Source organism: Oceanobacillus sp. FSL W7-1309, from assembly GCF_038002145.1.
Lineage (GTDB): Bacteria > Bacillota > Bacilli > Bacillales > Amphibacillaceae > Oceanobacillus > Oceanobacillus profundus.
The window spans coordinates 1-57,671 of record NZ_JBBOBX010000001.1; the positions used below are offsets into that span (position 1 = coordinate 1).

General features: G+C 36.7%; 56 protein-coding genes and 1 pseudogene (1 of these 57 running past the window's edge). 12 read left to right on the forward strand and 45 right to left on the reverse strand.

What is annotated here, in order from left to right; translation table 11 throughout:
- The 4 genes and pseudogenes from NST46_RS00005 to NST46_RS00020 form a co-directional block, all read right to left on the reverse strand.
- Positions 1–446, reverse strand: a pseudogene (locus tag NST46_RS00005) (DNA/RNA helicase); the annotation flags it as partial.
- Positions 447–528: 82 nt separating this feature from the next.
- A complete protein-coding gene (locus tag NST46_RS00010) occupies positions 529–1,371 on the reverse strand; it encodes a DegV family protein (RefSeq protein WP_118889656.1) in 843 nt (280 codons plus the stop codon).
- A gap of 273 nt (positions 1,372–1,644) precedes the next feature.
- On the reverse strand, positions 1,645–2,337 hold the full coding sequence (locus NST46_RS00015; RefSeq protein ID WP_095311127.1) for a response regulator: 693 nt from the start codon (positions 2,335–2,337) through the stop codon (positions 1,645–1,647).
- Positions 2,338–2,511: 174 nt separating this feature from the next.
- Positions 2,512–3,642 carry a sensor histidine kinase gene (locus tag NST46_RS00020; protein WP_095311125.1) on the reverse strand — a complete coding sequence of 377 codons (1,131 nt, stop codon included), beginning with the start codon at positions 3,640–3,642 and terminating at the stop codon, positions 2,512–2,514.
- Between the two features lie 169 nt (positions 3,643–3,811).
- Here NST46_RS00020 and NST46_RS00025 point away from each other — a divergent pair, with 169 nt between their 5' ends.
- Positions 3,812–4,468: a YigZ family protein gene (locus tag NST46_RS00025; RefSeq protein WP_341136548.1), complete on the forward strand. Its 657-nt coding sequence runs from the start codon at positions 3,812–3,814 to the stop codon at positions 4,466–4,468.
- A gap of 36 nt (positions 4,469–4,504) precedes the next feature.
- On the opposite strand, the gene NST46_RS00030 is transcribed toward NST46_RS00025, so the two are convergent.
- Positions 4,505–4,669: a hypothetical protein gene (locus NST46_RS00030; RefSeq protein WP_158586267.1), complete on the reverse strand. Its 165-nt coding sequence runs from the start codon at positions 4,667–4,669 to the stop codon at positions 4,505–4,507.
- 133 nt (positions 4,670–4,802) lie between these two features.
- Complete coding sequence (locus NST46_RS00035) at positions 4,803–5,309, reverse strand: VanZ family protein (protein WP_341136549.1); 507 nt, start codon at positions 5,307–5,309, stop codon at positions 4,803–4,805.
- Positions 5,310–5,630: 321 nt separating this feature from the next.
- Between NST46_RS00035 and NST46_RS00040 the strand changes: the two genes are divergently transcribed.
- From NST46_RS00040 to NST46_RS00050, 3 genes are read left to right on the forward strand one after another with little or no spacing between them, the layout of a single operon-like run.
- Positions 5,631–6,815, forward strand: coding sequence for a carboxylate--amine ligase (locus NST46_RS00040; RefSeq protein ID WP_095311121.1), 1,185 nt, complete (start codon positions 5,631–5,633; stop codon positions 6,813–6,815).
- Between the two features lie 22 nt (positions 6,816–6,837).
- The gene (locus NST46_RS00045) at positions 6,838–8,313 is read left to right on the forward strand and encodes a UDP-N-acetylmuramoyl-L-alanyl-D-glutamate--2,6-diaminopimelate ligase (protein WP_303448180.1); all 1,476 of its coding nucleotides are present in this window, start codon (positions 6,838–6,840) and stop codon (positions 8,311–8,313) included.
- 29 nt (positions 8,314–8,342) lie between these two features.
- Positions 8,343–9,086, forward strand: coding sequence for an aspartate/glutamate racemase family protein (locus tag NST46_RS00050; RefSeq protein WP_095311118.1), 744 nt, complete (start codon positions 8,343–8,345; stop codon positions 9,084–9,086).
- A 335-nt stretch (positions 9,087–9,421) separates the two neighbouring features.
- On the opposite strand, the gene motS is transcribed toward NST46_RS00050, so the two are convergent.
- From motS to NST46_RS00090, 8 genes are all read right to left on the reverse strand, one after another.
- Entirely contained in the window at positions 9,422–10,198 is a 777-nt protein-coding gene (gene motS / locus NST46_RS00055) for a flagellar motor protein MotS (protein ID WP_095311114.1), read from the reverse strand.
- A gap of 294 nt (positions 10,199–10,492) precedes the next feature.
- Complete coding sequence (locus NST46_RS00060) at positions 10,493–10,822, reverse strand: helix-turn-helix domain-containing protein (protein WP_095311112.1); 330 nt, start codon at positions 10,820–10,822, stop codon at positions 10,493–10,495.
- Positions 10,823–10,900: 78 nt separating this feature from the next.
- On the reverse strand, positions 10,901–11,029 hold the full coding sequence (locus tag NST46_RS00065) for an anti-repressor SinI family protein (protein WP_251659211.1): 129 nt from the start codon (positions 11,027–11,029) through the stop codon (positions 10,901–10,903).
- 247 nt (positions 11,030–11,276) lie between these two features.
- A complete protein-coding gene (locus NST46_RS00070) occupies positions 11,277–11,915 on the reverse strand; it encodes an LPXTG cell wall anchor domain-containing protein (protein ID WP_251659212.1) in 639 nt (212 codons plus the stop codon).
- Between the two features lie 32 nt (positions 11,916–11,947).
- Positions 11,948–12,520: a signal peptidase I SipW gene (sipW, locus tag NST46_RS00075; RefSeq protein WP_341136550.1), complete on the reverse strand. Its 573-nt coding sequence runs from the start codon at positions 12,518–12,520 to the stop codon at positions 11,948–11,950.
- On the reverse strand, positions 12,517–13,380 hold the full coding sequence (tapA, locus tag NST46_RS00080; RefSeq protein ID WP_341136551.1) for an amyloid fiber anchoring/assembly protein TapA: 864 nt from the start codon (positions 13,378–13,380) through the stop codon (positions 12,517–12,519). Before tapA ends, sipW begins: the two co-directional genes overlap by 4 nt.
- Positions 13,381–13,535: 155 nt before the next feature.
- Positions 13,536–14,102, reverse strand: a complete 567-nt coding sequence (locus NST46_RS00085; protein ID WP_158586316.1) for a TasA family protein — start codon at positions 14,100–14,102, stop codon at positions 13,536–13,538.
- 99 nt (positions 14,103–14,201) lie between these two features.
- The gene (locus tag NST46_RS00090; RefSeq protein ID WP_341136552.1) at positions 14,202–14,834 is read right to left on the reverse strand and encodes a TasA family protein; all 633 of its coding nucleotides are present in this window, start codon (positions 14,832–14,834) and stop codon (positions 14,202–14,204) included.
- 559 nt (positions 14,835–15,393) lie between these two features.
- Between NST46_RS00090 and NST46_RS00095 the strand changes: the two genes are divergently transcribed.
- From NST46_RS00095 to NST46_RS00105, 3 genes are all read left to right on the forward strand, one after another.
- Positions 15,394–15,996, forward strand: coding sequence for a class D sortase (locus tag NST46_RS00095; RefSeq protein WP_341136553.1), 603 nt, complete (start codon positions 15,394–15,396; stop codon positions 15,994–15,996).
- Between the two features lie 261 nt (positions 15,997–16,257).
- On the forward strand, positions 16,258–17,202 hold the full coding sequence (locus NST46_RS00100; RefSeq protein ID WP_095311098.1) for an LCP family glycopolymer transferase: 945 nt from the start codon (positions 16,258–16,260) through the stop codon (positions 17,200–17,202).
- Positions 17,203–17,330: 128 nt separating this feature from the next.
- Complete coding sequence (locus tag NST46_RS00105) at positions 17,331–19,349, forward strand: penicillin-binding transpeptidase domain-containing protein (protein ID WP_341136554.1); 2,019 nt, start codon at positions 17,331–17,333, stop codon at positions 19,347–19,349.
- 127 nt (positions 19,350–19,476) lie between these two features.
- Here NST46_RS00105 and NST46_RS00110 read toward each other — a convergent pair whose 3' ends face one another.
- The 3 genes from NST46_RS00110 to NST46_RS00120 all read right to left on the reverse strand — a co-directional run bounded on the left by NST46_RS00110 (position 19,477) and on the right by NST46_RS00120 (position 21,283).
- Positions 19,477–19,923: an IDEAL domain-containing protein gene (locus tag NST46_RS00110; RefSeq protein ID WP_095311094.1), complete on the reverse strand. Its 447-nt coding sequence runs from the start codon at positions 19,921–19,923 to the stop codon at positions 19,477–19,479.
- A gap of 219 nt (positions 19,924–20,142) precedes the next feature.
- A complete protein-coding gene (locus tag NST46_RS00115) occupies positions 20,143–20,325 on the reverse strand; it encodes a cold-shock protein (RefSeq protein WP_095311092.1) in 183 nt (60 codons plus the stop codon).
- A gap of 79 nt (positions 20,326–20,404) precedes the next feature.
- A complete protein-coding gene (locus NST46_RS00120; protein ID WP_341136555.1) occupies positions 20,405–21,283 on the reverse strand; it encodes a LysR family transcriptional regulator in 879 nt (292 codons plus the stop codon).
- Positions 21,284–21,495: 212 nt separating this feature from the next.
- Between NST46_RS00120 and NST46_RS00125 the strand changes: the two genes are divergently transcribed.
- Positions 21,496–22,515 carry a YeiH family protein gene (locus NST46_RS00125; protein WP_340002108.1) on the forward strand — a complete coding sequence of 340 codons (1,020 nt, stop codon included), beginning with the start codon at positions 21,496–21,498 and terminating at the stop codon, positions 22,513–22,515.
- Between the two features lie 68 nt (positions 22,516–22,583).
- On the opposite strand, the gene NST46_RS00130 is transcribed toward NST46_RS00125, so the two are convergent.
- The 4 genes from NST46_RS00130 to NST46_RS00145 form a co-directional block, all read right to left on the reverse strand.
- Positions 22,584–23,333: a Cof-type HAD-IIB family hydrolase gene (locus tag NST46_RS00130; protein ID WP_341136556.1), complete on the reverse strand. Its 750-nt coding sequence runs from the start codon at positions 23,331–23,333 to the stop codon at positions 22,584–22,586.
- A 17-nt stretch (positions 23,334–23,350) separates the two neighbouring features.
- Positions 23,351–24,529, reverse strand: a complete 1,179-nt coding sequence (locus tag NST46_RS00135; protein WP_341136557.1) for an MDR family MFS transporter — start codon at positions 24,527–24,529, stop codon at positions 23,351–23,353.
- 194 nt (positions 24,530–24,723) lie between these two features.
- Entirely contained in the window at positions 24,724–25,317 is a 594-nt protein-coding gene (locus tag NST46_RS00140; RefSeq protein ID WP_340002109.1) for a pyroglutamyl-peptidase I, read from the reverse strand.
- 422 nt (positions 25,318–25,739) lie between these two features.
- Positions 25,740–26,927, reverse strand: a complete 1,188-nt coding sequence (locus tag NST46_RS00145) for an MFS transporter (protein ID WP_118890439.1) — start codon at positions 26,925–26,927, stop codon at positions 25,740–25,742.
- 221 nt (positions 26,928–27,148) lie between these two features.
- Between NST46_RS00145 and NST46_RS00150 the strand changes: the two genes are divergently transcribed.
- The 3 genes from NST46_RS00150 (at position 27,149) to NST46_RS00160 (ending at position 29,515) form a co-directional block, all read left to right on the forward strand.
- Positions 27,149–27,586 (forward strand): SRPBCC family protein, encoded by a 438-nt coding sequence (locus NST46_RS00150; protein WP_118890438.1) that lies wholly within the window; start codon positions 27,149–27,151, stop codon positions 27,584–27,586.
- Complete coding sequence (locus tag NST46_RS00155) at positions 27,587–27,907, forward strand: ArsR/SmtB family transcription factor (protein WP_341136558.1); 321 nt, start codon at positions 27,587–27,589, stop codon at positions 27,905–27,907.
- A 267-nt stretch (positions 27,908–28,174) separates the two neighbouring features.
- Complete coding sequence (locus tag NST46_RS00160; RefSeq protein WP_095311075.1) at positions 28,175–29,515, forward strand: gluconate:H+ symporter; 1,341 nt, start codon at positions 28,175–28,177, stop codon at positions 29,513–29,515.
- Positions 29,516–29,563: 48 nt separating this feature from the next.
- On the opposite strand, the gene NST46_RS00165 is transcribed toward NST46_RS00160, so the two are convergent.
- The 10 genes from NST46_RS00165 to NST46_RS00210 form a co-directional block, all read right to left on the reverse strand.
- On the reverse strand, positions 29,564–30,034 hold the full coding sequence (locus tag NST46_RS00165; protein ID WP_095311073.1) for a chemotaxis protein CheW: 471 nt from the start codon (positions 30,032–30,034) through the stop codon (positions 29,564–29,566).
- Between the two features lie 15 nt (positions 30,035–30,049).
- Positions 30,050–32,077, reverse strand: a complete 2,028-nt coding sequence (locus NST46_RS00170) for a chemotaxis protein CheA (RefSeq protein WP_341136559.1) — start codon at positions 32,075–32,077, stop codon at positions 30,050–30,052.
- A gap of 407 nt (positions 32,078–32,484) precedes the next feature.
- Positions 32,485–32,946: a chemotaxis protein CheX gene (locus tag NST46_RS00175; protein ID WP_095311070.1), complete on the reverse strand. Its 462-nt coding sequence runs from the start codon at positions 32,944–32,946 to the stop codon at positions 32,485–32,487.
- A 374-nt stretch (positions 32,947–33,320) separates the two neighbouring features.
- Positions 33,321–34,103, reverse strand: coding sequence for a flagellar motor protein MotB (gene motB / locus NST46_RS00180; RefSeq protein WP_118890436.1), 783 nt, complete (start codon positions 34,101–34,103; stop codon positions 33,321–33,323).
- Complete coding sequence (gene motA, locus NST46_RS00185; RefSeq protein ID WP_095311067.1) at positions 34,096–34,881, reverse strand: flagellar motor stator protein MotA; 786 nt, start codon at positions 34,879–34,881, stop codon at positions 34,096–34,098. The genes motB and motA overlap by 8 nt, the downstream gene beginning before the upstream one ends.
- Before the next feature lie 195 nt (positions 34,882–35,076).
- Complete coding sequence (locus NST46_RS00190) at positions 35,077–36,321, reverse strand: metal-dependent hydrolase family protein (protein ID WP_095310626.1); 1,245 nt, start codon at positions 36,319–36,321, stop codon at positions 35,077–35,079.
- A gap of 21 nt (positions 36,322–36,342) precedes the next feature.
- The gene (locus tag NST46_RS00195; protein ID WP_095310628.1) at positions 36,343–37,506 is read right to left on the reverse strand and encodes a hypothetical protein; all 1,164 of its coding nucleotides are present in this window, start codon (positions 37,504–37,506) and stop codon (positions 36,343–36,345) included.
- 302 nt (positions 37,507–37,808) lie between these two features.
- The gene (locus NST46_RS00200; protein WP_341136560.1) at positions 37,809–39,767 is read right to left on the reverse strand and encodes a TRAP transporter permease; all 1,959 of its coding nucleotides are present in this window, start codon (positions 39,765–39,767) and stop codon (positions 37,809–37,811) included.
- A gap of 113 nt (positions 39,768–39,880) precedes the next feature.
- Positions 39,881–40,873, reverse strand: a complete 993-nt coding sequence (locus NST46_RS00205) for a TAXI family TRAP transporter solute-binding subunit (protein ID WP_118889930.1) — start codon at positions 40,871–40,873, stop codon at positions 39,881–39,883.
- A 238-nt stretch (positions 40,874–41,111) separates the two neighbouring features.
- Positions 41,112–41,738: a metal-dependent hydrolase gene (locus NST46_RS00210; RefSeq protein WP_095310635.1), complete on the reverse strand. Its 627-nt coding sequence runs from the start codon at positions 41,736–41,738 to the stop codon at positions 41,112–41,114.
- A 377-nt stretch (positions 41,739–42,115) separates the two neighbouring features.
- Here NST46_RS00210 and NST46_RS00215 point away from each other — a divergent pair, with 377 nt between their 5' ends.
- Complete coding sequence (locus NST46_RS00215) at positions 42,116–43,441, forward strand: short-chain fatty acid transporter (protein ID WP_118889929.1); 1,326 nt, start codon at positions 42,116–42,118, stop codon at positions 43,439–43,441.
- Positions 43,442–43,459: 18 nt separating this feature from the next.
- On the opposite strand, the gene NST46_RS00220 is transcribed toward NST46_RS00215, so the two are convergent.
- From NST46_RS00220 to thiO, 14 genes are all read right to left on the reverse strand, one after another.
- Positions 43,460–44,368 (reverse strand): DMT family transporter, encoded by a 909-nt coding sequence (locus NST46_RS00220; protein WP_303450501.1) that lies wholly within the window; start codon positions 44,366–44,368, stop codon positions 43,460–43,462.
- 120 nt (positions 44,369–44,488) lie between these two features.
- The gene (locus NST46_RS00225) at positions 44,489–44,743 is read right to left on the reverse strand and encodes a hypothetical protein (RefSeq protein WP_187393169.1); all 255 of its coding nucleotides are present in this window, start codon (positions 44,741–44,743) and stop codon (positions 44,489–44,491) included.
- Between the two features lie 188 nt (positions 44,744–44,931).
- Entirely contained in the window at positions 44,932–46,233 is a 1,302-nt protein-coding gene (locus NST46_RS00230) for a globin-coupled sensor protein (RefSeq protein ID WP_341136561.1), read from the reverse strand.
- A gap of 131 nt (positions 46,234–46,364) precedes the next feature.
- Positions 46,365–47,324, reverse strand: coding sequence for an agmatinase family protein (locus NST46_RS00235; RefSeq protein ID WP_118889926.1), 960 nt, complete (start codon positions 47,322–47,324; stop codon positions 46,365–46,367).
- 332 nt (positions 47,325–47,656) lie between these two features.
- Entirely contained in the window at positions 47,657–48,115 is a 459-nt protein-coding gene (locus tag NST46_RS00240; protein ID WP_095310643.1) for a flavodoxin domain-containing protein, read from the reverse strand.
- Positions 48,116–48,303: 188 nt separating this feature from the next.
- The gene (locus NST46_RS00245; protein ID WP_095310645.1) at positions 48,304–49,320 is read right to left on the reverse strand and encodes a LacI family DNA-binding transcriptional regulator; all 1,017 of its coding nucleotides are present in this window, start codon (positions 49,318–49,320) and stop codon (positions 48,304–48,306) included.
- Between the two features lie 40 nt (positions 49,321–49,360).
- Complete coding sequence (locus tag NST46_RS00250; RefSeq protein ID WP_095310829.1) at positions 49,361–50,203, reverse strand: sugar ABC transporter permease; 843 nt, start codon at positions 50,201–50,203, stop codon at positions 49,361–49,363.
- A 5-nt stretch (positions 50,204–50,208) separates the two neighbouring features.
- Entirely contained in the window at positions 50,209–51,492 is a 1,284-nt protein-coding gene (locus NST46_RS00255) for a carbohydrate ABC transporter permease (RefSeq protein WP_118889924.1), read from the reverse strand.
- 72 nt (positions 51,493–51,564) lie between these two features.
- Positions 51,565–52,851, reverse strand: a complete 1,287-nt coding sequence (locus tag NST46_RS00260) for a sugar ABC transporter substrate-binding protein (protein WP_095310650.1) — start codon at positions 52,849–52,851, stop codon at positions 51,565–51,567.
- A gap of 280 nt (positions 52,852–53,131) precedes the next feature.
- Positions 53,132–54,784, reverse strand: coding sequence for a glycoside hydrolase family 13 protein (locus tag NST46_RS00265; RefSeq protein WP_339316507.1), 1,653 nt, complete (start codon positions 54,782–54,784; stop codon positions 53,132–53,134).
- A gap of 544 nt (positions 54,785–55,328) precedes the next feature.
- A complete protein-coding gene (locus NST46_RS00270; protein WP_303450483.1) occupies positions 55,329–56,348 on the reverse strand; it encodes a ThiF family adenylyltransferase in 1,020 nt (339 codons plus the stop codon).
- Positions 56,345–57,118: a thiazole synthase gene (locus tag NST46_RS00275; RefSeq protein ID WP_341136562.1), complete on the reverse strand. Its 774-nt coding sequence runs from the start codon at positions 57,116–57,118 to the stop codon at positions 56,345–56,347. Before NST46_RS00275 ends, NST46_RS00270 begins: the two co-directional genes overlap by 4 nt.
- Positions 57,115–57,318 (reverse strand): sulfur carrier protein ThiS, encoded by a 204-nt coding sequence (gene thiS / locus NST46_RS00280; RefSeq protein ID WP_118889920.1) that lies wholly within the window; start codon positions 57,316–57,318, stop codon positions 57,115–57,117. The genes NST46_RS00275 and thiS overlap by 4 nt, the downstream gene beginning before the upstream one ends.
- A gap of 12 nt (positions 57,319–57,330) precedes the next feature.
- Positions 57,331–57,671, reverse strand: partial view of a glycine oxidase ThiO gene (gene thiO / locus NST46_RS00285; protein ID WP_341136563.1) — the 3' portion only. Its footprint extends 769 nt past the window's final position; only the last 341 of its 1,110 coding nucleotides appear in the window; the start codon falls outside the window, past its right edge; it ends in the stop codon at positions 57,331–57,333.

The following is a 57,671-nucleotide window of genomic DNA, read 5'->3' on the forward strand; positions in this document are numbered from 1 at the left end:
CATACAGCCCAAATAAGCGTTTCCTTTTCATTTATACGGATAGCACTAACAATACGATCAGCAGCTTTTTGTTGCGCAGCTGTAAGACTTCCCTCCCATGTACAAGGACTTTCATGCCGCGGCCAAATCGGCTTTTCGCCTGTCCACAAATAAAGTTTTTCACATTCACTAACTCTCCCCATCTCAATACATTTACGACAGTAAACATGGGTAGATTCACATTGAGTACACGGAAACTTTCCAAAAAGAGAGGACTTTTCATTGCCACATCGCTCGCAATGAAGATGGAAGTTTTTTTCTTTGATGGGTTTTAGCGGAGTAAATTGTTTCGTTGCAAGTAACTGTTTGAAGGCTGTATCATCTAGAGGTATTTCTCTTCTTAATAATAATTTTCCAGCGAAATGCAAGTGGTATTCATCCTGTTTTATCGTAATTTTGTTTGCCATGAATTCACTCTCTTTCTCATGATTTCGTCATTCCCAGACTCACGGCTGGAAATGACGATTAATTTTTATATTGGTCAGCTGACTATTTCACATACCAACCAACACCGATAGCCCCTTCGCCTAGGTGGGTGCCAATAACAGGTCCAAAATAGCTAATTGTCGCTTCCATCGAAGGATACTTTTGTAAAAATGCATCTCGTAGTTCCAGTGCAGATGCTTCATCATTACCATGGATGAAAACAACAGAAAGGTCTTTTCCTTTATTGGCATCTTCCTCAAGCATCCCAATAATTCGGTTGATCGCCTTTTTACGTGTACGAATTTTTTCAAATGGTACGATAAGTTTTTCAGAGAAATGGAGGATTGGCTTTACTTGCAAGAGACTTCCAACCAATGCCTGGGCACCTGAAAGACGGCCACCACGTTGCAAGTTAGTTAGATCGTCTACCATAAAATAAGCTTTCATGGTTTCTTTCATCTCATCTAATCGTTGAATAATCTCCCCAACTGCCTTCCCTTGTTCAGCCATTTTTGCTGCTTCCAATGCATAGAAACCCTGTACCATACAACTCATTTCGGAATCATATGCATAAACATCAATCCCATCTATCATTTCTCCAGCACTAATAACTGTTTGATACGTCCCGCTGATGCCACTGGATAGATGGACGGACACAACTGCATCATAATCTTTTTTTAGCTCTTCTAATTTGGTCGTTACATATCCGATGGAAGGTTGTGAGGTTTTTGGTAATTGCTTTGTTTCTCTTACTTTTTGATAGAATTCCTCTGTTGTAATATCTATTTCTTCCTCATAGGATTTATCTCCAAAGACAACGCTAAGCGGAACCATATGAACATTGGCTATTTCTCTTATTTCAGCAGGTATATATGCTGTGCTATCTGTCATTACAGCAACTTTCATAACCTATCTTCACCTCTAATACGATTTATGTCATTTTTTATTTTACCTCAACTTTTTCTAAAAAGCACTTGTTATTCAGTTTCTTCTCATGTATGTTTTGAGATTGGTAGAAAACCTATCTAGGAGCGCAATTTTGTTGATGATGCATGCAAAGAGGTATTTCTTTTTATCGAAAATTCGCGGATTAGTCGTTCAATCATAATTACCCTATAGATACACACGAAAAAATACCCTGATGATCAGTACCATCAGGGTATTTTAAGAACAATGCAGCTAGATGACCTCAACCCAACCTTTACGGATAGCTGAAACTACTGCCTGTGTACGATCGTTTACATTCATTTTTTGTAAAATATTACTTACATGGTTCTTTACTGTCTTTTCACTGATGTATAAGGTTTCAGCTACTGCACGGTTACTTTTGCCATCGGCCAGTAACTGCAATACCTGACATTCACGCTTTGTAAGCAAGTGTAATGGTTTGCGGTATTCAATACCTTTATCAGCGATACTTGAACTGTTTTCTCTAGCGAGACGTCGATATTCTTTCACTAGATTATGTGTAATTTTCGGATGTAAGTAAGAACCGCCATCACTGACCACTTTAATCGCTTCAATTAATGAATCGGAATCCATTTCTTTCAATAAGTAGCCTTGTGCTCCAGTTTTCAATGCATGTGTCACATAGCTTTCATCATCATGAATAGATAGAATAATTACTTTCGTATTTGGAAAGTATCTTACTAAATCAGCAGTCGCCTGCACTCCATTTATTTCCGGCATATTTATATCCATTAAGACAACATCCGGATTGTTCTCTTTAACCAGTTTAGACGCTACTGCACCATTATCACCTTCAGCTACTACTTCAAAAGATGGCTCAAAATCTAGTATTCTTTTTACACCTTCACGAAATAATTTGTGATCATCTATTAATACAATGCTAATTTTTTTCTCTGTATTCATTGCCTTTATTCCTCCCACATACTAAATACTAGTTCTTTTACGCCCTATTATGATTATGACAGATCATTTTTCTTTCTCTATATATGAATTTTCTTTTATGAGATTAATGATGCATGTTTCATTCATTTTATTTGCATCAATAATTCTATATAACCTATTATATACGTAACCTGATTAATAGGGAACTTTTATGATAATCGCTGTCCCCTTACCTGGGGAGGACTGAATATGTAACTCTCCTTCTAACATTTCCACCCTTTCTCGCATCCCAATTAAACCGAAAGATTTATCCTTTTTCAAGCTAACATCAAAGCCTTTTCCATTATCTTTAATAACCATTGTTAAGCTGTTTCTACGTATTTCTAACTTCACTTGAATTTGACTAGCTTCACTATGTTTTATTGCATTTTGAATGGATTCTTGCATTAATCTAAAAAATGCAACCTCATATTTTGAATTAAGTCGCTTTTCTTCTCCAAAGACTGAAAACTCTATCGGTACTTTGCTGTAGTCTGAAATACTGTCAACGTATTTTTTCATGGTAGGCACAAGTCCAAGATCGTCTAATGCCATTGGTCTAAGGTCGTAAATGATTCTTCTTACCTCATACAATGAGGAACGTACCATTTTTCGAACACTTTTAATTTCTTCTATCGCATCGTCCATCGAACCATTACGAATAGTTCGTTCAACAATCTCAGACCGAAGTAAAATGTTCGCAAGCATTTGTGCTGGTCCATCATGAATTTCTCTGGATATTTTTCGTCGTTCATCTTCTTGCGCTTCAATTATCTTAAGACCAAATTCCTGTTTTTCCTTAGCATTTTCAATCATTTCATTTACTTGTCTAAAATCATCCTGCAAATAATTAAGAATAACAGAAATTTTCCCAGCCAAACCCTCTGCTCGATTGATCGTATGAGTTAACGTAATTAACCTTCTTTCTAATTCGTCTCGTTTATCACGTAAAGCTTTTTCTTCCTGACGTAAAATAGCCAAATTGGTTTGCATGAGATGGGTATTTTCATACACTTCGCGAATATCTTCCTCAGAATAGCGCTCGAAGTATTTACTAACCTCTGCTAACCGCTTCCTTGAAAATCGTACGCGTTCTTCTAACTTATCCCCATTTTCAATATGCTGCAGCACTTTTTCTTTCGTTTCTTTCAGTTCCAAAACAAGGTGGTCGTGCTCCTTGCGTGCTTCTTCACTAATATTAAAAATCTCATCTTTACTATTTTCCACAACTTCGACCATATCATCAATAACATGATCCAAAGCCTTCTCAGTTATTTTTACACTCATCATTCCCCACCAACCTGTGTTATAATTATACGTACATCGTTTTATTTTTTAAAGGGTCTTTTCCCTTTTAACCGTAAATTTCATCTGGTAATTGATATTTTTTTATTTTTTTAACGTTTAGAAAGACGATACATCTACTATCATGTTCGTTTGAGGTGAGAAAATCAAGATGCTAAAAAGCTATTTAACTGTTAAAAAGAATGGAAATGATGAATTAATCATTCAAAAATCGCGGTTTATTGGTTATGTGCGTAGAGTAGAAACTGAAGAGGCTGCCCATGAATTTATACAAGAAATCAAGAAAAAGCATGCAGATGCTACACATAACTGTTCAGCATATATTATCGGCGAGCATGACCAAATTCAAAAGGCAAATGACGATGGGGAGCCAAGCGGAACAGCTGGAGTGCCGATGTTAGAGGTTCTGAAGAAACAACAGTTGAAGGATACTGCTGTTGTCGTCACAAGATACTTCGGCGGCATTAAGCTAGGAGCAGGCGGATTAATTCGTGCATATGGTGGTACAACCTCTCAGGCGATTAAAGCAACCGGCATTGTAAGAAGAAAACTGATGCAAGGTTTTTCTATTACAATCGATTATACTTTACTTGGCAAAACAGAAAATGAACTCCGAAATTCCGAGCATCTTCTTGAAACAATAAATTATGTGGAAAATGTTGAATTTATTGTGTACGTGAAACAAGATGAGGCAGAAGCATTTCAAAATTGGATGATTGATTTAACAAACGGGCAAGCAGAATTAAAAACAATCGATCAAAAATACATTGAAATTGATGTTACATCGAACGAAACAGAAGCTGAATAAAAAAACTGCGTTCTCAAGCATGAGGATGCAGTTTTTTTATTTTGCTATAACTTGGGAATGTGTATATTTTGATAAACGCTCACTACGAGAAAGCTCACTAATTAGCTTTTTAATTAAATCTTCTGAACTAATTATTTTTTTCTTCTCTGTTTCATCGATCATCTTGCTTAGCATTTCTTTATACTTTTCTTGCTCTTTCATCAAATTCCCGCCTTTTACTTGTTTTCTAGGTTATGTTTTTACATTTAATGAGAACTGTAGCATAATTTTACATAGAACGGTGTCGAAGTGTGTCGAAAATAAAAAAATAAAATTCCGTTCATCATATCTTTCGTCAAAATTTAACATTTCTGTCTGTTCTTCTGTTTTTCCTCCAACACAATGCAATTACAAGTACTGCAAGCAACGCACCTAAACTATCTAATCCAACATCGCCAATATAAGCGGTACGATTCGGCGTCAACCCCTGATGCATCTCATCTGATATAGCGTATAAAACTGTCAGCAGATAAGAGTAAACGAGACAATGCCAACGCTTTGTATTCTCAATAGTTTTTCGAAAAGCAAGGTAAAAAAACAAAACTAATAAAAAGTATACCGTCACATGAGTACCCTTACGTATAAAGAACTCGACAAAGCCATTTATACCAAGTGTATCCACACTTATAACCGATTTATTAAACGTAAAAGATATCCAACCCACTATACTTTCTAAAAAACTTAAATCTACCATATTATTCAGGAATGGTTTAATGTCCTGCTTCTCATATGGAGTTGCTGAAGAAAAAAATATAATACACATCCAACTGATTGGGAGAACCCAATAGTAGTACTTTGTCATCATTAATCTACCAAACCTCCCAAAAAAATACAATCCCCGCGAAAATTTATTATAAGGTAATTATAATGTAAACCCGCACAATTTATATAGTTTTTTTAACAATAACGCTTTATATAGCTTTTTTTTATAAAAACACATTATTTCTCTTCATTGTAAGTTGAATATGCAAGCGAACTTTGTCGAGAATCAACTATACTCATATAGACATTAAGATTAGTTACCTTTATAATTAATAATCTATGAACATATTATATTAACACCTATTGACATATAACAAGTAAATAATATACGCAAACGTATTCTGTTAAGGAGTCGAAAGTAATGAATAATAAAGCTGTAATTTTAGGAAATAACTACTATTTAGGACTGAGCACTATTCGCTGTTTGGGAAAGTATGGCATACACACTGTTGCAGTGGACTATTCAGAAGAGAATAGATATGCAGCTGAATCAAAATATGTTTCGGAAAAGCTAATTGTCCCTCACTATCAAAATGAAACAAAAGAATTTATTGATGCTTTAATTGATTATGCAAAGTCACAGGACGTGAAACCAGTTCTTATACCTTGTCACGATTCATATGTGGAAGCTATTGACGCTTATTTAGATGAGATTCGTGAATATTACCTAATCCCGCAAACCGAACAAGGGCTATATACAACGGTAATGGATAAAGGCAAACTACATCAATTAGCAGAGGAAAAAGGTATGAAAGTTCCTGAAACACTAACGATTGACACAGAAAACTTTCATGAAAAGGTCGAAAGTATTATTAAGTTTCCGTGTTTAGTTAAGCCAGTAGACTCCCCTAACTTTGTAAAGAAGTTTAGAAGAAAATTATTTAAAGTGCACTCAATGGAAGAGCTGGAAGAAAAAATAGAGCTAGCAAAAAATGCTGATCTTGAAGTTATCATCCAACGAATCATCCCTGGTTTTGATGATCATATGTATACCTTTGATGCATATCTTAATCAAGATGCTAAAGTAACCCATTGGACTACATGTAGAAAACTTCGTCAATATCCAATTAATTTTGGGGCTTCTGTCTATACCGTTCAAAAACATGTACCGGAGCTATATGAATTAGGGGCTAACTTTTTAGAAGCAATAAAATTTAAAGGCTTTGCCGAAATCGAATTTAAAAAAGATGCAGAAACAGGTGATTATTACCTAATTGAAATTAATGCTAGGATTACAAACCTGAATAGTTTACTGTACAAAGTCGGATTAAACTTCCCATACATTACGTATATGGAACTTACTGGACAACCTCTTGAACCAAAAGCTGTAAATCATAATACAAATACAGCATTTTGGTATTTTTATGAAGATATGTTAGCAGTTAAAGATTATATTAAGACTGGTCAACTGTCAGCGATGACGGTTCTTAAATCTTTATTTAGACCAAAAGCATATGCAATCTGGGACTGGAACGATCCGAAGCCTGCATTTTCATTTGCTGCAAATTTGTTCGGAAAAGTATTTCATAAAGTTACAAAACGATAGGTAATAAAAGGAGCGCTCAATTATGTTATTAACATCCATTATACAGGGCATGCAGTTTGATATAGTTCAAGGTGATTTAAATAAAGATATTAAAGCAATTGCCTACGATTCTAGAAACGTTACAAAGGATGGTATATTCGTTGCGATTTCTGGTTTTCAATTTGATGGACATGCTTTTATTCATAATGCAATTAAACAGGGGGCTTCTGTTATCATCTCTGAAAAAGCGATAACAGTTGATAAAGGGATAACCGTTTTAAAAGTAGCTAATTCAAGAAATGCGTTAGCAAATGTCTCCAGTAATTTTTATAATAATCCTACAGAAAACCTAAATTTGATTGGTATAACAGGGACAAATGGGAAGACATCAACTACTTATTTTGTTAAATCTATTTATGAAGAAGCAAGAAAGTCCATTGCGCTTATTGGTACACTAGGAACCGTGATGAATAATAAAGTAGTTAAAAATAAAAACACAACGCCTATGTCATTAGATCTTCAATATTTCTTCTCAGAAATGGTCACGGAAAAGATCGATAATTGTATTATGGAAGCATCATCCCATGCAATAAGCCTACAGCGTGTAGCATATAGTAAGTTCAATACGGCAATTTTTACAAATCTATCACCTGACCATTTAGAACTCCATAAAAATATGGAGGAGTATTTTGGGGAAAAAGCAAAGTTGTTCAAAATGACCAGCGATTACAACATTATAAATGCCGATGATTACTATGGACAACAATTGATTGAAATGGTTAAGAACGATAATCCAAAGTTAATCACGTATGGTATTCATAGTAAAGCAGATATCTGTGCAACGGATATCCATTATGCTTTCGATCATACTCTATATACAGTTAATACCCCGACTGGCAGTGTAAGAATTAAAGTAAATTTACCTGGGGATATTTATGTGCTCAATAGCCTAGCAGCTATTGCATGTGCTTATAGTAATGGTATTCCATTGGAAGTAATACAATCGGGTATAAACAATATCAAAACAATTCAAGGACGATTTGAAGTTATCTATGAAAAAGATGATTTCAAAGTTATTGTCGATTTTGCACACACGGAAGACGCACTCCAAAAAACATTAAGTATTATGAGACCCTTCGTTAAAGGAAAAATCATATTAGTGTTTGGCGTATACGCTGATACAAGTGAGAATGGAACAGAAAAACGACAAGGTATGGGTAGGGTTGCAGCTGAATTTGCTGACTTTTCTATTGTGACACTTGATAATCCAAAACAACATAATCCATCCATTATGATAAATGAAACAACAGAAGCTATCATTCGTAACAATGGTGACTTTGAAGCAATACCAGACCGAGAAAAAGCAATCCAGCATGCAATCCGTATTAGCAAAGACAATGATATGATCGTAATTGCTGGTAAGGGGCATGAGACAACACAAATTATAGGAGATACAGAAATTCCTTTTAATGAAAAAGAAATTATTTTAGATGCCTTAGCTGAAAAAGTTTCACTCTAATAAATATTTTAATAACCGGTGGTGGTATAATGACAGACAAAAAGCTAGGTGTGATTGGCGGAATGGGTTCTTTAGCCACAAAAGTATTTTTTGAGAAAATAATAGAAAATACGGTTGCATCCAAAGACCAAGATCATATCGATATGATTATTCTTAACCATGCTACATTGCCAGATAGAACCAAGGCTATTTTAGAAGGTAAAGAATTGTCTTTCTTAAATGCAGTCAAACCAGATATTGAACTTCTGGAAAAGGCAGGAGTAGAAAATATAGCTATCCCTTGTAATACATCGCATTATTTTTATGAACAAATGCAAAATATGACAAAAGTAAACATTATTAATATGGTCCGTGAAACTGCAGCGTTTATTAACAAGAGATATGGAGAGAATAGTAAAGTTGGTATTTTAGCTACAGATGGCACAATTGCTACTGGTATATATGAAAGAGAATGCTTGAATTTTAACCTTAGGCCGTATCACCCGAGTGAATTCGATCAACAAAGAATTATGCGTACGATCTACAACATCAAAGCAGATGTTAATTATCAGCCTTATGAGTTGGAGGATATGATTCAACATCTGATTACAAATGAAAATTGTTCGTCTGTAATTTTAGGTTGTACAGAATTATCTTCTGTCTACTTAGATCCTGAGATTAAAAAATATTGTGTAGACCCGATGGAAGTCCTTGTAGAAAATTCAATTATCTTATCTGGAAAATCACTTAAGAGCTCCATTTTAAATCGTCACCACACCATTAGTAATCCGTAATTTAGGGGGAATTAAATTGTGTTGAAATTAAGCCAGAATGTAACGTTCGAATCTTTCATTAGAGACTCCTTCAAGGATGGTACGTACCATAGAGAATTAAGGTTAACTGATAGTGAAGTTGAAAATGTCAAAAAGATTTTTCCAAACGCCAGCATGAAAGCCATAGCGGAAACTGAATCATTGGATAAGAAATGGTATGAAGTAAATCTTAAGAATCCGCACATGTAAATTCTCCAAGACAAGTCAAACGAAAAGGCTATGATACAATATCATAGCCTTTTTCATTATACCTATAATCTATAAGCTGATACCTTTACAGTTCAAATGGAAACAATCTATTCCTCACCTGTATTCAAGATAATTATTTCCACTCTTCTGTTTTCCCGCATGTTCGCTTCTGTATCATTCGGTACTCTCGGTCTTGTCTCACCATATCCAGCTATTGAAAAGCGAGATTCATCAATATTAAACTCCTCAATCAAATACCGTACGACACTACTTGCTCGCCCACCAGAAAGTTCCCAGTTTGATGGATAACGAAAACTGCTCATCGGTCGGCTGTCCGTGTGCCCTTCAACCTTTACTTCATTAGGGATTTCCATAAGCAGATAGCCGATTTCTTGCAAAAAGGGCTCCCCTTCTTCTAGAATGTCTGCTTCACCAGATTCGAAAAAAATGCTGTCCTGTAACACTAATACAATGCCTCGTTCTGTTCTATTAGCGGTAATAACCTCATTTAAATCATTTTCATTCAAATAGGATTCGATATCTTCTAATAAACCATTTAATGGATCTTCCTTTTCTGCCTCTTCTTGATTCATCACCTCTTTATCCTGTGATGGAAATTCAAATTCATTCGGCATTTCTCCCAAATCATCATCTTGGTTAATTTGCTCTGTTGGATTATCCATCGGCACAGCTGATGAAGAAAAATCAAGTATCATTCTATCTTGAAAAGATTGCGATATCGCTTTAAATTTATTCAAATCAATTTGTGACATGGAGAATAATAAAATGAAGAAAACGAGAATTAGGGTAACCATATCTGAGTATGTAACCATCCATTTCGGTGTACCTCTCTCATTCCGTTTCCTAGTTTCTCTACGTTTCATTAATGCTTTCCTCCGTAAAAAATCTAGATTAATCGTTTATCAAAATACGCTTCAAGCTATAAAATTCAATTTCTATAACTGTTTGTACACCTTTGCTATATATTATTTATATCGGCAATAATCTTACAAAGTTAATATGGATTCCAATCTTTAAAGATTTCAATATATATCTTATGCGTTTTCTTCATTGGCTATTTAATGGTTACTTGAGCTTCTTATTTCACAAGAGCAGGGAACGTGTATTACGTTGCACATCAAAAAACCGTAAAGCATGGTGCTAAACGGTTAGGTGACCTATTTATCTTGTTCTTGTCGCCATTTATTAAATTCAAGATATTCCTTAAATTGTTCTTTAGAAACCCCAGACTCCATTGCCTCTTTTACTATTTTCATCCATTCACTATCTAACTCTGTTTCAACTATCGAATTACTATCATTTATCAAATCGTTCACAGAAACGCCTAACACTTGACTGATTTTCTCGATAAACTGGATCGATGGGTTTGACTGAAGGTTTCGCTCAATCGAGCTTAAATAGGACTTCGCTACTCCCGCTTTTTCAGCAAGCTCTGAAATCGTCATCCGCTTTTCTTTTCGTAATTGTTTGATTTTTTCACCGATCAAGTTCTTCACCTACTTTCTCTGCGAATTATATCATAATTACGGTGAAGAGTTCTATTGTTAGCAAAAATTAAATCAAACTTATATCTTTTTACTTGCACTATTCAGAAACTGCCGAACTTCCTCTAACGATATACCTAGTTTTTTCGCACTTTTTATTAATGTAATCCATTCTTGATCAAACGCAACAATTTCAATTACCTTATCCACAATTCCGCCTCCATCACTAATCCAGATAATTTAGTTATTACCAGTAAGGCTTTTGACTAAAAATCCTGCCTCAACCTCAAACGCGATTACTTATAACAATCAATACATAAGCATATTTTACTATATATTTAGCATTAATTGGGTGACTTGTTTTGTCATATAGACACTAGTTTTGTAGTATAAGAAATTAAAATTGTTACTTATTTCGCACGCTATCCGTACACCTTTCCCACCTGATAAATAAGTACTATAATGCTCTTTTTCTATTGTAAAAATAGATTATCGTACCTGCTAATAACAGAATCAGCCCGATAAGAAGAAAGTTAAAAATGTCGGTTGCTGTACTTGGAAGTGGAGAACCGTCGTGAGGCGAGTTTCCTCCACTGCTAACTGCGCCAGCAATAGATTGTTCATCTCGGTCATCGCTTTCCCCTTCGGCTGTAAACAGCAGATAAAAATTTGCATTCAATCCTTGAAAATCGTTACCCAAATGTTCTGGAAATCGCACTGTGAATTCCAACGTCTCTTCACGGGAACTCTCTAACGTACGAGCGGCTAATCCATTAAAATCCTGCAGCTTACCATTGTATAGGATTTCATCCGAGTCGCTGATTTCCAGTAATAATTCATTATAAAGTTTCATTGAATCCCCATATGGTCTAACGGATACGAAATAATCAAAATCCAATATACCGTTATTTTGTACAACAACAGATCTTGGAGCCCAATCTCCAGGTTTCATGTTATCAATGTTAAGTAGTACTTCTTCTGGTAAAATATCAATTGTTATTTCATCAGCAGCAGAAACCGATGATGGATTTGTTATATTCATAGAGAAAGCACTTAGTACAATTAATAGTAACGGAATTATTTTTGGGAGTTTCATAAGCACCTTCCTCGTATCATTGACATGTATGCCTATTTTGCATCTGCAACATTCTCTTTTTCTTCTAATTTTCTTAACGCTCGCCATATCGTAAATCCAGAATAGCCTAGCATCAATATTCCCGGAACGATCATAAATACAATACTTCCATTAGGTGATTGAGCAAAACTACCGACGTATCCAACGTAAGGAATAGTGAATCCCTCATATGCACCTACAACATTATCTGCCAAAACTGGATTGCTATCTACAGCATTATTATTATCACCTTTTGTCGTATAAAGAACACCGCTTCCTGTTTCTTTTACCTCTGTAACCCTATGCGTAATCAGTTTATTGTCTTCTTCCATAAACGTAATGACATCGCCTTTTACGAAATTGCTTTTTTCTTCTTCTGTAATAGAACGTACAGCAATTATTGATCCTGTTTGAATATCAGGTTCCATTGACCCAGAAAGCACCGTCTTCAATTGATAGCCAAATACCTCTGGTTCCCCACCTGTCAACTTAGTTGATAGTACAAGAGCTGCTACACAAATCAGTAAAATCACAAGAACATTTGAAACAATTCGATTTATCCACTTTAAGACTTTCCTTGCTTTCATTCTTTCTCACCTTCCTGTTCGTTTGTTATTTCTTCTTTATTCTCTGCTTCTTTAAGATTTTGTTCTTTGCTTTTCACTGACGCGTTTGCCTCTTCTTTAACTTCTTCAACTTCCGTTTCGACTTCTTCTTCAATTACCTTTTCTTCTTTATCTTTGTCTTCTTTACTTTTATCTTCCTTTTTTTCTTCCGTACTTTCGGTTTCCTCTACAGTTGATTCGGATTCAACTTGCTTCTCACCATTATCTTTCGTTTCATTCGTTTGCGGTTTTGACTCTTTTTCTTCTGTATTCTCAGTACTTTTATCTAGAGGAATTTCTTCTTTATCAGCCGTTTTCGAGGAAGGACAATTTATCTTTATCCACTTACTCCAAATCGTTTTACTACTAGAATCCCCAGCAATCTCTTTTGTCGTAAATACATAGACTCCAGGTGAACTTGCTTGGAAATTAAGTTTGGTTGATTTTCCTTTATCAAGCGGAGGGATTACCCCTTCACCTTTACCTAATTTTAGTTTCTCTCCGTCTTTTTCTGGATTTCCATTTTCAATATAATACACGTGATAAGAACTGCTTTCTTTTATATCTCCAGGTCCAGTGTTTTTTATATCTGTAGAAATTTTTACGGCCTTACAAGCTTTTATGTTGTCATTTCCTTTGGAGGTAAAACGTAAATAGCTATCCGGGTCTTCCCAAGTGCCAATCGTTACATCACCTGATGTTTCTTTCGAATTCGTAAAGTGTGCTGCTGTATCGGAAGTTACATAGTTAATTGAAAATAGAAGAACATACCAAATTAACGAAACTTTTAATAGCAGGAATAGCAATTGATTCTTTTGTTTAAATTTATTTAAACGACTCATTCGCAAACCTATCTCCGCCTTTCAAAATATCTACCTTTTATACATATTCATTAGCATGTAACTTTACGTTTTATGCTAATGAATATGTATAAATTTAATTTAGAAGGAGAATGAAAATACCATCTCCCTCTACATGCAATTACTTCATTCATTATTTATTGAAAATTAGGTTTCCCATCCCTTTGAATCGCCTCAAACTCCCATTTCAGTTTTAGGGAATCTTGTTGAAAATGATTTTGGTTCTTGTCATTTTCTACAAAACTGAATCGTACAGTAAATTTTTTAGGATTACTTTTCACCGTGAAATCTTCTAAAATCGTTTTTGGGTTATCAGTCAAATCCGCAAGCGTTTCTTTAAATACTACGTTCTCTTTTCCATTCACATGATATAAATATTCTACAAGTATGTGATCACCTAAATCGTCTCCATTATTTTTTTCGCCCTTGTCAATAACTTCGTAGGAGGAATTCAAGATAACTTCCTTCATGTCTACTGTTCCGTCATTTGTAAGTTCAAAATTTCCATTAATGGTGTCACCAGGGACGATGTTTTCTATCTTAATGATGGATTCCTTGTTTATCCCTAAGTCCAAGAGTCCCGCTGCAAACGTATTTGCAGTTTCCTCTGTATCTTTAAAGTAGGCAAATGTTCCACCCGTGACCAAACTGATACCTAGTGCAGCAGTAATGAAGCTGACGGTTAAACTTTTTTTTATGTTCAATAAGATTCTCCTCTCATGGGTTTATTGATTAGCTTATGATTATGGTATTTTTAATTTGATACTTATGTAGGAGGAGAAATACTCTCCTCCGGTTTCAACTTATCTAAGTTCGCCTTCTGATTGATGAGCTGTAAATGTCCATTCAAGCTCTAATGCATCGCCTTGGAATTCATTTTGATCTTCACCATTATCAACAAATTCGAATGCTACGTACATATTGTCACTTGTACCAGCTGATAAGCCACTATCTTCACCATTCAATCCAAAGAAATGAGTCACCCAACTTTGGACGTTTTCTACGCCATCAGGAGTCTGATTTTGAAGATCATATAAAGTTGTTTCAGAAATTACATCATTATAATCTCCAATAACCCAGCCATCGCCAGTTTTATCCGCATTTTCTAGGAATAGTACTTTAATATGTTTAGCAAAATCATCAGTATTGTCACCCTTCGCATCAATAACATTAGTTACTGTAGATATATCAACTGTTGAAATATCAAGTGATCCTTCATTTCCTAATACAAATTCACGAACCATTATATCTCCAGGTTTTAAATTATCTACATCAATAATTACAGTTGGATCTACTGATAAATCTAAAGTACCTGCTGCAAACGTATTATTCGTAGTTTCCGAGTCACTAAAATAAGCAAATACGCCCCCACCGATTAAACCTAATCCTAATACCGCTGTTGCTACCCCTGCACCTAATTTTTTCTTTAAACTCATTGTAAAATTCCTCCTTTAATTTTATAAAATGATTTCTTAAAAACTTGGCATGTGAAAAGATTCCTAAATGGAAACCTAAGCAACATGCAAAATGGGAATTTTTATATCCCACGTAGCTAACACTCAATTGTCGCTGTTCGCTCATAAGCTACTACTTTTACTGCTAAAACGAATACTATTTAACGAACGAAGCTGGATACAGCAACAACCCTCCTTTCATATGTAACCTGACAAACCGCTATCGTTCTTTATTAGCTGTTTTTAATTCTTAATAACGAACGATTTAATTGGAGTATAATTTATTTTCCTCAAATAAGAAACACTCAAATTCGTTCATTTATCCGTTATAAAGAACTATTTACTTTTAAATTCTCCCGTTTCCTTAAATATACTGACATTTTTAATTTTTTTAATTATTTAACGACCTTTATAATGAACAACAGTTTTTTTCTTTCAAACACCCTACTCTTTTTTGATAATTCGTTTAAAAATTTAGCCTTTAAAGTATCGTTTAAATTGGCTATACTTAATGTAAGCCTAATCATAAGGAGCATGTCCTATGAATAAAATTTCGTTGTTTATTATTGTTATCGGTTTTGCATTCCTTGCTTTTGGTGGATTTCAATGGTATCAAACGGAAACGGCGCAAAAAGAAAGCATCGCTGAAGCACAAACTTTGCTTGATGATAAAGCATCTTTCATTTCTGCCCCATCCAAAGATCAATCTGAACTAGCTAAGGATTTCTCGCCAGATACTGGGGAAACAGTTGGTATCCTACATATTCCAAAATTGGAGGCAGACCTTCCAATCGTTGAAGGTACACATGAGGACGAGCTTGCTAAAGGTGTCGGACATTATCAAGGGACTGCCTATCCTCTGCAAAACGACCAAATTGTATTATCTGGACACCGGGATACAGTGTTTCGACGAATGGGAGAACTAGAGATTGGTGATATATTAACAATTCAATTACCTTATGGAGAATTTTCCTATGAAATTACAGATACCAAAATAGTGGATGCTGATGATCGTACAATTATTGTTCCGCATGATGAGGAAGTGTTAACATTAACAACCTGCTACCCTTTTTCATTTATAGGTAGTGCACCAGACCGGTATATTATTACTGCGCTTCCAGTTTCTAATGACATAAATGAGTAGACTTGCAATTTTCTATTAGAAACCTAAGGCAATCGCACGCCTTTAGCGAATGTCTTAGTTGCGCTGATGTGGAAAGAAATATGCAATCACTTTCTTTTCTGCCAAAAAAAATCTATACAGCACTTATGAAATCTTCATACATTTTTCATAGACTAAATTCACTATTTCGTTTATAATTTATCCAAGATTTGATATTTTTTTACATCATTCATCATTAAGAAGTCCTATAATTTTTACATTTTAATAAAGAGGAGAATACACGTGGTATCAAGATCTGACAAAAAACAAAATAAGAAAAAACGGAAATGGCTGCGATGGGTCGTAGGAATCGTAGTTGGATTATTTTTGCTAATTGGGGGATTTGTATTTTATTTATGGAATGAAGTGGGGGCAACGATTGAAACGATGCATAATCCATTAGCGAGAGACGAAGATCCGGATCGCCAAAAGCAAATCGATTCGATTTTTTCAAATAAAGACTCGCTAAATGCTTTACTTTTAGGTGTAGATGAACGTTCAGGAGATAAAGGTCGTTCTGATACAATGATTCTAATGTCCATAAATCCAAAAACAAATGAAATCATCATGCTTAGTATTCCGAGAGATACATATGTAAATATCCCGGGACGCGGTATGGATAAAATCAATCACGCGTATGCATTTGGTGGAGTTGATTTATCTGTTCAAACAGTAGAAGAAGCTTTTAATTTACCTGTTCATGTTTATGCGAGAGTGAATATGGAAGGATTTCAACAAGGAATTGACGCTTTAGGCGGAGTTACAGTTAACAACAGCTTGGCGTTTTCAAGTGGTGGACACACGTTCCCTGAAGGCCAAATTAGCCTGAATGGCGAAGAAGCACTTGACTATATTCGTATGCGTTATGAAGACCCGCGTGGCGATATGGGGAGAAATGAACGGCAACGTAATGTTATTGCTGCAGCAATGAATGAAGCAGCTAGTTTTTCCAGCATTACAAAGGTCGGAGAGATTCTTACCATTTTAGGCGATAATGTACAAACAGATTTAGATATGAAGAAAATTCAAACGTTATTTACAGACTATGCTGGTGCTAGACGAAGCATCACTACAATGGAGATAAATGGATCGGGACAAACTATTGGTGGTGTTTGGTATTATATGGTTCCAGATGAAGAGTTTAGCCGAATCACATCAGACATAACAGCTCATATGGAAGCAAAATAACAATACCCGTAATTACTAGAAAAGTCACCTGTATCTTGAATAAACAGTGTGGCTTTTCTTCTCTGGACAAACTAATAAACTTATTTAACTAACATCTTTTCAGTTAAATAAGACTTGGGGGAATTGGTATGAAACGAATTATTATTTTATTTGCATTTCTACTCATTCTAGGTGCATGCTCTGAAAAAGATCAAGCAACACCGAATGATCGCTTTCAAGACTATGTAACACACTGGAACGAACTTAAATTTGATGAAATGTATGATTTATTTTCTGTAAATGCAGCTAATACATACTCTGAAGAACAGTCTGTATTACGCACACAAACTATCTATGAAGATATAGGTGTATCTGACCTTGAAGTGAGTTTTGAGGAATTAACGGAAGAACAGTTGGACGTAGCTATGGAAGAAGGAACGGCAACTATTCCATTTTCTGTCCAATTAGAAACACTTGCTGGACCGGTTAGTTTTGAACATGAAGCAACCCTTATTCAGCAAGATGATGAAACAGAAGATGAAGATTCAAAGAATTGGTATATTGAATGGGAAACTGGCTTTATCTTTCCTGATTTAAAAGAAAATGGTCAAATTCGTATACAGACAACGAATCCAAAACGCGGAGAAATTCTTGACCGTAATCAAATGCCACTAGCGATTAATGATACGATTTATGAGATTGGTATTGTTCCAGGCAATCTGGGTGACAATCCTGAACAGTCAAAACAGAAGGTTGCGGATCTTCTAGGAATGAGCACTGAAACAATCGATACGGCTTTGAACGCGGGATGGGTTGAGGATAATTTATTTGTCCCACTAAAAAGTGTACTTCCAGAAGAATCTTTTCTGTCCGAATTGTTAGCCATTGAAGGTGTCCAATCACAGGAAGTTACTGGTCGTGTTTATCCTGCAGGTGAAGCAGCAACTCATCTTGTCGGTTATATCCGTAATGTAACATCCGATGATTTAGAAACACTTGACGCTGATCAGTACAGTGAAAACGACAAAATAGGGTCACGTGGGTTGGAACAGCTTTATGAAGAACAGCTAAAAGGAAAAAAAGGTGTAAGTATTCTTATTGCAAATGAGAATGAAGAGGATATTGTTCTTGCTGAGATTCCTGTTGAAGATGGAAAGACTATTACGACGACCATTGACATTAATATACAAGAAAAAATATTCAATACGTTTGAAGAAGATGCTGGTACAGCTGCTGCAGTTGATCCAAAGACTGGCGAAACGTTAGCGCTTGTAAGCAGTCCTTCCTTCGATCCGAATGAAGTTTTATATGGTACATCTGGTAACCTTTGGGGCGAATTAGAGGAAGACGAACGAAACCCTGTACTCAACAGATTTTCCGCTACCTTCGCACCTGGTTCTGTAATTAAACCAATTACAGGATCAATTGGATTGTCAAATGGTTCCATTGTGCTTGGTGAAGGTATAGAGATTAACGGCCTAACATGGAGTAATGGAGAAGGCTGGGGAGATTATGAAGTTCGTCGAGTTTCTACTTCTAACGGTCCTGTTGATCTTGCCGATGCATTAATACGCTCCGATAATATCTTTTTTGCGAGAAAAGCAGTTGAAATGGGTGCCGAAGCATACACAACTGGATTAAAAGACTTTGGCTTTGAAGAGGACTTCCCTTTTGAATACCCAATAACCGCATCAACTATTTCATCAAGCGGCAAATTAGATGATGAAGTCTTGCTAGCAAACGCTAGTTATGGACAAGGTGAGCTGGAAATGAATGTCCTTCATTTAGCAATGACGTATGCACCATTCTTAAATGATGGAAAAATGGTGAAACCAACCTTGCTTACAAGTGAAGAAACTGGACAAGTGTGGAAAGATGAGTTAGTTACTTCTGAACATGCAAATGCGATAAAGGATGCACTAAGAAAAGTTGTTACAGATGGTACTGCTCGAAACGCACAGGATGCAGATTTTCCGATTTCGGGGAAAACCGGTACTGCTGAGTTGAAATTAACGAATGATTCATCTGGTGATGAAAATGGTTGGTTTGTTGGCTACCCTACAGATGATCAAGATATGATTATTGCAATGATGGTTGAACAGGTACAAGATAAAGAAAGTGGTCTCGCTACGAAAAAGGTTACAGATGCATTTAAGGCAATTAAATAAAGCTATTCGTATTGAACCTTTCAACCACCAAAAATCTACTTCTCAATATGTGAGAAGTAGATTTTTTTGTAAGAGAATAACCTATTTAGAATTAGTTCATTACAGTAAGCGCTTACTTTAAATCGATTTATAATAGCTTTGTCAGTTTATAAAATGCATCTTCATCATATTTATCTAAAGCAATGTCAATTAATCTTTTAACATTTTCTCTTTCCATTTCACGAATAAAAAGAAGGGTCATTTTTTCTTGCTCTGTTTTAATTATGTTAGCGTCATCGTTTTGGTAATACGTTTCTGCGATAGAATGTAGCTGCTGAAGGAAATCAGGAATGGAGATGAGCTTGGACATTGTTACATTTACAACGTCTTTTCCGTTTTGAAAAGCAAAAACCGCATCTAGATTCTCCACTTTTTTCGTTTTACGGTTAATTCGAATCTCATTAGCTTCTACAGGAATAAATTGATAAACTTTTTTATTAATCACTACCGAAAAATATTGATATGCAAGTATAACTCGGACGTATTCCTCTTCTGTTTTAATGTAATACGGCTTTAGCATTTTAACAGTTACCATAGTTTACACCTCCTAGTTTTATAAACCTGTCAATCTAAATTTTCAGTTAATTAATTTTACACGAAATTATAGAATTATACAAGTGAAAATTTCATGGCACATACATAGATGTGCTGTACCTACTTCCCATAATTGAATACATAGTTAAAAGAAAAACCCAATCAACCTGACTGGGATTTTCTATGCTGAAACTTATACAACTGCCTGAGATACTATTTCCTACTTCATTTCCGGTATTACTCGAACTTCCCGGTCCATTGTTGAGTTACATAATGGACATGTTGGTTCTTCAGCAAAACTGAATGACTCTCTCATCCAGCCTTGACAGTCATCACTAGTACATGACCATACGTTTGTTTCCACCTCTGGAACCGGTTCTCTTGGTCCGCGAGAAAATGACATGATAGCATCCCCTTTCCTTCTACACTACTTATTATACTCCTTTTTCAGCATCAATGTAAGGGTATCTGAAATGAATCAACTATGCTTCTTGCTTTACCAGGTTTTCAAATACCTGCAGTGCTTTTGGCTGGAACTCATGGTAATTTTTAATGATAGAGAACTTTCGCTTTATTGGTGTACCCTCAACAAAGATTCTCTGGATTTTTTTAAGCTTTTGTTCCTTTTTAAATGTTAGATTGGAAAGCAAGCTTATCCCAAGGCCGGATTCAACCCCTTCCTTGATCGTTTGTGTGCTTCCAAATGTTAAAATCCTTTTTGGCTCTAAATTACTTCGTTGAAAAAAATCCTCAAGCATTTTTCTCGTTCCAGAACCTTCCTCGCGAATAATCCATGTTTCATTTTCTAAATCTTTTATAGAAATACATGCTTCCTCTTTAAAGGATTGGCCTGTCCCAGCAATTATATACATTTCATCTGTCGCAAATTGCCGGGTGGAAACCTGATGATGTGTAAAATTTCCCTCAACTAATCCAATATCGATTTCATGCTGTACAAGTTTTGCTCCAATGTCTTCTGTATTCCCTATTGTTACAGTTGGAATGATATTAGGAAATTCTTCTTGCAATTTAGCTAAAAACCTCGGAAGAACATACTCGCCAATTGTGTAGCTGGCTCCAATTTTCAATTGACCACTTGGTTCATTTTCTAAATCAGAAACAAGAATTCGCATCTGATCATAGTTACGTAAAATTTTCTCGGCATATTGATAAACAATTTCTCCAGCTCTATTCAGTTCTACAAATTTATTACTTCTTTCTAGTAGTCGAACACCAAGCTCTTTTTCTAAAGCTGCAATATATTGACTGACTGCCGGTTGTGACATGTGTAATTCCTTGGCAGCTCTTGAAAAGTTTTTCCGCTGTGCTACTTCCTTAAAAACAATCAAATGCTGATCCACTAAAATATCCACCTCTTTCAATAGTATGAATCAATGCTAGGCTAAAGAACCATTATTCTCATTACGAATGAAAGATATTCTGACCGACTCTATTAACCCTTAGGAAAGTTTAATAATAAGGTTTGCTTATTATTATTATTCTAATAATTTATTTTCCTTATTATACAACTGGATCTATAATTGTGTATAGAATAATGAAATGAGGAATGAGAATGAGTACATTAACGAACAAATCCAATCATTGGAAAAGTCTTCTGTTAGGTATTGGATTTACATTTATTTTTGCTTTGGCTGGCTATTTACTATCCTTAATTCCCGGTTTAAACCGAGTTGGTCCATTAGCTTGTGCAATCCTTTTGGCAATCGTTTATCGTCAAGCTTTTGGTTATCCGGAATTTTTTCGAAAGGGTATTGAGTTTTCATCAAAATATTTATTACGTTTAGCAATTATTTTATATGGATTAAAATTGAATATCGATGTAATTTTCCAGGATGGAATTGGTCTTCTTGTAAAAGGAGCAATAACCATTATCTTCGCTATTTTAGTCACTGTGTATTTGGCAAAATTATTTAAAGGGAACACTCAGATTGCACTGTTACTCGGTGTTGGAACTGGAATTTGTGGTGCAGCTGCAATTGCGGCAGTAGCACCTATTGTAAAGGCCAAAGCAGAGGATACAGCAATCAGCGTCGGGATTATCGCATTAGTCGGTACTGTTTTCTCCATTATTTACGCTTTATTGTTGCCGATTCTTCCAATCTCTGATGTGCAATACGGCATTTGGTCTGGTCTAAGCTTACATGAGCTAGCACACGTAGCATTGGCTGCAGATCCTGCAGGTGAAGAAGCACTCGCTATGGCGCTTTTAGCTAAGCTTGGGCGTGTATTCTTATTAGTACCGTTATGCTTTGTCATGATTCTTTGGATAAGGAGCCGTAAATCACAAGCCGGGGCTGATCATGCAAAAGTTAAATTCCCTATGTTTTTATTAGGCTTTATCGCAATGAGTATTATTGGAAGCTATGTTCTTGGAAATGCGATTCCAGTAACAGACAGTGTTATGAATGGTATTAGTATTGCTACGACCTTCATCTTAACCTCCGCAATGGTTGGATTGGGGCTAAACGTCAGCTTAAAAGATGTGAAAAGTAAAGCACTTCGTCCGTTCTATGCAATGTTAATCACATCTGTGCTCGTATCAGTATTGATGTATTGGATTGCAGGTATTTAAAATAACTCACTATCACAGAGATTGAAAAAAGTGAGCTGCATTTCATCTTGCAGCTCACTTTCATTAGCTTATTTTGACAACGCAAATTTCTCAATCGCTTTAGCAACACCATCATTATTATTCGTATCTGTCTCGTGATTTGCTACTTTTTTAATCGCTTCTTGTGCATTTCCCATTGCAACACCAATACTGGCTTCTTGAATCATCTTGATGTCGTTTAGACTATCGCCAACAGCCATTACTTCATCCATCGTTATACCGATCTTATTACAAAGGAATTGTAGTGCTCTCGCTTTACTTACACCTTTCGGATTGACTTCCACATTTATTGGTAGGGAATTCGTTAACTCCAGCTCCTCATACTTGGATAGCTCCGAAATCATAATATCTAATTTCTGCTTTTCTTCAGATTGGCAGCCAAACTTCAACCATTCATAGTCATTGAAATTACCTGGAGTTTCTTCTCGAAATACACCGCTTGTAGAGATCATCCACATCTCTACCCCGACTTGTGTACCAAGATTATACATTTTCTCGATTAACGCCGCATCCAAAAGATGCTGATCCAATAGTTCTTTTTCTACTGTCCATATTTGTCCACCATTTGCAGTTATTAAATAAGATTGAAGCTGCAGCTGTTCTGCGTATGGGTAGCACGTATGAATCCCACGCCCTGTACTTAGGACTACATGAATCCCTTCTTCCAAAGCCTGCTTTATCGCCATTTGTGTACGATGAGATACTTCGAGATCACTTGTTAACAATGTCCCATCCATATCTAGTGCAATTAACTGAATAGCTTTCTTTTCTACTGTCATTTAAATGCTCCTTTTCTTTACATGGTTTGTCTTTTCATCTGATTATCCTTTTCAAAAAATTTCGTTGTAATAAAAGGAATAAACAGTAATACAATTACAATGATAAATAATAATTGAATATTGTAGAAATCAACTATAAATCCACCAAGAACAGGTCCAATCATTCTTCCTAATGCCGCAATACTATTAACGATTCCTTGATAAAATCCACTACGTCCTTTTGGAGAAAGCTTGTTTGCAAGTGTTGGAATGGCTGGCCACACAAGGACCTCACCTATTGTTAAGATGACCATTGCAACAGCGAACATTGTAAAATTCTCAGCAAACATGGCAATCGTGAAGGAAATTATCAAGATACAGGTTCCAATATGAATATGCTGTTTTGGTGAAGTTATTCTATCTGTAAACCATTTTACCAGAGGTTGCGCCAGAACGATAAGAAAACCATTTATTGCCCATAGAGAACTATATTGTTCAAGCGGGATGCCAATCGATTGTGTATGGGAAGCAATTGTTGACTGCCATTGACTATATGCAATCCATACAACCAAGAATCCACTACATAAAATTAGTAATGAAATAAAAGCAGTTTTATTGTGAATTTTTGCCCGCTGCTCAAGGACTGACGTATGCATTTGACGATCTTTTGACTGATCCATTCCTTTGAACGTAAACAGTACTAACAGGAAAAAGAGAATAAACACAAGCGCATTTGCAATAAAAATATAATCAAATGAAAAGCTTGCCACATAGCCCCCAAATGATGCTCCAAGTGCTACACCTAAATTCTGGGCAACATATACGGCATTAAATGCTCGACGGCCACCGTCTGGCCATAGGGAACCAGCCATCGCAAACATAATTGGCCAAGTGATACCATTTCCAAACCCAATAATAATTAATAAAATGGAGTAAGCCACGATACCATGATTAAACGCTAGAATAACGGAAGCAATCATTGCTAGAAATGTTCCTGCAAGAATTGTTTTATACGCACTATACTTATCATAAAGTGCTCCGCCAAGCAAGTTTCCCACAATGGATGCGCCTTGATTGAACATTAAAATGAACCCAGCAAAAGCAAGACTTTTACCAAGCTCATTATGCATATATATCGTATTTAAAGGCCATAGAAAAGAGCCACCAGTTACGTTGATTACAGTTGCAATCACTAGCAGCCAAATATACCTAGGCATATTTATCATCTTCCTTCATTCATGATTAACTAGACCAGTTTAATCCATTTCAGGACGCAAATCAATACTTCCTAGCAGTTTATTTCATCCAGAGCAAGTTAAACGAATTAATTATTAAAAAGGCAGATCATAAATAGATGAATTTCCAAGAGAAACTCAGCTGTTAATAATAGATTGATTCACATGAATTCCTATCATAAACAAGCAATTGCGATTTGGATTCCTTTAATTAAATCAGCATCAGCCCAGCTTGGTATATCTCTTTCAACCGCTAGCGGATGAGATGCCGGTATATGAATAAAGCCAGAAGGCACTTTTCGACCATTCTCCTCAAAATAATGCAAACCATGATACATGACATTATTACATAGGTAAGCTCCTGCTGTGTTCGAGATTTTCGCTGGTAACCCATGCTTTTTTAACGATTCTACTATTTCATGGATTGGGAGCTTACTAAAATAACCGTCCGGACCACTTTCAAAGATTCTCTCTCCATTCGGCTTATATCCGAGATTATCAACTGGGCCATCATTACAATTAATCGCAATTCGCTCGGGCGTAATCTGATTACGCCCTGCTGCTAAACCAAGTGAAATGACAGCGTCAGGCTTATGCTTTTTCAACAATTCAATGAATTGCTTACCTGATTTATTAAATTCAACTGGTAAAACTTCACCGATAATTTGATAATCGTTTATTCTTTGACCATGCAGTTCATTAACAATCATTTCTGTTGGATTGATTGCGTTATTTAGAAAAGGTTCAAATCCAGTCAATAATAATTTCATTCTATTACTGCAACTCCCTCTTTACATTTAAATCTATTATACGATAAATTTAATAAATATTCGATTAACATATCTAATTCTTGTATCGCATCCTAATAATAAAAAAGGTGATCATTTAATAACCAGCTCAGCGTGATAAATAGTTTTCTACGAACAAAAGCGCAAGCGCCCGGTTAGCGACGTACGGACTGGACTGAGCCGTAGGAGATAAAGGAAACACGGAGACCGCAGGGAGTCGATGTTGACTTATCGTAAGGAGGTGAGGGAAGTCTCGCTAGTCGCTGGGCGCTGGAGCTGGACGTAGCCGTTTAGGTAACTAAGTTATCCACAGCATTCAAATTTTATAGTTTTCTACTGAAAAAAGAGATGGATTTGTACCATCTCTCGTTTTATTTCTATTATCGATTTGCATGCAACTAGGCTTATCGCACGTTTTTCTGTACGACTATTACTAAAACTAAATAAGCTACCGGTAGTATTCCTGCTATCCCCACAATTGCATTCCACCCTGCTATATTCCAGATTGGTCCGACTGCAGAACTTCCAAGCGTAACACCAACATAATATGCCACTAAATACAGGCTCGATGCTCCACCTTTATGATGTGCAGCCTCCTCTGCGACAAAGGTTGCCGTCAATGAATGTGCGGTAAAAAAACCTAAACAGGATACGCATAAGCCAATTATGATTATTGGCAAGGATAAACTGAATGTCATTAAAATACCAGTCGATAGGACAAGGATTCCTATGATACGTACGACCTTAAGCCCCATCCCACCCGCTAGCCAGCCCGCAATCGGAGCTCCTATTACTCCAAATCCATAGGCAAAAAAGGTGTAAGAAATTGCTTTTGTCGAGAGTGAAAAAGGCTCTGCTTCCAGATGAAACGGCAAATAGGTCCATATAGATGTAAACGAAAGCTGGAGTACAGCCCCCATTCCAATAATCATAATAATAGTTGGATTTTTTAAATGAAAAATCATCCCTTCCAAGTCTTTACGAAATGATAGATTGCTCGCTTTAAAGAATCGAGACTTTGGCAAAAAAATAAAAACAAGTCCTACAATTAGTAATCCACCGCCTGCAAAAATATAGAATACAGTTTCCCAGGCATATATATCTGTTAGATAGCCAGCCAAAACTCTCCCAGCCATCCCGCCAAGTGCATTGCTAGCGATGTACAACGCCGTTGCAATTCCGACACTGGAACGGTCTATCTCCTCGTTTAAATAAGCAAGAGATGCAGCAGGTAATCCAGCTAGCGCAAAACCTTGAATAAACCGTAATAACACAAAAAGGTAAAACGAATCCAACATAGGAATTAATAAAAATGGGATAACCGATCCGATTAAAGAATATTTAATAATAGCTACTCTCCCAATTCGATCGGAGAAAAAACCAAGAATGATTAAACCAATAATCAAACCTACAATCGTCGCTGATAAGGTTAACGTCGCTTCTGATACAGATACTTTGAATTCCCTAACATACAACGGTAAAAGCGGCTGTACAATGTACATGCTCGCAAAAACAAAAAAGGATGCAAATGCTAAGCTTAAAGATATTTTCCAAAAATAGTAATCTTTTATATGATATTTTTGTGTATTCATTACACTACACTTCCTATGTACTTAATTATGCTAATGGTTTTAACTCTTACTATAGCACAATTTATGCAAAAATTAAAAATTATATTTCAGATTAATATGTATGGTATTTACAGTATTTCCTAGGAAATACACGGTGAAGACGGTGCAAAAGATCTACTTAAGAATCCTTGACACGAAACCGATTGGTGTTATATAGTAATTACGAAACCAAAAGGTGTTATATGGAAGGAGCAGTTAAAATAGAAAACTTACAAGATATTAAACAAACTGTTATTGTAAATGCAACGATACAAAAAGTATGGGATACTGTATCTACATCAGAAGGTATTGCATCATGGTTTATGCCGAATGATTTTGAACCAATTGTTGGACAGGAATTCCACTTACAATCCCCATTTGGTCCATCCCCATGTAAAGTACTGGAAATAGATGAGCCAAACAAAATAATATTTTCATGGGATACAGAAGGTTGGATTATTTCCTTTCTATTAAAAGACTTAGGTAAAAAAACGGAATTTACGCTTATACATAGTGGCTGGAAAACAGAGGATACCGTTATTCAAAAAGCAAACGAGAAAAGCTCTATCATTCATGAAAGGATGAGTAATGGCTGGTCGAATATTATTCATAACAAACTTCGAAAGGTTACTGAAGCATAAGTGGCAGCACTAAAATATGATGTATTCCAAGCCATTTCTGATCCAACCAGAAGAGAAATTCTTCGTTTGCTCTCGACCAAAAAACGAGCTATCTCTGAAATAGCATCTCAATTTCCCGTTAGTCGAACAGCTATTGCTAAACACCTTCACGTACTTTCTGAGGCAAGTTTGGTAAGTGGTGAAAAGATAGGCAGAGAAAAGATTTATCAATTGCAGCCAGAACCGCTCACAGAAATAAAACAATGGTTAGCTTATTATGAACAATTTTGGACTAACAAATTATCAATTCTTAAGCATGTAGTTGAAGATGATGATGAATAGCAAATAAAGGCTTATTACATGTAATAAGCCTTTTCTCACTAGATACAAAAGGTCTAATAATATCCGCCCTCCTTATTCTATGAATTCTGAACTATACTTCTTCTTTCCACTCCATTGACTATTAAAAGAAAGTTTTATACTATAAATTCATTAGTTGGTTTAGCAAACAAATTAATGATAGCGCTACATTTTGGAAGAATAGTACTTCCCTATTTCGATTTTTTTATTGTAAGCGGATTAATAAACTTAATTTTAGGAGGAAATAGCATGGATTGGATTATGAATAATATGCCGATTATCTCACTTGTACTCGGTGTTGCTTTACTCTTGTTTTTAAATATGAAAGTGAAGCTTAATAGTGTACTAGCTCTAATCATATCAGCAATATTAGTTGGACTTTTAAATGGTATGCAGCTTACCGCAATTATTGATACGATTAAAGCCGGTTTAGGAAGTACGCTTGGAAGTTTAGCATTAATCATTGGATTTGGTGCTGTACTTGGGAAATTAATGGTTGATTCAGGTGCTGCACAACGTATTGCTTCCACTCTATTAAATAAATTTGGCGTAAAAAATGTTCAATGGGCTCTCATTATTGTTGGTGCTATCTTTGGTATATCCGTATTCTATGAGGTTGCATTTATTATACTTGCCCCTCTCGTAATCAGCATTGCAATTGAAGCCAAGGTACCATATATGAAACTTGGGATTACAATGGTAGCGGCTACAACTTTATCTCATAGTCTATTCCCACCACAACCAGGACCAACAGCATTGGTTGAAGCTTATGGTGCGGATATGGGAATGGTCTACATGCTTGGAATTGTGGTGTTTATTCCAGCAGTTATTGCTGCCGGGATTATTCTACCAAGACTAATGAAAAATCTGGATCGTCCTGTTCCACCACTATTGGAAAAACCTAAGGAATTTACTGATGATGAAATGCCAGGGTTTGCTACAAGTGTTATCATTCCATTAATTCCTGCAATTATGATTTCCGCAGCAACAATTATAAATATGTTTATTGATGAAGGTACTTTTTTTCATGATCTAATCAACTTCCTAGGCAGTGCGGAAACAAGTCTGCTGCTTGCTGTATTAATTGCGGTCTATGTATTTGGTCTGCGCAGAGGACGTACAATGAATGAAGTAATGGATTCCTTCTCTGGTGCTATTAAGGGCATTGCTATGATTATCTTTATTGTTGGTGCTGGTGGGGCTTTTAAAGAAATCATTCTTGATTCAGGTGTAGGCGATTACATTGCTGGGATGATGGAAAACACGGTTGTCTCACCATTAATTATGGCGTGGTTTATTACAGCATTAATTCGTATCGCAACGGGTACTGGTGTTGTATCCGCAATTACGGCTGCTGGTATTGTAGGGCCTTTGATTACAACCTTTGATGTAAACCCTGTTTTAATGGTATTGGCAACAGCAGCTGGCAGTAACACAATTACACATGTGAATGATGCATCCTTCTGGCTATTTAAAGAGTACTTCAACCTATCCATTAAAGATACATTCAAAACATGGGGATTATTACTATTCACTACATCTATTGTCGGATTGGGTATCGTTTTATTACTAGATCTATTATTCTTCTAAAGTTAAAGAGGACTGCATTCAAACTGAACGCAGTCCTCTTACTTATATTTAGCTTTCTCTCATTATCGCTTCCCGCAGCTCATTGGATTCATTCAAATCAACTATACGCTCGAGATCAAGTAATATGAGCAGGTGATTATCAACCTTCGCAACACCCTTTAAAAACGTTTCATGAATCCCAGCAACCAGTTTTGGTGCTGCCTGAATCTGATTTTGTTCAATATCTTTTACTTCTGTCGCAGCATCAACAATTAATCCGATTTGCATATTCTCAACAGAAACAACTAAAATACGGGTATCATTTGTTGTTGCCGACTCAGTAAGCATTAGTCGTTCTTTTAAATCAATAACTGGGGTTGTTTCACCACGCAATTCGGTAACGCCTTTAATAAACTTCGAAGAACGCGGAACCGCTGTAACTTCCTGCAATCTTTCAATAGAAATAACCTGCTGCACTGCAACACCAAAGGATTGATTATTTAATTTAAACACAATAAACTTTGTTACTTCCTCAGCCATTTAACTTCCTCCACTCTACTTAGGCATCAATTCATTTGGATCAATAATTAACGCAACCTCTCCATTGCCTAGAATCGTTGCACCAGATATGGCGAAAACATCTTTCAAATAATTTCCTAGTGATTTTAATACTACTTCTTGTTGTCCAATAAAGGAATCAACAATAAGCCCGGTTAGTTTTTCTCCTTTTTTCACAATCACAACAGAGTACTCTTTACTTTCATCCTCTTTCTGTGATGGCACTTCAAAAACAGTTGCCAGTGAGACAAGCGGAACTACTTTACCACGGAAATCCATAACCTTCTTCCCATGCGCAAACATCATTTGATCTTTTTCCAGGATAACTGTTTCTATAATCGAGGAAAGCGGGATTGCATAGATTTCCTTTTGCACATTTACGAGTAGTGTTGAAATAATGGATAGCGTAAGTGGCAATTGAATCGAGAATATACTTCCTCTACCCGGTTGTGACTCGATTGCAATTTGACCACCTAACGATTCAATTTTATTTTTCACCACATCTAAACCAACACCACGACCAGAAATATCAGATACTTTATCAGCTGTACTAAAACCAGATGAAAGTATCAAGTTAGCTATTTCATCTTTTGTCAGCATGTCTGCTTCAGCTGTTGTAATAATCCCATTTTCAATTGCCTTTTTCTTAACCTTTTCATGGTTAATACCAGCGCCATCATCTTCAATTTCTATGAAAACATGGTTGCCACTATGGAAAGCTCGAAGTGTCAGTTTCCCTTCTTCCGACTTTCCTGCTTGCTTTCGTACTTCCGGCAGTTCAATGCCATGATCGACTGAATTACGAATTAAATGAACTAAAGGATCACCAATCTCATCAATTACCGTACGATCAAGCTCTGTATCGGCTCCAATAATCTCCAAATCAATATGCTTTCCTAAATCCTTTGCAAGCCCGCGAATCATTCGAGGGAAACGATTAAATACTTGGTCAATTGGCACCATTCGCATCGCTAAAATAAGACTTTGCATATCGCTTGAAACCCGACTAATGTGCTCGACCGTGTCCGTTAGTTCCTGATTCTCCATACCTTCAGCAATTACTTCCAATCTACTTCGATCAATAACAACCTCTTCAAATAAATTCAATAGATTATCAATCTTTTCCAAGTTAACACGGATCGTTTTGGAGGCATGATTCACTACAGCTGGCGCACTTTTTTCAGTAGTTGCTGCAACCTCTTCCGCCGCTGTTTGCGCATCTAGCTTTTCTTCTAAAATAGGTTCTTCTTGCTGCTCTTCAGAAACGGTTGTAGTCAAGCTCTCCATCTCTACATCTTTCACTTCTGATACTTTGCTTATAATGTCTTTTACCATCTCTGGGGCTACTGTTGATAGGAAAATCATTAAAAAGCTTTGTCCGAAATTCCCCTCCTCAATTTCTTCAACAGATGGATTGGTATGAATAATTTCTCCATGGTCCTCTAAAGCTTCAAAAACCATATAAGCACGTGCGCCTTTTAAAATACATTCTTCCGTCAATTCGACTGTTATTTGGTATGGTGAAAACCCTTGATCTTTTGCTTGTTCAACAATTGTAACTTGGAATTCATCAAGTCCAAGCATATCTGTTTGAACTGTGTTTACTTCTTCGGCTGTAGCAAGCCGTTCTATTTGCACATCTTGCTTGCCATTCTCGATCTGATCCAAACGATGAACTAATTCGGAAACATCTTTCTTTCCATCGTTTCCCGCTTGAATGGAACCAACCATGTCTTCCAGAGCATCAATTGCTAAGAAGATAACATCAATTATGGTCGTTGAAACATTCAATTTATGGTTGCGAATCATGTCTAGTACATTTTCCATTTTATGTGTTAGGGATGCAATATCTTCATATCCCATTGTTGCAGCCATACCCTTTAATGTATGTGCGGAACGGAAAATCTCATTCACTAAATTTAAATCTTCGGGTTGCTTTTCTAATTGAAGTATACTGTCATTAACTGCCTGTAAATGTTCTCGGCTTTCTTCCAAAAACACCTCTAAATATTGATCCGTATCCATAAAAGCATTTCCTTTCTATTTCCATTTTGTCAATTTAAGGTTGTATAAAGAGAAAATTCATGCAGTAGGGGATTCCCTTCCCTTACTCCTCCACTGCATATTAGTTGAACAGAATAAGGAATTTACAGACTGTTCACCTTCACGTTTTTTGTATTTTCACGATTTGAAATTGGGGTATTACAGTCCGTTAACGCGTGATAAATTCTACCACGATTTTAAGCATAGTTAATTACTATACACAAAACCTTTATCATTATCTTATGTAGGTTAAAGTTCCTATCTTTTATATCGACAAAAAACACGATTTATAAAGGAGTATTTTAGGAATCCCGCAATTCTACCTAGAGGATAAACAGAAAATTAATATATTCTTTGACTCGTACCAATTACCATTGAAGCAATATGCATCAATCTAGTAATAAATATATATCTAATTTCCCTATTTTTTCAAATTCTACAGAGAGCTCCACTGCTTTTTCATAGCCTGATAAAGTAGTAGTTCCTTGCAAAATAGTTGGTGCTGTTATGTCTGTCTTGATACCATTTTGAACAATCGTTGTAGAAAGGTTACCAGCTAGCATATTTCCTAGCTCACCACTAAAGGAAGCAAGCATCTCCCCTTCCACAGCCATTCCAAACATCGCTTCACCTATCGCCGCAAAAACAGATGGGTCACCTGCAAGAATCAGCTTTCCTTTGGCATCTCCTGTAAATCCGATTAAAACGCCAAAAGATAGTGATAATGAGGTTCCCACCAATGTGGGCTTTGCTATTTCACATGGAATCGGAATGATTGATTTCAAAGATGTATTCATTCCATTTAATAAAAATACGACTGAACGATTACGTTCCTCTTTTGTTGATATCATTGGGTACCCCCTATTATTTATGTTTAACAAGTCAATTTGGACTGGTTAAAAAGAACTATATAATATTAATACTTTATCTATATCGGAACATACGGGAGAATTTGTAGCAAACTAGCTATATTTTTTGGAATATTTTTAGCCAGTAGTCAAGTCTTCTTTATCGTATCATGAGTCGAGTGAAGCCTCGATACGACTTTGTGGACGCTGCTGCAGCGGAATTTAAGTTATCCACAGCATTCAAATTTTATATTTTTCCACACAATAAAATGGAGCTAAACATCAGTAGTTTAGCTCCTAAGCTCACATAAAACTCCACATTGATATAGTAGTTTTTTATTCCTTGCTGTCTTGTTAGTTTGTTAGAAATTTATTATTTAGTCTTCCACATGAATTTCATAGTTAGGTAAAATCAAAACCTCAACTCGTCTGTTTTTCGCCCTATTTTCTTTACTTGTATTGGGAACAATTGGTTTATACTCTCCAAAACCTTTTGCGCTAAAAAGCGTTGGGTCAAGCGATTCATTTTCTAAAACAAGCCGCATGAAGTTAAGTGCACGGGTAACACTCAGTTCCCAATTGGATTCAAACGGCGAGTCGCCAATTGGCACATCATCTGCATGCCCGCTAATTACAATCTGATGTGGAGGCTCTGTGTACAGTAAATTGGAAACTTCCTGTGCAATCGATATTCCTTCTTGCTTCACTTCAGCACTACCTGAATCAAAAAATACATCATTCACAATTGTAACTAATAACCCTTCTTCTGTGAGTTCTGTACCAAACGCATCGGCTAGGTTATTTTCATAAATATAGTTTTGGATTGTCGAGTTTAGTTCTTCAAGATGCAGAAGTTCACCCTCCCCATCCGAAATTGTTTCATCCATTTCTTCTTCCGAATCCTCTTGATTGTCTTTTTCAAGTTCTCCAGAATCAACTGGTGTCTTGACTGGAATTTCATGATTCTCAAGAATCCCGCTGCCTCCACCAGAAAACTGATCACGAAATACACCTGAAAGCTGTTCGTACTTTTGTACGTTTATATCACTCATTGCGAACAATACAATAAATAGAGCAACTAGAAGCGTTAATAAATCAGAGTATGGGAGAAGCCAAGATTCATCAATATGTGATTGCTTCTTTTTCTTCCTTCTACTCATCTGAATTCACCTGTTTCATCGCAGCTAATTCTTTAGAAGAAAGCAGTGAACCAAGCTTCTCTCGTACAATCAGCTGGGAATCGCCAGTAGTAATAGAAAGAATTCCTTCTACCATGATTTCCTTTTGCAGTACTTCTTTTTTAGATTTCTCTCGTAACTTATTTGCAAATGGATGCCATAATACATAACCAGTAAAAATTCCTAATAATGTCGCAATAAAGGCAGCCGAAATAGCAGCACCTAATGCTTCCATATTAGACATATCACCAAGGGCCGCAATTAAACCAATAACCGCCCCCAGTACTCCAAGGGTAGGTGCATAGGTGCCAGCCTGTGTGAAAACGGCAGCCCCTTCTTCGTGTCGCTGCTCCATCGCACTAATCTTCTCCAGCATAATATCTTTAATGAAATCTGGAGATTGTCCATCAATTGCTAGTTGCAGCCCAGATGCTAGGAATGGATCCTCTACTTCATTTACCTGCTCTTCCAACGATAAGATACCTTCTCTACGTGTTTGATCTGCCCAGCTACTGAACATTTCAACTAATTCCCTCGTATTTGTTTTGTTCGTTTCCGTAAATAAAATTTTAAATAGAGTAGGTACATTTTTAAGTGTACTCGTTGGAAATGCTATTGTGACAGCAGCAACTGTCCCTAGTATAATGATTAATAGAGCAGCAGGATTTATCAGTGCTGTAACACCTACCCCTTTTAGCACCATTCCAACTCCTACTGCAATTAATCCTAATATTAATCCAATAATTGATGTTTTATCCATTGTTGACCTCCTGATAAATCTGTGTCAGATTCATATAAACTTCTATATTTAATTATCGGCAAATTTATAGAGTAATGAAGGTGTTTATTAAATGTAAAATAATAATTTATTAGGAGGGATTAAAATGAAGTTACCTGTTGAAGGATATAAAATTAAAAATAGCTTCCCTTAAAATTTAAAGGGAAGCTATTTTTATTAGTTTAGTAGGTTCTTCTCTACTTTTCCATCTTTCATTACAATCTGAATCGTATCATTGTCAGCAAGAGAGGAAATATCCTCCAGCGGGTTGCCTTTTACGATAATAATATCTGCTAATTTTCCAGCTTCAATTGTCCCAACTTTATTTTCCCATCCGAGACATTCTGCAGCAGTTTTTGTAGAAGCTACAATGGACTCCATCGGTGACATTCCAATCTCCGTCATTAAACCTAGCTCACGTAAGTTGATTCCATGTTTCACAACTCCTGCATCTGTTCCCATAGCAATTTTCACACCGGCTTGATAGGCTTTTGCAATACTTGCTTTATGAATTTCAATAACTTCCTTTGATTTTTCTACAGCAGTATCAGGCATACCTGCTTCCTCTGCTGTTTCTAAAACACCAACAGGAGCAAGTAATGTTGGTACGAGATATGTACCTTTTTCAAGCATCAACTCAATTGCCTCATCATCCAGAAAGATTCCATGCTCAATCGAATGTACTCCAGCCCTTACTGCATTTTTAATACCTTCTGCACCTTGTGCATGTGCCATTACCTTGACACCTTTTCTAAACTTTCCTTCCTCAACAATCGCTTCTAATTCTGCTTGAGAAAATTGCGTGAATTCCGGGTGGTCTGTTGCACTTGTTACACCACCAGTTGCGTGCACCTTTATAACTTCTGCACCTGCACGCAGCATTTCACGTGCTTTTTTGCGAACCTCTTCTACTCCATCACATTTTCCACTTGGCATTCCTGGATAACCCGATGGTAAAAGATCCATTTCTATACCCGAGACTGTATAACCATCCCCATGCCCGCCAGTGATCGTCAGTGCGTTAATACTTAATTGCATTCTTGGTCCTGTAATAAGCCCCTCTTCAATTGCTTTTTTCACACCTAGATCTGCTCCAAGTGCATCACGAACAGAAGTAATGCCTGCGTATAATGTTGCTTCCAGGTATTTTGCTGCTTGGTAATACATAAAAGAAAATGGAGTTGTCAGCCTTTTTGCAACCGGTGAAAACTCGAGCATCATATGAACGTGTGTATCTATTAAACCTGGCATAATCGTTCCACCCTGCGCATCCAAAACTGCTTCATTACCGTCTGCAGTATACATACTTTCGGGACCAACGTATTGTATACAATTACCTTCTACAACAACAATTGCACCTTGTTGAATTTCTCCACCATTTCCATCTATCAACAATCCATTTTTAATTATTGTTTTTCCCATTTTATTTCCCTCCAACGATTCCTATAATGTTTGAACTAATATTCCCGCGATGACTACTGATGCAATGGTAACGGTCGTAAACCCGCCAATTAGCATCGGTGTCAGCATTTCATTAAAAATGGTTTCCTCTTCCTCTTTATTCCTTGCAATACTTCTGCTTACTTCTTCACAAAGAATATAGTCAGCCGGAAACCCAAATAATGCTGTTAAAGCAACAGGCATTCCCTTATATGGGTGCCACTTCAGCAGCTTCGAAACGATAAATCCACCTAATGAAATACCGAGTGTACCAAGCAAAAGCAAAACAATGATACTAGGCAGGTTGTTTAATACATCCTGTGGACTAACATCAGCCATTGTACCAATAACAACAAATATAATTGCAATCATCGTTAAGTTAAATGAATTCGCTTTTTCCAGTGATTTATGTTCAAAGATACCGAGCTTCAATCCTGTTACACCAAATGCAAGACACCAAAGACTGTAATGGATTGGTGTTACCTCACCTAGTGCCGTACCAATTGCTGCACCTACAAATACAAAGAATAATTTTAATGTCATACTCGATTTAATTGGACTCTTCGCAGCTGTTTCCTTTGTAGCTGTAAGCTTAGTATCTTCCATCGGCTTAAATGTTCCATTATCTATCTGCTCTTGAATCGTAAACGCATATTTTCTTAGAAAATATTGCGCGAGCGGCATTCCCAATAATCCTTGAAACGCAACGATCAATGCTGGAATAACTACTAAGCTTGTCAGCCCAATCTCTGTTAACTTTTCAGAAGTAATAATTAGTGCTACAACTCCTCCACTGAGCGGCCCAATTCCCGCTACCGCAGTTGGATAGTCAAAGAGAAATGAGACAATAACCAATATGAGTACACCAGAAACTATAATCCCTCCTAATGAAATTAATACAGCTTTATACTGGGTTTTCAAGAGTGAAAAAGGAATCATTGTGCCCATGTGTAAAATAGCAGGTCCAACTAACATCGCCCCTAATGCAGCGAATTGTGATGTTGCAAGAATATCTTTAGGGAATATTCCCGTCCAAATACAAATCAAATAACCTACCATCGCGGTAAGAAGCATTGGAATTCTTGCTTTGGAGATGATCGAAAGCCACTCTCCAAGTGCAATCAATGCAAAAATAAGCGTTGTAGCTATAAGTGGATTGCTTAGCATAAAAAGACCTCCGTATCTAAGATGTAAAGTTTTATTATTATGAAAATTCACTCCATGCAAGCAGGTCCTTTATATAATAGCAACCAATGTTTAGAGCAATTTTAGATATTATAAACCCATTTCCTCTCAAAAATCAATACAATATCTGAAATTTTTGTCGAATTTCGTCATGTATTCGCTATCATTATTTAAACTCAACTCGAAATTTTCTTATATAACGAAAGTGTAGCTTAAAATAAAATGGAGAGTTACATTAAAGCGCAACTCTCCATTTACAAAGCTCTTATATAGGACTCAATAATTCACACAGATAAACGTGCTTTCATTTCTCCAGAGTCATCCTTGCGCTGTTTCTGTATATACCAAACCCCGAGAAGGAGTAATAATCCAATTAAACTAATAACCAAATCAGGTACAATAAGCATAACACCTGCAATAAACAGAATCAGACGCTCCCATGAATAGGAATTTCTTATGAAAAATCCAATCACAGCGCTACTAACTGCGGTCATTCCGATAATTGCAGTTAATAAGGAAATAATGAGTCTTATTGGTGTAATATCCTGTAACAACAATATTGGATTGTAAATGAATATATACGGTATAATGAATGCAGCTATGGCTAATTTCACAGCTGTTACCCCCGATTTAAATGGATTTGCTCGAGCGATGCCAGCCCCAGCATATGCAGCCAAGCAAACAGGTGGTGTAATATCTGCAACAATTCCGAAGTAAAAGACAAACATATGAGCTGCTATCGGTAAAACCCCAAAATCATTAATTAGAACAGGCGCTGCAATGGTCGCTGTCACGACATAGTTAGCGGTTGTTGGAAGTCCCATGCCCAAAATAATACAAGCAATCATGGTAAAAATTAAGGAGAAAAATAGTATGCCACCTGATAACGCAATGATACTTGCGGCAAATTTAGCTCCCAAGCCTGTAATACTTACAACTCCAGCAATAATCCCTGCCGTTCCAACTGCTGCAATTACCGGCAGTGCTACCCGAGCACCTTCCTCCAGAACAAGAAACACTTTTTTAACGCTCATTCGTGTGTCTTTTCGAATTAAGCTAACAAGAAAAGCAGTGAAAATCCCCATTAATGCTGCTCGTTGTGGAGTAAAACCAACCATAATCGTTCCAATAATAATGAATAGCGGCAGAAGCATGTACCCATTTTTCACCATTAACTCCTTGAAAACTGGCAGCTGAGCCTTCGGTAATCCGATAACACCTATTTTCTTTGCTTCAAAATGAGTTCCAATAAAGATACCTGTAAAATATAATACAGCAGGAACGATTGCTGCTAACATAATTGTTCCGTAGGACACACCTAAATATTCCATCATAATAAATGCCGCGGCTCCCATAATTGGTGGCATAATTTGTCCCCCAGTAGACGCAGAAGCTTCTGTCGCTGCAGCAAATTCTGGCTTAAACCCTGACTTTTTCATCATTGGAATGGTAAACGATCCAGAAGCAACTGTATTCCCAACCGAACTTCCAGATACCATACCTTGCAGTGCACTTGCTACTACAGCTGTTTTAGCAGTACCACCCGTAAATCTTCCCGTTAAAGCAAGTGCAATATCATTAAAAAACTGACCGATTTTCGTGTGCACTAAAATAACGCCAAAGAAAAGAAATAAGAAAATAAACTTGGCTGATATTTGAATCGGCGTACCAAAAATACCGATCTCCTTATACCATAAGTCTGTGGTAATCCGGTCCACGGCGAATCCTGGATGTGACAGTATTTGTGTCGGCATAAAGTTACCAAAAACAGCATACAAAATCGCAACACTCGCTACAATGACAATAGGAAGTCCTACTGTTCGACGAGTTGCTTCCAGTAATAATAAAATTCCAAGAATAGAAATAATAACATCTAACGTACCATATCCAGAAATACGACTTTGAAGAATCGATTCAAAGAAAATAATCTTATGGTACGTTACATAAATTGCAGTAAATGCTAAAAGCACATCATACCATGGAACGGTTTTTTGTTTTTTTTGTAATCCTTTTTTTGCAGGAAACAGTAAAAACATAAGACCAAGCGCTGTTCCTAAGTGAATTGCTCCTTGCTGCTGTGATGGAAGTGTACCAAAATAACCTGTATATAAATGGAATAGCGTAAGAGCTACACCTAGAAATAAAACGACCCAAGCCCACTTTCCAATGTTTACACGGTAATTGCTCTCGCGATCATATTTTTCTAAAATTTGTTTAGCATCTAGTTGGGAGTTTTCTTTCATTCGATCACACCTTTATAAAATAGTAAGAAAAGGATCCCGGTTTAATTACTAGATCCTCTTCTTTGTATTCTTATATAGCAATTAAAATATGGAACCAAGTACCTCTATATAACTTACTCTAAATCGTCCAGGCTCGTGATGTCTGTGTTTTCCCGTGTAACAATTTGAACGACTTCAGGGTAAATATGACCGATAAATGCTGCATTTGTAACTTCATTTTCTGCAAAGTCACCTTCTCCATGCACTGCATCCAGTGCCGGTACATGAACTGTCATACCAAGATCCATATTCCCATCACGTATACTGGCTAAGTTTTCAATGGAAGCACCCGTTTCTGTATTCGTCACATTTAATCCTTCAATATTCTTATTCCAAATCGTCGCTATTTCTCCACCGAGTGGATAATAGGTACCGCCCTGACTTCCCGTTCCCAAAATTAAATCATTCTTTCGTTCCGTTGCGCCTAGTACTGCAACTTCATTATCTACCGCCAACCCTTGCTCTTCGTAATAACGCTTAGCACCAGGATGAATCGGTAAGCCTTCTGCTCCTTGCAGTGCATTTTCCAACGTCATATGCACGGACTGTGCATGTGTATTTTCGTTTGCATTTTCCACCATACTTTTCGCAAGCTCATATCCAAGCTCTTCATCAATTGAATCTGTATTTGCTACTAAAACAGCAAATGCCGTAACGGTCTCAATATCTTCATCCATAAAATCATACGTATCCTGTGGAATCGTGTATCGCATGTATCCACTGTTTTCTTCCATATATGCTATCGCATCATCTGATAACCCAATCATTTTCACATCACCAACAGACGCTTGCAAACTTTCAATATTACCGGCAGGCAAACCTAGAATACCAATAGAAACATCGATGTTTCCGTCTTGTACACCATCTGCTGCGTCTCCAAAGCCTTCTTGATAGGCACTATAATCACTATCTTCAATACCATAGGCATCCAAAATTAATTTGGATACCGCATTTGTTTCACTTGCAGGCGGACCAATTGCAATATTTGCTCCTCCCCCACCACAGGCTATAAGTAAAAATAAGCATAAAATAGATGTAAGCGTTAACAAAAATATTCTTTTGAACACACCATCAACCCCTTATCATGTTTACTTTTCGGATATTCTTAAATACTATGTAGATTTCCAATGTTAGCCAATCCTTACACTAATTATATATTATTTCAGAAAAATTTCAATATTTATTCAATGGAATATCTGGACAAAAATGAAGCTAATAAACTAGTAGCCAAATCCATAGACTCGACTACTAATTATAGGGAAGTTTCCAAACCGTTTGGAAGTATTCAACAATCTACTTCACATGCTAAAACTCCTTTGAGGAAAAAGGCAGAAACAATTTAATTCCCCGCTTATTAACCGGAAGAAACTTGCTATCGGCAACTAGATGGCTAATATAACCAGCTAAACAAGCATAGAAGACACCTTCGATTCCAAGAGACTCCTGTAAATGAAAAGCAATAATTCCGAAGAATATAGTACCTATAATGGAGTGTGTGTAACTCCGATGAGAAACGAAAGATGCTATTAATATGTAAACTCCAAGCAACATTAGCCATTTTTCTTGTAACGTAATACTGCCAGCAAGTATACCTATCCCCGTAATAATTAACATATGTTTTTGTTTAAGCAAAGCTGATAATGCCATCATCGCTATGCCGATCCCCATCCCAAAAAGTCGTTCTGTTGCTGTTCCTTCATAAAGACTGTACATAATCATCAATGCACCAATTAACTGAGCCGCTGATTGAATTACTTTATGGGAGAATGTTATTTTGCTTCGAAGTTTTCCGTCGATATCCAAATCAGGCATTAAGCCTGAAACACCTCCTAGTCCAACGAAAAGTAATGTTGTCGTAGGAGACGATGCAAATTGATTCGCAACGACAAAGCCTGCAGCCGCTCCAATTGCAACATGTGCTGTTCCATTCATATGATATATCATCTCTTTCCAAATTAATGTGGTATTTTTAGAAAACCTGGTACTTGTAAATGGGATTCGTAGAAAGCATTCTTAGTAGAACTTATACGTTAAAATGCAAGACTTTAGACGAATGCATTCGTTGCACTTATACAGATAGTAAAGTTTTTATGCTTTCCTATCCTCCAAAACACCAAGCTCTATTTTACACAAAAATAACAAGTTATGTGTGTTATACAAACAAAATCGACACGTTTAACCATATTTTTGATTATCTTATCTTGCAAAATCATACTATTTCCCTAAGGACGAGCATATATTTCAGCATGATAATTTTTGTATTTATGGTACTATTATTTTAAAAAATGTTTGCAAAGGGAGGAATTCTATTGAGATTTTTAACGTCATTTTTTGACAGATTAGTTCAGCGTTATTTACCAGATGCATTTTTATTTGCAATTATTTTAACCATTTTCGTCTATTTTTTAGGGGTTATCTTAACGGACAATGGTCCAATGGAAATGGTTACCCATTGGGGAAATGGTTTTTGGGATCTCCTTGCTTTTGGCATGCAAATGTCCCTCGTTGTTGTGACCGGATTTATTTTAGCAAGTACACCGGTTGTGAAACGCTTTTTAGCTAAGCTTAGTGATTTAGCAAAAACTCCAGGTCAGGCGGTTATGCTTGTTACATTTGTTGCTTTAGTAGCTTGTCTAATAAACTATGGATTTGGGCTAGTTGTAGGGGCATTATTTGCTGTTCACGTCGCAAAACGAGTTCCTGCAGTCGATTATCGGATCTTAATCGCAAGCGCATACAGTGGAATGCTTATCTGGCATGGTGGTTTTTCAGGATCGGTACCACTTCTCATAGCTACCCCTGGACACTTTTTAGAAGATACAATGGGTATAATCCCAGTCGTAGATACATTGTTTAGTCCATTTAATATATTTATTGTTATTACACTATTAATTACATTGCCATTTTTTAATCGATATTTATTAAAAGGTGCCGATCCGATAAGTCCAACAAATACGTCATTATGGAAAGAAGAATCGAAAGAAATCGTGAACGCAGCGGTTGCGCAACCAACAACACCTGCTGAACGAATGGAGAATAGCCGGGTCCTCTCACTCTTAATCGGTTTAATGGGACTGCTATTTGTAGGTTATCATTTTGTGATGAATGGATTTGACTTAAATATAAATATAGTTAATTTTATTTTTCTTTTCTTAGGGATTATTCTACACGGAACTCCCCGCCGTTTTCTCGATACTGTTAGTGATGGAGTTAAAAATGCGGGAGGTATTATCGTACAATTTCCTTTTTATGCAGGAATCATGGGAATGATGGATTCATCTGGATTATCCGAACAGATTTCATTATGGTTTGTCAGCTTTTCTACAGCAGCCACATTGCCAATTTTCACATTTATCAGCGCTGGTATTGTGAATGTTTTCGTTCCTTCTGGTGGTGGACAATGGGCTGTGCAAGGACCAATAATGATTCAAGCAGCACTTGAAATCGGTGCGGATACAGCAAAGACTGCTATGGCAGTTGCTTGGGGAGACGCATGGACAAATATGATTCAGCCATTCTGGGCTCTGCCGGTTCTTGCTATTGCAGGACTAAAAATCCGAGATATTATGGGGTTCTGTGTAATGATTTTAATGTTTAGTTTTATTCCAATTGCACTTGGCCTTTTACTATTTTAATAAGGAAACCCCGAGACGTTATACACGCCGGGGTTTCCTTATTTGTGCTACGGCAATACCAAAAATAATGAAGATAAATCCAATAATCATACTAAAACTCATCGTTTCATTTAAGAAGAAACTGCTAAACAAGAGCCCAAATAATGGGACAAGCAAGGTTGATAGTGTTGCAGTTACGATATCCACCACACTAATTATAACAAACCAAACGAAGAAACAAAGTGCGGATGCCAGTATACCTGTGAATAGAATATAATAAACACTTACTGCATTAAATTGGATAGGTTCCCCCCATTCCATAAAAAGCGTTACTATGAGAATAACGATTGCCCCAAACAGCATCTGAAATGCTGTCGCTTGTATTTTCGATAGGTGCTGGACATGAAGACGATAATAAACATTCGATATCCCCCACGATATAGCAGCAATAATTATTAATAGTTCTCCAAATATGACCCCGATATCTTGCCCCATCCAAATGTCCCCACCGAGAATTGCTAACAGTCCTAGCATCCCTAGAAACAAACCAGTTAGCTTGGCCGGCGTGATTTTTTCATGCAAAAATTTTGTCGCCAGGATACTGCTCCAAATCGGCATGGAATAAAGGAGTACAGACGATTTTCCAGCATCGACAAATTTCAAAGCAAACATAACAAGCAGAAACACAATTGCTGTCTGTAATAAGCCAACTACAAGGAGGTGCTTCCATGATTCTCTTGGAGGAAAACCAACTTTTAGAAAAACTACCATTAACAAGAGCGTTACAGCCCCTATCCCAAATCGAAAAGAAGAAAATACAAAGGGTCCCATAAAATTAAGAGACTCCTTCATGAGCACCCATGCGTATCCCCAAATAACTGTTATCGTTAGTATTAAGCTCCACAAAACAAATTTATTTTCCTGTATCCGATTTAAAAATTTCCCCACCATTGTTCCCCATTTCGAATAATTCTTACAGCTTATGCTAGCAGAGACAGTGGGTAGAACCAAGGAAAATGTCCCCGCATCGTATTTTCGCAAAAAAAATAAGCCTGCAGTTGCACGCTTTTAGCTAATTGCTTTAAAGTTTGTTGTGTTGTCTCTTGCTTTGCTCATCATACATTGAAGTACTTGAGCAAGTCTTTCATCCAGATTCTGCGCATTTTGTTCTAAGCCAAGGATTGTTATCTCAACATCATTTATATCAGATTCTAATTGATTAAATAATTGATCCATATGATAGCTATTTTCTTGTATATCTTTCAAATCCTCTAATAACAATGTGATGGCCGCTAACAACTCGTTAATCATTTCCTGGGTCAACACATCCCCCTCCTATACTGCTAGTTTACGCTTTTCGTGCACCATTTCACAAGTGTAATTAGTATGAATTTAAGATAATTAAATAGGTATTATTATCTGTACAATTTTGAGACAGTGAAGCTAAAATATGTACAGTACAGTCAAAGGAAAAAGGATTCCCCTAAAGAACATAGGAACCCCAGAGCCTTCTAAAGTAAACATTCTTCCATCATTTTATTTAAGTTATCTGCGGACCCGGAAATTGTAACTGCCGATTGTTCAATTGCTTCTATGCCCTGTTCAAATACTTCAAGATCAGTTTGAATTGTTTCATTACTGTTTTTCGTTTTATCCATAGTGTTATCAATTTTTTGGAACGCGGCTTCAGTATTTGCCATCTGCCCCTTTACATTGGTTAGAAATTGTTGAACTTCCTGTAAAGAAGAAGCACTATTAAAGATCTGTTCATTCGTTAACGTAACAAGTTCTGTCACGTTTGTAACAGAATTTCCAGTTTGCTCTGCAAGCTTCCTTACTTCTTCAGCAACAACTGCAAAGCCGCGTCCATGCTCTCCAGCTCTCGCTGCCTCTATGGACGCATTCAATGCTAAAAGATTTGTTTGGTCTGCAATCGACTTCACAATTTCAATAATGTCCTTAATCTGTGTGGATGTGTTTTCTAAGTTTGCCATATCTTCATTTACCTTTGTAGTACTCTGCTGCATATTTTCCAAAGATTGATTCATGACTGTTAAACGAGATTTTCCTTCTGCGGCTGCTTCTTTTGCTTCCTCTGCAAATTGTGTATCCGCTTTCGAATTAGAAGTAATGACATTTACTTGTGCAATCATTTCTTCAATGGAAGCTGTTGTTTCTTCAGCCAATGTTGCAAGTTCCGTAGAGTTTTCCTCTAATGTTTGAACTATGTTCATTTTTGTTTGTACATCTTGATCCTTGATTCGCATTACTTCCTCATCGTACGCCTCTAAAACAATCTGCTGTTCCAAATTCAGCAACTTATTGATAACCTTAATTGCTAAAATTTGATCTGCCGTATTTTCGAAGTTTTTTTGTACGATATCGATTAACCCATCAAAGAGCTTTTGAAAGGATGCAATATACCATTTCTGTGTAAGTCCGATTCTTACGTGGATATGGGCGATTATCTTTCTTCTCTTAATAAAGGAATCATTCATCTCACCAGAAAACATCTCAACGATATGGGTACGTAATGTTTTCTTCAGTCTTTCAATTGAGCTGTTCTTTTCAATGATTTTAATTAAATCTTGGTTGTATTCTAGATTTTTATAAAATCCCTCAACAACGAACTGATTTTCAGCCTCTATATAAGGCTTTAACACCTGTGCAATTGCAAAATCTTCCCTTGAAAAATCCAACATTTTTAATTGCTTCTCTAAATCAGACCCTGTTTCTATTTGTATCTTAGGGTCCATTTGCTTACTCCATTCGACTAAAACAGCATCATTTCTTTGTTTTCTTTTAACAAACATGTTGCCCCCTACTTTCTACCCATGCTTTTAAACTTATCCTTTATATCGGATACAAAACCATTGATGTTTAATCTAATAATCGGAAATAAAAATCGCCTCTCACAAAGTAAGAAGCGATTGATACTGTTGTATTAAGTTTGACCGTCACCACCTAGTATCTTCCCTGCCAACGCATATAGCACGGCATACGTTACAAAGTGGGAGGAGTTATCATTTGGATCTTGCTGTGGGTAGACCTCCACATAGTCCATTCCTCTGACTCCAAGTTTGGCAAATTCATGAATGAGTTCTAATAGTTCAAAAGAAGTAAGCCCATTACCATCAACTGGACCACCAGGGTTAAAGGCAAAGTCAAGTACATCACTGCAAATACTTAAATAAACTGCATCTGTCTCCTTACTTGCAATGTCGTATGCTTGCTTTGCTAAATCGGTTAACTGATTTCCAGCCTGTCGAATTTCTCTTACAGAAATCGTTGCTGCACCGACTTCCTTTGCATATTTACCTGTCTCTGGTTGGTTTCTCGGGCCATGAATCCCCATATGAACAATACTTTCATTTCGTACACTTTCACTTTCATAAATTCGGTGAAATGGTGTACTTCTTGCATATAAGTCACCATTATAATCGGGATAATTATCATAATGCGCATCAAGATGTATGATTCCGACTTCGCCATCTACTTCCTCACTTAAAGCTTTTACAATTGGATACGTAATCCCATGGTCTCCACCAAAAACAACTGGGAACTTTTCCGTCTTCCATACCTTTTTTGCAAAACTTTCAATTCGATTCATCGTTTCTGCTGTATCTGCCGGGACAACATCTACATCACCTAAATCACCAATTTTATAATGACTTAATACATCGATATGATTCAATTCAGGTAAGTAGCCTGAATAGCGTGCTGAATTTATTCGTATCGCCTTTGGACCAAGTTCGCATCCAGTGTAATCTCCCCATGTAACCGCTCCTTCCCATGGTACACCGTAAACAAGAACATCTTTGTCTTTAAAACTATTATCCCCTAAACTAACTTTTTCTCCACCTAAATAACAAGGAGTATTCCCATAGATTTTATTATTCCTCACTCTATCTCTCCTAACCTATTTCATATCTGTGACTTTATCCTATTGGTCATAGACCTTTATCATAACTTTTACCTTAAATTCTTCATGTGAAACATAAAATTTCTTATCATGTTAGGGTTATGTGCAAAATCAAATAATTATGAAATTTATTTGCAGCTTTTGGATTAGTAAGTGGGCATTTCGCTAGTTAATTAAAATGATGTGATGAATTAGATTATCTATTTGTAGGAATATGCCGATCACGAAATGAATATATCTTCAATCGCGACCGAAATATAGTTCATTATTGAAAAATAGTTATCTAATATTATATATTGGTTGATTTTTTATCATTACAGAACCTCATCAATCATGGAACATGCTTTTTCAGCAAAAGCTTCACATCGGATTAAATCGTCATCATCTGGTTCAAGCTCGACCTTTAATCGATCAGGGACAAGCTTTGCTCCAAGGTGCTCCAGATGATTTCCCATCAGTTCAATCGATTCACAAAACACATCATAAAAAGATTCTCCTGAACCGAATACTCCAATTAAACGACCGGTCAAATCGACTTCATTCAGTTCATTATAGAAGTCCTCTGCTTCATATGGAATCTGACCGTCATCTGCAGAATGTGTTCCAATCAGTACCAAATCATATTCAAGCAGCTCCTTCACGTCAATTACATCAAATTCAAATGACTTGTATACAACGTGATGTTCTTGTTTCTGTATATAATGAACAATGGCTTTTGCCATCATTTCTGTATTACCTGTACAACTAGAACAAATTACAAGAATCTTATTCATGCTACTCCCTCCATGTATTTCCTTTTTATTTCACCTTTATTATAATCGATAATGATAATCATTTTCAATTATAGTTTAAGAATACTTATCAATGTTCATATGTACTACATTTATACATTTTTTTCAAATAAAATAGAGATGCTTAGTCCAATAGGATTAAGTATCTCTATATAAAACTGATCACTTTTTCATTGTTTACTCACCGAATCGCGATAAACAATCTGGTGCTGAATACTGATTCGTTTAACTGGTTCTGATTTATTAACGGTTTTTTCAATTAAAGCCTTAGCTGATTGGACTCCAAGTTCATGTATTTGTATATCAACTGTCGTTAGTGCTGGACGAATAATTTCAGATAAGTACACATTATTAAAACTGACTAATGAAATATCCTGCGGAACTCGGACACCAGATTCTTCTAACAAACTAAGCACCCCGACACTCATTAAATCATCTGTTACGACTATCCCTGTTGGTGGTTCGTCTAGTGATAGTAAAGTCTCCACAGCTTCTCTCCCACCAGATTTGAGGAATTCCGTATGGATTTTATAACGATCACTAACTTCTAAATCAGCTTCTTGCAATGCAGCTTTATAACCTGCTTCACGATCTATTGTAACAAATAGATCCCTTGAGCCTCCAATAAATGCAATTTTCTCATGACCGTTTTCAATTAAATGCTGTGTTATTTCCTTTCCAGCAATAAAATTGTCATTGTCTACATGTGTAATTTCGTTCATATTTTCGTATGGCTTTCCAACAATGACAAATGGAAATTTCATCTCTTTCAGGAAACTTGTTACACGGTCTTCTAATCGCGAATAAAGTAAAATCACACCATCAACATAGCTGCCGTGGACCAATCGCTGTACTTCCTCAAAAATTTCTTCCTCTGTTTGTCCGCTGGAAAGCGTCATAGAGTATTGCATACGATGTGTAACGGAACCAATGCCTCGTAAAATTTCGGGAAAGAATGGATTTTGCAACGCTTTGTCAGCAGATGATGGCATGATTACCCCGATTGCTTTCGTCGATTTGGCCACTAAGTTCCGAGCATTTATATTCGGATGGTATCCTAAATCTTTCATCGCTTTACGAACTTTTTTCTTTGTTTCTACACTTATCCTCGGATTATCAGCAATTACTCTCGATACAGTAGAGGGTGCTACTCCAGTTGCTTTTGCTACATCTTTTATCGTTACCATTATTCCCACCCTCATCTCAAAGATTGAATTTATATCATTATTATCCTTTTGTTGCCCCAGATGTCAAGCCAGATATAAGATATCGTTGCAATAATAAAAATACAAGAGCAATTGGAACTGCAATCAAAATGGATCCAGCTGCAAATCGAGTGAAGTTTGTTGAAAATTGGTCATTAATAAAGTTGTATAATCCAAGTGCCAATGTGAAATTACTTGGACTTGTTAACACAATACGCGGTAATAGAAAGTCCATAAATGGCGCCATAAAATTAAACAATGCAACCACTGCAAGTATCGGCTTCGCTAACGGCAATATAATGGTCCAAAATATTTTCAAATGACCCGCCCCATCTATCTTTGCTGCCTCATCCAGCTCTTTTGGAATGGTATCCAAATACCCTTTCACAAGCCAAGCATTAAATGGAATTTGCCCTCCCAGATAGATGATCATCAGCCCATAAAGAGAATCTGTTAACCCAATTGTATTTAATAAAATATAAAGAGCCACCATTCCCATTAATGCTGGGAACATTTGCAGTAACAAGAACATATATAAACCATATTTGCGACCAATAAATTGATAGCGTGAAAATGCATAGGCGATTAATGACGTTATAATCACCGAACCGACAGAATTCACAACTGCAATATACATACTATTTTTATACCAAAGTAGGTAATCACTATTCGGGCTTGTAAATAACCAGGCATAATGTTCCCATGTTGGATTACTTGGGAATAATTCGGTTACAAGCATATTCGACCCAGGATTCACACTCATCATTAATGCCCAAAATAATGGATAGCCTATAATAATAAACATAATTAGTAAGAACAGATAGATGAACGCTACTTCGATTTTTGATTTTTTCTTAGTAGACATAGCCATTAGTAACGTCCCTCCTCTTTAAATGCTGCTGTTTTTCTAAATTGAAAGAAGGCAAATATTGAGATAAGTAATCCCATGATAATTGTTATCGCTGCAGCCATATTATAATTATTCGTTACAAATGTCAGTTTATAAACCCATGAAATTAAAATATCCGTACCTCCAGCATTTTGACCACGAACTGCTGGTTCTCCTTCATTAAATAAGTAAATGATATTGAAATTATTAAAGTTACCCGCATATTGCATGATCAAAAGTGGAGCAGTTGCAAATAATAGATGCGGCCATGTAATATGTCGAAACTTTTGGAACCTCGTTCCCCCATCAACATCAGCGGCTTCATACATATCCTGCGGCACACTTTGTAAAACACCAGTAAACAGGGCAAATACAAATGGGAAACCTAGCCAGGTTTGAATCATAATTAAGGCAACTTTTGCCCAAAATGGGTCAGATAGCCATGGAATCATGATTTCAAATTGACTAAGTAAATCGCGGTTAATTGCCCCAAATGTCGGATTAAATAATGCAGAAAAGATTAAGATGGATACGAATGCAGGTACTGCCCAAGGTAAAATCAGTACCGTGCGAATAGTACGTTTAAATTTAACTCGTTTGTCATTAACGAGTAGTGCAAGAAATAAACCAAGACCAATTTGTAATGTCGTAGCAACAACAGTCCAAACAATTGTCCATGTGAATACACTTAAAAAAGTATCCTTCCATATATTCACACTTCCTAATGCTGCAAAATTATCTAACCCTACCCAATTCAATAGATTCCGAGGTGGTGAATTGTATTGATTATAATCGGTAAATGCCAAGCTAACCATGAATAATAATGGCAAAACTACAACAAATAATAGCATCAATAGTCCTGGCAAAATCATAAAGTACGGAAATCCATTATCATAAAAGTTTTTGATTCCTTTTAATAGTGTTGGAATTGGTTTTCCATCTGCACGGGCAATTGCATCCTTTCTAGCATCCATAATGTTATAAACATAGATTGCGATGCCGAATGCGAGTACGATTAAAGCTATTAATCCTTGGATTAACAATTGAATGGAGTGGTGTTCTCGTGGAATGGTTCCTAATGTAAACAATCCCCAAATACCTATATCAATAAGGTCCCATGTTGTGATTAAAAACGAGATAGCCACAAGTAAAAATAATATTCCTTTTAGAAAGCGCCGGTTATAGATTTGACCTAAACCTGGAATAACTATCGATAACAATGTAGCAACATTTCTACTAGTTTTGTTGGATTGACTATTCGCCATTTGTCTTCCCCCTCATGCAAAAGGCATAAATAAATATATGGGAAGAACCCTTCCCATATATTTATTTTCTAATTAATTTGCTCCAGAAGCTGCAATTTGATCTTGGATCGTTTGTACTGCTTCCTCTAACACTTCATCAACAGGCTCACCTTTAGAAATAAAACTAAGTGCATTATTAATTGGATCCCATACTTGCTGCATTGCTGGAACACTAGGCATTGGTTCTCCATATGTTGTTTGCTCAGCGAATGCAGAGAATATTGGATCATCCGCAATGATTGAGTCCTCCATGGCATCGTCACGTGCTGGAATTTCACCAGCAACATCATAGTATGTCATTGAATTATCAAAGTTTGTAATGTAAGCCATCAGGTCTTCAGCCCACTCTTTATTCTCAGAGTAGTAGGAAAGCATATACGATTTTACTCCAACAAATGATTTCGGGTTTTCACCATTATCGAGTATTGGCAGTGGTGCTGCTGCTAAGTCATCACCTAAAGCCTCTGAATAATCACGAACCATCCATGGTCCATTAATTACAGATGAAACTTTGCCTTCTTGGAATAATCCATTCATAATGTCTGGTGTAAGATCTTGTGGTATATAACCATTATCAAACCAGGATTGAACTAAGTTACCACCTTCAATCGATCCTTCATTAGCTAGTCCAATATCAGCAATATCATAATTTCCTGCGTCGTTTGCAAATACATATGCACCATTACCAGAGAAGAAAGGATAGACAAAATAGAAATTTGCTGCTTCCATTAAAAAACCAAATTCATCATTACTTGCATTCGTATCCCGTTCAGCAATTGCCATCAAATCTTCCATTGTTTCAATTTCTTCATCAACCAATGATTTATTATAATACATGGCATATGTCTCAATTACTGCCGGATATCCCCAATATTCTCCATCATATTGAACAGCATCCAATGCAGTTTGTGTATACTCTGTTTCTTTATCTCCTAGATTGACTGGGTCAACTAACCCGCGTAATACGAGGTCTCCAATTCGATCATGTGGCTGAAAGATAACGTCTGGTCCATTTCCAGCTGGCCCTTCCACATCAAGTTTTTCAACTTGTTCGAGCATATCAACAGGAACCATATTAACCTTTATGCCTGTCTCCTCTGTGTATTTATCAGTTATTTCTTTTACAGCTTCCTCCTGTTTTTCCTCTGCATTAACCCATAGCGTAAGCGCTTCCGGTTTTTCCGGCATTTCGCCCTCTGCTTCTGCATCCGTATTCGTCCCACCATCTGTATTTGATGGTTCTGCATCATCTGGACCACAAGCTGCTAAAATTCCCATAATAAGTAAAAATAAAACACTAATGCTCAACCACTTTTTCATCTAATTTCCCTCCCCAAAATTATAATTTGCAGCGTTTTCACCTTTTTAATGAAAACGTTTGCGCAACTATATAGTATTTATTATACATTGTTTTATGAAAATATCAATATCAAAATATAATTAATTATCGCTCTTGTTACCGGTTGCAAAAATAATATGAACATATTCATAATTTTATCTGCTCACCTATTTTTTTGCTTATATTGTGCAAACGTTATTCATTAAGATTTATTGAAAGAGGACAATCATACAGATTTTTGTCCCCCTCTGGTACAAAAAGCTACAACAACCGATAAACCCTCGCCTCATATGGCCACAATACATTTTCTTCTAATTTATTATAATTACACAGAAGTAATTCTTTCTTAATAGACTTTAACTCTGCTGGAAGTTCTATTTCTACCTTTTTCGCAAATAAGTTGGTTATTACGATAACAACCTCATCATCCAATGTTCTCGTATACGCATAAACATGATCATGATTCTCTAAAATCAGTTCGTAGTTCCCATAAATAAAAACACTATTCTCTTTTCTCAACTTAATTAGTTTTTTATAATAATGATAGATTGAATCTGGATTTTGAATTTCTTGTTCCACATTTATTTCCGTATAGTTCGGATTCACTTTCATCCATGGAGTTCCATTTGTAAAACCGGCATGCTTTTCATGTGTCCACTGCATTGGAGTTCTTGAGTTATCACGACCAGTTTTCCAAATTACCTTCATGATTTTTTCAATGGGGGTTCCCTTACTCAGCTCTTCATGATAATAGTTTCTCATCCCAACATCATCATAATCATCAATGGATGGAAACTGAACATTCGTCATCCCAATTTCCTGCCCTTGATATATAAATGGCGTTCCTTGCATAAGAAAATACATTGTCGCTAAGCTTTTGGCAGATTCCACACGATATTCCCTACTATTCCCCCATGTTGAAATGGAACGAGGCTGGTCATGATTTTCTAAGAATAATGCATTCCATCCAATACCTTCCAATCCTTTTTGCCATTTAGTCAATGTTTTCTTTAAGGCATGTATATCCAAGCCTGTATCGGTATGCTTACCCCAAAGGTCTAAATGTTCAAATTGGAAAATCATATCGAATTTCCCTTTTTCCACTCCGACCCACTCTTCCGCTTCGTCCATACGTACACCATTTGCCTCCCCAACAGTCATAATGTCATAATTAGAAAAGGTTTTTTCCTTCAATTCCTCTAAAAAAACTTGAATGCCCGGTCGATTCATATGACCTTTATAGGAAGGAACATATTTCATCTTTTTCGGATTCGGCAAGTCTGGGAATCCAGCAACCTTTTTTATATGGGAAATCGCATCTACTCGAAACCCATCAATTCCTTTATTGAGCCACCAATTTACCATTGTGTACAGCTCTTCACGGACAATTGGGTTCTCCCAATTTAAGTCTGGCTGTTTTTTGGAGAACACATGTAAATAATATTCCTTTGTTTCTTTATCGTATTCCCACGCTGAACCACCAAAGATAGATTCCCAATTATTCGGCTCTTTACCATTTTTACCTGGATGCCAAATATAATAATCTCGATACGAATTACCTTTAGAAGCACGTGATTCAATAAACCAGGAATGCTCATCAGATGTATGATTAATAACCAAATCCATAATTAGCTTCATTCCACGATGATGAGCGGCTTCAAGTAGTTGATCAAAGTCTGCCATTGTCCCGAATTCATCCATGATTGCCTGATAGTCACTAATATCATAACCATTATCATCATTTGGAGATTGATAGATTGGACTTATCCAAATCACATCAATACCAAGCTCCCTCAAGTAATCAAGCTTAGAAATAACTCCCTGGATATCTCCGATGCCATCTCCGTTTGAGTCCATAAAACTTCGCGGATATACTTGGTAAGCGGTTGCTTCTTTCCACCATATCTTCTTCATTTTTATCCCCCTTTTTCTATTGCTGATTCAAATGATTTTTTAAGTTTCCACATGTCGATAAAATGCAGAAAATGGTAAACCTCTTCTATCATAGCGTATACCTTCTATTAGCTGACGTATGGTAATTTCTGATAGATTTTGCCGGGCTCTTAACCTTCAACTCAATTCACTAACGTGCTCAATGAATTCAAGTGCTTTCACATACAATATTAAAAAGCTAGTTATTGCAACTGTGCAACACCAGCGAAAACGTTTGCACTAATTGCTTCGATTACAATAGTAGCACGATAAATATAAAAGGGCAATTGTTTTTAAATAGTATCTAGATTAAATATTGCTATTTAGCAAGATTACCTAAAAAAAGATGTCATTTAAATAAGGGAGTATTACAGGAAAACGATTGCACATTTATAGAAAAATTAATCAATGGTGGGTGAAATATTGGAGGCTAGCGAAAGCTTTACGAACATTAAAATGAACTTACACTGAATAGCCCTGGACTTTAAACACACGGTCAAGTCCAAGGCTATAAGAAACGCTTATTTTACGCTGAATAATACTGCAAAAGTCGAGAGTAAACGGAACGGGCTATTCTTTTATCATGTGTTCCATGTACAATTGCACGTCCGTCCCGAAAGAAAACAATCCTAAATTCCCCAAAAACACAGGAAAGTAAGAAAGGATTGATTAATAGGTTTGTTGCATTTCCTTTTAACCTATCCATGAAGACGTTTAATTCAAACACTCTTGAAGTAGCAGGCCGAATTTGCACCGCATCTCTTCCACATAACACATCAGATTTCATTTGATTCTCAAATTTCAAGTAAGGATACGTTGGTTGCTCCCCACATGTTGGACAATGGCTATTTTTAAGACGTGTCACATCTATTTCAGCCTTTTCATCCTTCCACATATCAAGCGACCTGAGCACCGGCGATATCTGGGCTCCAGTTAAAATTTTTAAAGCATAGGTTACTTGTGTTGCAGTAACCATTTGAACAATTGGACTGATCACCCCTACCGTCTCACACGTCATGCCATCCACCGGTAAATGATTTAGTAAACAATGCAAACAAGGTGTGACATTTGGAATAACTGGAAATGTGGAACCGTAACTCGAAACACATGCCCCCATGATAAATGGAATGTCATGTTTTACAGCTGCATCATTTACGATTAGACGCGTTTCAAAATTATCCGTAGCATCGAGAATAACATCATGACCCTTTATCATTTCTTCAATATTTAAACCGTGGACATCTTCAATAAGACTGTTAATATCTATCCCACTATTGATTTGCTCAAGCCTCTTCTTTGCAGCGAATGCTTTAGGAAGCTTATCCCGGACATCCGCCTCGCTATATAATTGCTGTCGTTGTAGATTACTCCATTCAACATAATCCCTATCAACAATTGTTAGTTTACCAACACCTGCTCTTGCAAGCATTTCTGCACTGCTGGAACCCAATGCACCTGCTCCGATGATAATAACACTTCCAGATTCTACTTTCTTTTGCGATTCCTTTCCTAAAAATAATTCTTGGCGAGAGTAGCGTGTCTTCACGTTCCTACCATCCCTGTTGTCGGACTGCTTGCCACTGCATAGTCTTTTTCTTCTATTCTTCCCGCTTCATACCCCAGCCTGCCAGCTTCCAGCGCATATTTTACAGCTTTCGCCATCTTGATTGGATCTTTTGCTCCAGAAACCGCAGTATTTAAAAGCACTCCATCTGCTCCAAGCTCCATTGCATATGCCACATCCCTAGGAGATCCAATTCCCGCATCAACAATTACGGGTACATTGGATTGTTCAATAATAAATGCTAGATTTAAAGGATTAATGATTCCTTTTCCCGAACCAATAGGACTTGCACCTGGCATAACAGCATGAACTCCCAAATCTTCCAGACGTTTCGCCAAAACAACATCATCTGACGTATATGGCAGCACGATAAACCCTTCCTCAAGGAGCATTTCGGATGCTTTTAAAGTTTCTATTGGATCTGGCAAAAGCGTGCGCTTATCCCCAATGATCTCCACCTTAATCATGTCACATAAACCAGACCCTTTTGCAAGTTTCGCTATACGAACAGCCTCTTCGGCCGTACTTGCTCCAGCTGTATTCGGAAGTAACGTATATTTAGTTAAGTCCAATTGTTCCAAGAAGTTTGGCTGACTTGCTTCAAAAATATTCATCCTTCTAACAGCAAACGTTAAAATTTCTGTTTCCGATACTGCTACTGCTTCTTTTTGAACCTCAAATGATGGGTACTTCCCTGTGCCTAATAATAAACGAGATTGGAAAGTACGATTAGCAATGGTTAACATAATCATCCGCCTCCTACAAAATGAATAATTTCTACGATATCCCCATTGAAAAGCCTTTTTGTTTCGTATTCTTCCTTCATAACAATTTCCTTATTTACCTCTACGACAGCAATCCGAGATTGTAATTGATAGTGTGCCAGCAACTCTCCGACTGAATCCACTACCTCTGGAAGTTCCACCTGTTTCCCATTCAGCTGAAATTTCATTTTTATCACCTCCTAAACTACTATGCTTTGACGACGATCTACACGAAATGTCTGCATCCATCCGTTATTTATGTCTTTTCCAACAACAAAATCACGAATCATTTCCCCGGTTGCTGGAGCAAGTAAAATTCCATTTCGGTAATGCCCACAAGCAATGAGTATTCTTTCTTCCTCTGGATGCCTTCCGATAAATGGGTTGCCATCAAACGTGCCTGGTCGCAAGCCTGCCTGAACGTGATCGATTTTCCATTCGATTGCAGATGGAAGCATGGCTTTTGCCTTTTCAATTAAAAACTTGATTCCTTCAAGGCTTACAGTATCACTCCAATCCTTCTTGATCATGGTTGCACCAA

Excerpts from the sequence above, each read along its gene's own strand:
- NST46_RS00010 (WP_118889656.1), bottom strand. The coding sequence starts at position 1,371 with ATGAAAGTTGCTGTAATGACAGATAGCACAGCATATATACCTGCTGAA.
- NST46_RS00015 (WP_095311127.1), bottom strand. The coding sequence starts at position 2,337 with ATGAATACAGAGAAAAAAATTAGCATTGTATTAATAGATGATCACAAA.
- NST46_RS00020 (WP_095311125.1), bottom strand. The coding sequence starts at position 3,642 with ATGAGTGTAAAAATAACTGAGAAGGCTTTGGATCATGTTATTGATGAT.
- NST46_RS00025 (WP_341136548.1), top strand. The coding sequence starts at position 3,812 with ATGCTAAAAAGCTATTTAACTGTTAAAAAGAATGGAAATGATGAATTA.
- NST46_RS00030 (WP_158586267.1), bottom strand. The coding sequence starts at position 4,669 with ATGAAAGAGCAAGAAAAGTATAAAGAAATGCTAAGCAAGATGATCGAT.
- NST46_RS00035 (WP_341136549.1), bottom strand. The coding sequence starts at position 5,309 with ATGACAAAGTACTACTATTGGGTTCTCCCAATCAGTTGGATGTGTATT.
- NST46_RS00040 (WP_095311121.1), top strand. The coding sequence starts at position 5,631 with ATGAATAATAAAGCTGTAATTTTAGGAAATAACTACTATTTAGGACTG.
- NST46_RS00045 (WP_303448180.1), top strand. The coding sequence starts at position 6,838 with ATGTTATTAACATCCATTATACAGGGCATGCAGTTTGATATAGTTCAA.
- NST46_RS00050 (WP_095311118.1), top strand. The coding sequence starts at position 8,343 with ATGACAGACAAAAAGCTAGGTGTGATTGGCGGAATGGGTTCTTTAGCC.
- motS (WP_095311114.1), bottom strand. The coding sequence starts at position 10,198 with ATGAAACGTAGAGAAACTAGGAAACGGAATGAGAGAGGTACACCGAAA.
- NST46_RS00070 (WP_251659212.1), bottom strand. The coding sequence starts at position 11,915 with ATGAAACTCCCAAAAATAATTCCGTTACTATTAATTGTACTAAGTGCT.
- sipW (WP_341136550.1), bottom strand. The coding sequence starts at position 12,520 with ATGAAAGCAAGGAAAGTCTTAAAGTGGATAAATCGAATTGTTTCAAAT.
- tapA (WP_341136551.1), bottom strand. The coding sequence starts at position 13,380 with ATGAGTCGTTTAAATAAATTTAAACAAAAGAATCAATTGCTATTCCTG.
- NST46_RS00090 (WP_341136552.1), bottom strand. The coding sequence starts at position 14,834 with ATGAGTTTAAAGAAAAAATTAGGTGCAGGGGTAGCAACAGCGGTATTA.
- NST46_RS00095 (WP_341136553.1), top strand. The coding sequence starts at position 15,394 with ATGAATAAAATTTCGTTGTTTATTATTGTTATCGGTTTTGCATTCCTT.
- NST46_RS00105 (WP_341136554.1), top strand. The coding sequence starts at position 17,331 with ATGAAACGAATTATTATTTTATTTGCATTTCTACTCATTCTAGGTGCA.
- NST46_RS00110 (WP_095311094.1), bottom strand. The coding sequence starts at position 19,923 with ATGGTAACTGTTAAAATGCTAAAGCCGTATTACATTAAAACAGAAGAG.
- NST46_RS00115 (WP_095311092.1), bottom strand. The coding sequence starts at position 20,325 with ATGTCATTTTCTCGCGGACCAAGAGAACCGGTTCCAGAGGTGGAAACA.
- NST46_RS00125 (WP_340002108.1), top strand. The coding sequence starts at position 21,496 with ATGAGTACATTAACGAACAAATCCAATCATTGGAAAAGTCTTCTGTTA.
- NST46_RS00130 (WP_341136556.1), bottom strand. The coding sequence starts at position 23,333 with ATGACAGTAGAAAAGAAAGCTATTCAGTTAATTGCACTAGATATGGAT.
- NST46_RS00135 (WP_341136557.1), bottom strand. The coding sequence starts at position 24,529 with ATGCCTAGGTATATTTGGCTGCTAGTGATTGCAACTGTAATCAACGTA.
- NST46_RS00140 (WP_340002109.1), bottom strand. The coding sequence starts at position 25,317 with ATGAAATTATTATTGACTGGATTTGAACCTTTTCTAAATAACGCAATC.
- NST46_RS00145 (WP_118890439.1), bottom strand. The coding sequence starts at position 26,927 with ATGAATACACAAAAATATCATATAAAAGATTACTATTTTTGGAAAATA.
- NST46_RS00150 (WP_118890438.1), top strand. The coding sequence starts at position 27,149 with ATGGAAGGAGCAGTTAAAATAGAAAACTTACAAGATATTAAACAAACT.
- NST46_RS00160 (WP_095311075.1), top strand. The coding sequence starts at position 28,175 with ATGGATTGGATTATGAATAATATGCCGATTATCTCACTTGTACTCGGT.
- NST46_RS00165 (WP_095311073.1), bottom strand. The coding sequence starts at position 30,034 with ATGGCTGAGGAAGTAACAAAGTTTATTGTGTTTAAATTAAATAATCAA.
- NST46_RS00170 (WP_341136559.1), bottom strand. The coding sequence starts at position 32,077 with ATGGATACGGATCAATATTTAGAGGTGTTTTTGGAAGAAAGCCGAGAA.
- NST46_RS00175 (WP_095311070.1), bottom strand. The coding sequence starts at position 32,946 with ATGATATCAACAAAAGAGGAACGTAATCGTTCAGTCGTATTTTTATTA.
- motB (WP_118890436.1), bottom strand. The coding sequence starts at position 34,103 with ATGAGTAGAAGGAAGAAAAAGAAGCAATCACATATTGATGAATCTTGG.
- motA (WP_095311067.1), bottom strand. The coding sequence starts at position 34,881 with ATGGATAAAACATCAATTATTGGATTAATATTAGGATTAATTGCAGTA.
- NST46_RS00190 (WP_095310626.1), bottom strand. The coding sequence starts at position 36,321 with ATGGGAAAAACAATAATTAAAAATGGATTGTTGATAGATGGAAATGGT.
- NST46_RS00195 (WP_095310628.1), bottom strand. The coding sequence starts at position 37,506 with ATGCTAAGCAATCCACTTATAGCTACAACGCTTATTTTTGCATTGATT.
- NST46_RS00200 (WP_341136560.1), bottom strand. The coding sequence starts at position 39,767 with ATGAAAGAAAACTCCCAACTAGATGCTAAACAAATTTTAGAAAAATAT.
- NST46_RS00210 (WP_095310635.1), bottom strand. The coding sequence starts at position 41,738 with ATGAATGGAACAGCACATGTTGCAATTGGAGCGGCTGCAGGCTTTGTC.
- NST46_RS00230 (WP_341136561.1), bottom strand. The coding sequence starts at position 46,233 with ATGTTTGTTAAAAGAAAACAAAGAAATGATGCTGTTTTAGTCGAATGG.
- NST46_RS00240 (WP_095310643.1), bottom strand. The coding sequence starts at position 48,115 with ATGAATAAGATTCTTGTAATTTGTTCTAGTTGTACAGGTAATACAGAA.
- NST46_RS00245 (WP_095310645.1), bottom strand. The coding sequence starts at position 49,320 with ATGGTAACGATAAAAGATGTAGCAAAAGCAACTGGAGTAGCACCCTCT.
- NST46_RS00250 (WP_095310829.1), bottom strand. The coding sequence starts at position 50,203 with ATGTCTACTAAGAAAAAATCAAAAATCGAAGTAGCGTTCATCTATCTG.
- NST46_RS00255 (WP_118889924.1), bottom strand. The coding sequence starts at position 51,492 with ATGGCGAATAGTCAATCCAACAAAACTAGTAGAAATGTTGCTACATTG.
- NST46_RS00260 (WP_095310650.1), bottom strand. The coding sequence starts at position 52,851 with ATGAAAAAGTGGTTGAGCATTAGTGTTTTATTTTTACTTATTATGGGA.
- NST46_RS00265 (WP_339316507.1), bottom strand. The coding sequence starts at position 54,784 with ATGAAGAAGATATGGTGGAAAGAAGCAACCGCTTACCAAGTATATCCG.
- NST46_RS00275 (WP_341136562.1), bottom strand. The coding sequence starts at position 57,118 with ATGATTATGTTAACCATTGCTAATCGTACTTTCCAATCTCGTTTATTA.
- thiS (WP_118889920.1), bottom strand. The coding sequence starts at position 57,318 with ATGAAATTTCAGCTGAATGGGAAACAGGTGGAACTTCCAGAGGTAGTG.